This window comes from Kribbella sandramycini (assembly GCF_013131805.1).
Taxonomy (GTDB): domain Bacteria; phylum Actinomycetota; class Actinomycetes; order Propionibacteriales; family Kribbellaceae; genus Kribbella; species Kribbella sandramycini.
This window is the reverse complement of the sequence record NZ_JABJRC010000001.1, coordinates 345112-402782: the sequence shown is the minus strand read 5'-3', so window position 1 is coordinate 402782 and position 57671 is coordinate 345112. Positions and strand designations below refer to the sequence as shown.

50 protein-coding genes (1 of these 50 running past the window's edge) are annotated in these 57671 nt (G+C 69.6%); 21 read left to right on the top strand and 29 right to left on the bottom strand.

Annotation, left to right across the window (positions count from 1 at the left end; genetic code table 11):
* Positions 1–60 precede the first annotated feature (60 nt).
* The 4 genes from HPO96_RS01720 to HPO96_RS01705 all read left to right on the top strand — a co-directional run bounded on the left by HPO96_RS01720 (position 61) and on the right by HPO96_RS01705 (position 3656).
* On the top strand, positions 61–702 hold the full coding sequence (locus HPO96_RS01720; protein ID WP_171670393.1) for an ABC transporter permease subunit: 642 nt from the start codon (positions 61–63) through the stop codon (positions 700–702).
* On the top strand, positions 695–1873 hold the full coding sequence (locus HPO96_RS01715; protein ID WP_171670391.1) for an ATP-binding cassette domain-containing protein: 1179 nt from the start codon (positions 695–697) through the stop codon (positions 1871–1873). Before HPO96_RS01720 ends, HPO96_RS01715 begins: the two co-directional genes overlap by 8 nt.
* 281 nt (positions 1874–2154) lie before the next feature.
* On the top strand, positions 2155–2697 hold the full coding sequence (locus tag HPO96_RS01710; RefSeq protein ID WP_238354673.1) for an ABC transporter permease: 543 nt from the start codon (positions 2155–2157) through the stop codon (positions 2695–2697).
* The gene (locus HPO96_RS01705) at positions 2694–3656 is read left to right on the top strand and encodes a glycine betaine ABC transporter substrate-binding protein (protein WP_171670389.1); all 963 of its coding nucleotides are present in this window, start codon (positions 2694–2696) and stop codon (positions 3654–3656) included. The genes HPO96_RS01710 and HPO96_RS01705 overlap by 4 nt, the downstream gene beginning before the upstream one ends.
* On the opposite strand, the gene HPO96_RS01700 is transcribed toward HPO96_RS01705, so the two are convergent.
* Positions 3643–5070: a DHA2 family efflux MFS transporter permease subunit gene (locus HPO96_RS01700; protein WP_171670388.1), complete on the bottom strand. Its 1428-nt coding sequence runs from the start codon at positions 5068–5070 to the stop codon at positions 3643–3645. The genes HPO96_RS01705 and HPO96_RS01700 overlap by 14 nt on opposite strands.
* A gap of 94 nt (positions 5071–5164) precedes the next feature.
* Here HPO96_RS01700 and HPO96_RS01695 point away from each other — a divergent pair, with 94 nt between their 5' ends.
* Positions 5165–5875 carry a TetR/AcrR family transcriptional regulator gene (locus HPO96_RS01695; protein ID WP_171670386.1) on the top strand — a complete coding sequence of 237 codons (711 nt, stop codon included), beginning with the start codon at positions 5165–5167 and terminating at the stop codon, positions 5873–5875.
* Here the strand turns inward: HPO96_RS01695 and HPO96_RS01690 are convergent.
* The 5 genes from HPO96_RS01690 to pulA form a co-directional block, all read right to left on the bottom strand.
* Positions 5872–7200: a PEP-utilizing enzyme gene (locus HPO96_RS01690; protein WP_171670384.1), complete on the bottom strand. Its 1329-nt coding sequence runs from the start codon at positions 7198–7200 to the stop codon at positions 5872–5874. The two genes, HPO96_RS01695 and HPO96_RS01690, sit on opposite strands and share 4 nt — an antisense overlap.
* Before the next feature lie 30 nt (positions 7201–7230).
* Positions 7231–8406, bottom strand: coding sequence for an ArgE/DapE family deacylase (locus HPO96_RS01685; protein ID WP_171670383.1), 1176 nt, complete (start codon positions 8404–8406; stop codon positions 7231–7233).
* A gap of 61 nt (positions 8407–8467) precedes the next feature.
* A complete protein-coding gene (locus HPO96_RS01680; RefSeq protein WP_171670381.1) occupies positions 8468–9169 on the bottom strand; it encodes a hypothetical protein in 702 nt (233 codons plus the stop codon).
* Between the two features lie 143 nt (positions 9170–9312).
* Positions 9313–10674 carry a serine hydrolase domain-containing protein gene (locus HPO96_RS01675; protein ID WP_337796467.1) on the bottom strand — a complete coding sequence of 454 codons (1362 nt, stop codon included), beginning with the start codon at positions 10672–10674 and terminating at the stop codon, positions 9313–9315.
* A gap of 33 nt (positions 10675–10707) precedes the next feature.
* Positions 10708–16335 carry a pullulanase-type alpha-1,6-glucosidase gene (pulA, locus tag HPO96_RS01670; RefSeq protein WP_171670377.1) on the bottom strand — a complete coding sequence of 1876 codons (5628 nt, stop codon included), beginning with the start codon at positions 16333–16335 and terminating at the stop codon, positions 10708–10710.
* A 166-nt stretch (positions 16336–16501) separates the two neighbouring features.
* Between pulA and HPO96_RS01665 the strand changes: the two genes are divergently transcribed.
* Positions 16502–19243, top strand: a complete 2742-nt coding sequence (locus tag HPO96_RS01665) for a beta-N-acetylglucosaminidase domain-containing protein (RefSeq protein ID WP_171670375.1) — start codon at positions 16502–16504, stop codon at positions 19241–19243.
* Here HPO96_RS01665 and HPO96_RS01660 read toward each other — a convergent pair.
* The 4 genes from HPO96_RS01660 to HPO96_RS01645 are packed head-to-tail and all read right to left on the bottom strand — an operon-like array spanning position 19236 to position 21841.
* Positions 19236–19952 (bottom strand): SIR2 family NAD-dependent protein deacylase, encoded by a 717-nt coding sequence (locus HPO96_RS01660; RefSeq protein ID WP_337796466.1) that lies wholly within the window; start codon positions 19950–19952, stop codon positions 19236–19238. The genes HPO96_RS01665 and HPO96_RS01660 overlap by 8 nt on opposite strands.
* The gene (locus HPO96_RS01655; RefSeq protein ID WP_171670374.1) at positions 19949–20503 is read right to left on the bottom strand and encodes a GNAT family N-acetyltransferase; all 555 of its coding nucleotides are present in this window, start codon (positions 20501–20503) and stop codon (positions 19949–19951) included. Before HPO96_RS01655 ends, HPO96_RS01660 begins: the two co-directional genes overlap by 4 nt.
* 13 nt (positions 20504–20516) lie before the next feature.
* Positions 20517–20729: a sulfurtransferase TusA family protein gene (locus HPO96_RS37815; protein WP_171670372.1), complete on the bottom strand. Its 213-nt coding sequence runs from the start codon at positions 20727–20729 to the stop codon at positions 20517–20519.
* On the bottom strand, positions 20726–21841 hold the full coding sequence (locus HPO96_RS01645; RefSeq protein ID WP_337796465.1) for a cysteine desulfurase family protein: 1116 nt from the start codon (positions 21839–21841) through the stop codon (positions 20726–20728). The genes HPO96_RS37815 and HPO96_RS01645 overlap by 4 nt, the downstream gene beginning before the upstream one ends.
* A 94-nt stretch (positions 21842–21935) precedes the next feature.
* Between HPO96_RS01645 and ctaC the strand changes: the two genes are divergently transcribed.
* From ctaC to HPO96_RS01625, 4 genes are all read left to right on the top strand, one after another.
* Entirely contained in the window at positions 21936–22832 is an 897-nt protein-coding gene (gene ctaC / locus HPO96_RS01640; RefSeq protein ID WP_171670370.1) for an aa3-type cytochrome oxidase subunit II, read from the top strand.
* Between the two features lie 41 nt (positions 22833–22873).
* Positions 22874–24610, top strand: a complete 1737-nt coding sequence (ctaD, locus tag HPO96_RS01635) for an aa3-type cytochrome oxidase subunit I (protein ID WP_202885593.1) — start codon at positions 22874–22876, stop codon at positions 24608–24610.
* Positions 24607–25002, top strand: coding sequence for an aa3-type cytochrome oxidase subunit IV (locus HPO96_RS01630; protein ID WP_171670367.1), 396 nt, complete (start codon positions 24607–24609; stop codon positions 25000–25002). The genes ctaD and HPO96_RS01630 overlap by 4 nt, the downstream gene beginning before the upstream one ends.
* 118 nt (positions 25003–25120) lie before the next feature.
* A complete protein-coding gene (locus tag HPO96_RS01625) occupies positions 25121–26359 on the top strand; it encodes a L,D-transpeptidase (protein ID WP_337796464.1) in 1239 nt (412 codons plus the stop codon).
* Positions 26360–26380: 21 nt separating this feature from the next.
* Here HPO96_RS01625 and HPO96_RS01620 read toward each other — a convergent pair whose 3' ends face one another.
* The 7 genes from HPO96_RS01620 to ctaE all read right to left on the bottom strand — a co-directional run bounded on the left by HPO96_RS01620 (position 26381) and on the right by ctaE (position 32074).
* Positions 26381–26710, bottom strand: coding sequence for a hypothetical protein (locus HPO96_RS01620; RefSeq protein ID WP_171670365.1), 330 nt, complete (start codon positions 26708–26710; stop codon positions 26381–26383).
* A gap of 257 nt (positions 26711–26967) precedes the next feature.
* Positions 26968–27168 (bottom strand): LuxR C-terminal-related transcriptional regulator, encoded by a 201-nt coding sequence (locus HPO96_RS01615; RefSeq protein WP_238358334.1) that lies wholly within the window; start codon positions 27166–27168, stop codon positions 26968–26970.
* Positions 27147–27701: a histidine kinase gene (locus HPO96_RS01610; RefSeq protein WP_171670364.1), complete on the bottom strand. Its 555-nt coding sequence runs from the start codon at positions 27699–27701 to the stop codon at positions 27147–27149. The genes HPO96_RS01615 and HPO96_RS01610 overlap by 22 nt, the downstream gene beginning before the upstream one ends.
* Before the next feature lie 67 nt (positions 27702–27768).
* Positions 27769–29445 carry a cytochrome bc1 complex cytochrome b subunit gene (gene qcrB, locus HPO96_RS01605; RefSeq protein ID WP_171670362.1) on the bottom strand — a complete coding sequence of 559 codons (1677 nt, stop codon included), beginning with the start codon at positions 29443–29445 and terminating at the stop codon, positions 27769–27771.
* 6 nt (positions 29446–29451) lie between these two features.
* Complete coding sequence (gene qcrA, locus HPO96_RS01600) at positions 29452–30501, bottom strand: cytochrome bc1 complex Rieske iron-sulfur subunit (protein ID WP_171670361.1); 1050 nt, start codon at positions 30499–30501, stop codon at positions 29452–29454.
* Complete coding sequence (gene qcrC, locus HPO96_RS01595) at positions 30498–31364, bottom strand: cytochrome bc1 complex diheme cytochrome c subunit (RefSeq protein ID WP_171670359.1); 867 nt, start codon at positions 31362–31364, stop codon at positions 30498–30500. The genes qcrA and qcrC overlap by 4 nt, the downstream gene beginning before the upstream one ends.
* Positions 31361–32074 (bottom strand): aa3-type cytochrome oxidase subunit III, encoded by a 714-nt coding sequence (ctaE, locus tag HPO96_RS01590; protein WP_202885459.1) that lies wholly within the window; start codon positions 32072–32074, stop codon positions 31361–31363. Before ctaE ends, qcrC begins: the two co-directional genes overlap by 4 nt.
* A 31-nt stretch (positions 32075–32105) precedes the next feature.
* On the opposite strand from ctaE, the gene HPO96_RS01585 reads away from it, so the two are divergent.
* From HPO96_RS01585 to trpD, 3 genes are read left to right on the top strand one after another with little or no spacing between them, the layout of a single operon-like run.
* Complete coding sequence (locus HPO96_RS01585; RefSeq protein WP_171670356.1) at positions 32106–33023, top strand: cytochrome c oxidase assembly protein; 918 nt, start codon at positions 32106–32108, stop codon at positions 33021–33023.
* Between the two features lie 46 nt (positions 33024–33069).
* Positions 33070–33477, top strand: a complete 408-nt coding sequence (locus HPO96_RS01580) for an Rv3143 family two-component system response regulator (RefSeq protein WP_171670354.1) — start codon at positions 33070–33072, stop codon at positions 33475–33477.
* Positions 33478–33482: 5 nt separating this feature from the next.
* On the top strand, positions 33483–34529 hold the full coding sequence (trpD, locus tag HPO96_RS01575; RefSeq protein ID WP_337796463.1) for an anthranilate phosphoribosyltransferase: 1047 nt from the start codon (positions 33483–33485) through the stop codon (positions 34527–34529).
* An 85-nt stretch (positions 34530–34614) separates the two neighbouring features.
* On the opposite strand, the gene HPO96_RS01570 is transcribed toward trpD, so the two are convergent.
* From HPO96_RS01570 to HPO96_RS01555, 4 genes are all read right to left on the bottom strand, one after another.
* A complete protein-coding gene (locus HPO96_RS01570) occupies positions 34615–35373 on the bottom strand; it encodes a hypothetical protein (protein WP_337796462.1) in 759 nt (252 codons plus the stop codon).
* Between the two features lie 1732 nt (positions 35374–37105).
* Positions 37106–39334 (bottom strand): DUF2510 domain-containing protein, encoded by a 2229-nt coding sequence (locus tag HPO96_RS01565; protein WP_171670353.1) that lies wholly within the window; start codon positions 39332–39334, stop codon positions 37106–37108.
* A gap of 48 nt (positions 39335–39382) precedes the next feature.
* Positions 39383–39670 (bottom strand): Lrp/AsnC family transcriptional regulator, encoded by a 288-nt coding sequence (locus tag HPO96_RS01560; RefSeq protein ID WP_171670351.1) that lies wholly within the window; start codon positions 39668–39670, stop codon positions 39383–39385.
* A 59-nt stretch (positions 39671–39729) separates the two neighbouring features.
* On the bottom strand, positions 39730–41517 hold the full coding sequence (locus HPO96_RS01555) for a DEDD exonuclease domain-containing protein (RefSeq protein WP_171670349.1): 1788 nt from the start codon (positions 41515–41517) through the stop codon (positions 39730–39732).
* Between the two features lie 313 nt (positions 41518–41830).
* On the opposite strand from HPO96_RS01555, the gene HPO96_RS01550 reads away from it, so the two are divergent.
* The 7 genes from HPO96_RS01550 to HPO96_RS01520 all read left to right on the top strand — a co-directional run bounded on the left by HPO96_RS01550 (position 41831) and on the right by HPO96_RS01520 (position 49963).
* Positions 41831–43138: an NYN domain-containing protein gene (locus HPO96_RS01550; protein WP_171670348.1), complete on the top strand. Its 1308-nt coding sequence runs from the start codon at positions 41831–41833 to the stop codon at positions 43136–43138.
* A 93-nt stretch (positions 43139–43231) separates the two neighbouring features.
* Positions 43232–43501 carry a hypothetical protein gene (locus HPO96_RS01545; RefSeq protein ID WP_202885752.1) on the top strand — a complete coding sequence of 90 codons (270 nt, stop codon included), beginning with the start codon at positions 43232–43234 and terminating at the stop codon, positions 43499–43501.
* Positions 43502–43655: 154 nt separating this feature from the next.
* Entirely contained in the window at positions 43656–44711 is a 1056-nt protein-coding gene (locus tag HPO96_RS01540; protein ID WP_171670346.1) for an NlpC/P60 family protein, read from the top strand.
* Between the two features lie 98 nt (positions 44712–44809).
* Positions 44810–46273 (top strand): gluzincin family metallopeptidase, encoded by a 1464-nt coding sequence (locus HPO96_RS01535; protein WP_171670345.1) that lies wholly within the window; start codon positions 44810–44812, stop codon positions 46271–46273.
* Positions 46266–47489: a M48 family metalloprotease gene (locus HPO96_RS01530; RefSeq protein ID WP_171670343.1), complete on the top strand. Its 1224-nt coding sequence runs from the start codon at positions 46266–46268 to the stop codon at positions 47487–47489. Before HPO96_RS01535 ends, HPO96_RS01530 begins: the two co-directional genes overlap by 8 nt.
* Entirely contained in the window at positions 47486–48598 is a 1113-nt protein-coding gene (locus tag HPO96_RS01525) for a glycosyltransferase family 4 protein (protein WP_171670341.1), read from the top strand. The genes HPO96_RS01530 and HPO96_RS01525 overlap by 4 nt, the downstream gene beginning before the upstream one ends.
* A 195-nt stretch (positions 48599–48793) precedes the next feature.
* Positions 48794–49963 (top strand): alanine--tRNA ligase-related protein, encoded by a 1170-nt coding sequence (locus HPO96_RS01520; RefSeq protein ID WP_171670340.1) that lies wholly within the window; start codon positions 48794–48796, stop codon positions 49961–49963.
* On the opposite strand, the gene HPO96_RS01515 is transcribed toward HPO96_RS01520, so the two are convergent.
* From HPO96_RS01515 to HPO96_RS37810, 5 genes are read right to left on the bottom strand one after another with little or no spacing between them, the layout of a single operon-like run.
* Entirely contained in the window at positions 49956–50921 is a 966-nt protein-coding gene (locus tag HPO96_RS01515) for an EamA family transporter (RefSeq protein WP_238354671.1), read from the bottom strand. The genes HPO96_RS01520 and HPO96_RS01515 overlap by 8 nt on opposite strands.
* 59 nt (positions 50922–50980) lie before the next feature.
* The gene (locus HPO96_RS01510) at positions 50981–51730 is read right to left on the bottom strand and encodes an SDR family NAD(P)-dependent oxidoreductase (RefSeq protein WP_171670336.1); all 750 of its coding nucleotides are present in this window, start codon (positions 51728–51730) and stop codon (positions 50981–50983) included.
* Positions 51727–52596, bottom strand: coding sequence for a 3-hydroxyacyl-CoA dehydrogenase family protein (locus HPO96_RS01505; protein WP_171670335.1), 870 nt, complete (start codon positions 52594–52596; stop codon positions 51727–51729). The genes HPO96_RS01510 and HPO96_RS01505 overlap by 4 nt, the downstream gene beginning before the upstream one ends.
* Before the next feature lie 54 nt (positions 52597–52650).
* The gene (locus tag HPO96_RS01500; protein ID WP_171670333.1) at positions 52651–53301 is read right to left on the bottom strand and encodes a hypothetical protein; all 651 of its coding nucleotides are present in this window, start codon (positions 53299–53301) and stop codon (positions 52651–52653) included.
* 11 nt (positions 53302–53312) lie between these two features.
* The gene (locus tag HPO96_RS37810; protein ID WP_171670331.1) at positions 53313–54290 is read right to left on the bottom strand and encodes a DUF5937 family protein; all 978 of its coding nucleotides are present in this window, start codon (positions 54288–54290) and stop codon (positions 53313–53315) included.
* 67 nt (positions 54291–54357) lie between these two features.
* Here HPO96_RS37810 and HPO96_RS01490 point away from each other — a divergent pair, with 67 nt between their 5' ends.
* On the top strand, positions 54358–55578 hold the full coding sequence (locus tag HPO96_RS01490) for an MFS transporter (RefSeq protein WP_337796461.1): 1221 nt from the start codon (positions 54358–54360) through the stop codon (positions 55576–55578).
* On the opposite strand, the gene HPO96_RS01485 is transcribed toward HPO96_RS01490, so the two are convergent.
* From HPO96_RS01485 to HPO96_RS01475, 3 genes are all read right to left on the bottom strand, one after another.
* Entirely contained in the window at positions 55556–55969 is a 414-nt protein-coding gene (locus HPO96_RS01485; RefSeq protein WP_171670329.1) for an RICIN domain-containing protein, read from the bottom strand. The two genes, HPO96_RS01490 and HPO96_RS01485, sit on opposite strands and share 23 nt — an antisense overlap.
* A 145-nt stretch (positions 55970–56114) precedes the next feature.
* Positions 56115–57101 (bottom strand): substrate-binding domain-containing protein, encoded by a 987-nt coding sequence (locus HPO96_RS01480; protein ID WP_171670327.1) that lies wholly within the window; start codon positions 57099–57101, stop codon positions 56115–56117.
* A gap of 11 nt (positions 57102–57112) precedes the next feature.
* Positions 57113–57671, bottom strand: the 3' portion of a protein-coding gene (locus tag HPO96_RS01475) for an alpha-galactosidase (RefSeq protein WP_171670325.1). Its footprint extends 1178 nt past the window's final position; only the last 559 of its 1737 coding nucleotides appear in the window; its start codon lies off the right edge, out of view — the gene reads right to left on this strand; its stop codon occupies positions 57113–57115.

Below are 57671 nucleotides of genomic sequence, written 5' to 3'. Positions count from 1 at the left end.
CCCCTGCGGCGTCCGGGGGCTTTCGCATGAAGAAAACACTTGTTGGGTACGGAGCCGCTCGTGTGGGACTACATCACCGAGCGTCACTCGCAGCTCCTCTATCAGAGCTATCAGCATCTGAGCCTGGTCATCCAGTGCGTGCTGCTGGCGACCGTGATCGCCGTCGGGCTGGCGGTCGTCGTGCACCGCAACCCGCGGATTGCCGCGCTGGCCGGCGGGGTGAGCGCGATCGGTCTGACCATCCCGTCGTTCGCGCTGCTCGGCCTGCTGATCCCGCTGGCCGGGATCGGGACGGCGACGTCGGTCGTCGCGGTCACCTTCTACGCGGTGCTGCCGATCCTGCGGAACGCCGTCGTCGGCCTGGCCGGCGTCGACGCGACGCTGATCGAATCCGCCCGCGGGATGGGGATGGGCGCCATCCGGACGTTGCTGCGGATCGAGATCCCGCTGGCCTGGCCGGTCATCCTGGCCGGGGTGCGGGTCTCGGCGCAGATGTCGATGGGGATCGCCGCGATCGCGGCGTACGTGCTCGGGCCCGGGCTGGGCAGTTTCATCTTCACCGGTCTGACCCAGATCGGCGGCGCGAACGCGCTGAACTCGGCGCTGGTCGGCACGCTCGGGGTCGTGCTGCTCGCGCTCGTACTGGACGCTCTGCTGCTGCTCGTCGGCCGCCTGACCACCTCGAGGGGTATCCGTGTCTGAAATCAGTGGCGTCGACATCGAGCTGACCGACGTGGTCAAGCGGTATCCGGGCCAGAAGAAGCCGGCCGTCGAGGGGCTCAGCCTGCACATCCCGGCCGGTGAGATCGTGATGTTCGTCGGGCCGTCGGGCTGCGGTAAGACCACGTCGCTGAAGATGATCAACCGGCTGATCGAGCCGACGTCCGGGAGCATCCGGATCGGCGGCGAGGACATCGGGCGGCAGAACGACGACGACCTGCGGCGCCGGATCGGGTACGTGATCCAGGGCGGCAGCCTGTTCCCGCACATGACCGTGACGCAGAACATCGCGCTGGTCCCCGGGCTGCTGGGCTGGGACCGGCGGCGGACGGCGGAGCGCGTCGACGAGCTGCTCGAACTCGTCGGGCTCGACCCGGCGCGGTATCGCGACCGGTACCCGCGGGAGCTGTCCGGCGGGCAGCAGCAGCGGGTCGGGGTCGCGCGCGGGCTGGCCGCGGATCCGCCGGTGATCCTGATGGACGAGCCGTTCGGCGCGGTCGACCCGATCACGCGGCAGCGGCTGCAGGACGAGCTGCTCAGCATCCAGGAGGAGCTGCGGAAGACGATCGTCTGCGTCACCCACGACTTCGACGAGGCGGTCAAACTCGGCGACCGGATCCTGATCCTGACCGAGGGCGCGCAGATCGCGCAGTACGACAAACCCGAGGCGATCCTGGCCAGCCCGGCGAACCGCTTCGTCGCGGACTTCGTCGGCGCGGGCGCGGCGCTCAAGCAGCTGACGCTGAGCCGGGTCAGCGAGATCGAGCTGAGCCGCCCGACCGTCGCCGAGGTCGGCGCGGCCGCCTCGCCGGTGCTGAGCGCGGCCAAGGCGGCGGGGGACACGTCGGTGGTCATTCTCGACGGCAAACGCCGTCCGGTCGACTGGATGTGGACCACCGACCTCGACGGCCTCGACAAGGTCCCCGCCCCACCCGACGACACCGACCTGGTCACCATCGACCGCCGCGCCACCCTCAACGACGCTCTCGACACCATGCTCATGTCCAGCCACGGCAGCGCCGTCGTCACCGGCCGCCGCGACGAGTACCTGGGCGTAGTCGACTTCCAAGCCGTCGTCACCCGCATCCAAGAACACCACGAAGAACAAGCCACGCGGGTCGACACCGAGGATCCCACCGGAGCGCCGGCGTGACCGCGCTTGATCCCGGGCCGGATACGCAGCCGGCGGGTGGGAAGAACCTGGCTGATGCGAAGGGGGCCGCGGCTGCGTTGGCCACCTCGCGGCGGCGGCGTCCTAGTTGGGGTGTGTTGCTTGGGCAGCCTCTGTTCGTAGCGGTGGTGATTGGGGCTTGGGCGGTTTGGCGTAGTAACGCTGAGTTGGATGCTATTGAGCAGCGGCAGCTTGAGTGGGGGTTGCTGGGGCGGCTGACGGTTCAGCATCTGCAGTTGACCGTGGTGGCTACGGTAATCGTGTTGGCGATTGCGGTGCCGTTGGGGATCGCGCTGACGCGGCCGGGGGTGAAGCGGGCGGCGCCGGTGGTGGTGGCGGTGGCCAATGCGGGGCAGGCGGCGCCGGTGATCGGGCTGGTGGTCCTGCTGGCGATCTGGCTCGGGTTCGGGTTCTGGACGGCGATCCTCGCGCTCTGCCTGTACGCGATCCTGCCGGTACTCCGAAACACGATCGTCGGCCTGCAGAGCGTCGACCCGACGCTGGTCGAGGCCGGTCGCGGGATGGGGATGTCGAACCGCGCCGTCCTCGGGCGGATCGAGTTGCCGCTGGCCGTCCCGGTGATCATGGCCGGCATCCGGACGGCGCTCGTCCTCGTCGTTGGGACGGCGACGCTCGCGACGTTCATCGACGCCGGTGGGCTCGGCAGCCTGATCACCACCGGCATCAGGCTGCTCCGGTATCCGGTCCTGATCAGCGGCGCGATCCTGGTCGCGGCGCTGGCGCTGCTGATCGACTGGGCGGGCCGAGTACTCGAAGAGGTCACCCGACCGAGGGGGCTCGAATGAAGCGGCTGCTGGCGGCATCTCTCGTCCTGCTGCTCTCGGCTTGCGGCCTGGGCACCAGCGGCGGTTTCGTGCCGACCGGCGCGCTCAACGCGCAGCTCAGCCAGGTCGACCTCCAGGGCCTCAAGATCGGCATCGGCTCGAAGAGCTTCCAGGAGCAGCTCATCCTCGGCAAGATCGCCGCGATCCTGCTCCAGTCGGCCGGCGCCGAGGTCAAGGACCTGACGAACATGCCGGGGAGCGACACCTCCCGGCAGGCGATGCTGCAGGACCAGATCCAGTTCTCCTGGGAGTACACCGGCACCGCGTGGATCTCCTACCTCGGCCACGAGACCGGCATCCCCGACAAGCAGAAGCAGTACGACGCCGTCCGCACCGAGGACCGCGAGAAGTACGACCTGATCTGGCTCAAACCCGCCCCGATGAACAACAGCTACGGTTTCGCCGTCACCCGCAAGGAGTCCGAGCGGCTGAAGCTCACCAAGCTGTCCCAGGTGGCGAGCCTGCCGGCCAAGGAGCGCACGTTCTGCGTCGAGTCCGAGTTCGCGAACCGGAACGACGGGTTCGAGCCGATGCTGAAGCACTACGGCGTCCCGCTGGGCTCCGGCGTCCGGCGCGACGACGTCCGCACCCTCGACACCGGCGCGGTCTACGTCGCGACCAGCAAGGGCGACTGCCTGCTCGGCGAGATCTTCACCACCGACGGCCGGATCAAGGCCCTCGACCTGGTCGTTCTCGAGGACGACAAGGCGTACTTCCCGGCCTACAACGTCGCGCCGGTGGTCGCGAAGAAGGTCCTCGACCAGTACCCGCAGCTGCCGAAGCTGTTCGAGCCGGTCTCGGACAAGCTGACCGACGAGGTGCTGATCGAGCTGAACGCCCAGGTCGACGTCGACGGCCGCGAGCCTGCCGACGTCGCCATGGACTGGCTGGTCAAGGAAGGTTTCGTCACGCGGGACTAGTTTCGCGGGCCCGCTTCGGCAGCAACCAGGTGACCGCGAAACTCACCAGGAACAACCCGGTCGCGACCAGGACGGTCGTCTTGGTCGCGCCCAGGAACGCGTGCCCGGGCAGCAGCTGGAAAAAAATCGTCCCGAGGACGGCGACTCCGACGGCGCCGCCGTACTGCTGCATCGCGGTCAGGACGCCGGACGCCGAGCCGGCCGCCTCGTCGCTGATCGACGCCAGGATGATGTCGAACAGCGGCGCGAACACCATCCCCGAGCCGATCCCGGTGATCAGCGTGGCCGGCACCAGATTCCAGACCGTGGTGGCATCGCCGTACGTGTGCAGGGTGAACCAGACGCCGAGCATCCCCAGCGTCATCACCACGACGCCCAGCTGCAGCGCGCCCCGGCCGAGCCTGGGCGCGAGCAGCCCGCCGGACAGCGGCGCGCCGATCGCGATCCCGAGCGAGAACGGCACCATCGCGACGCCGGCCTTCAGCGGGCTGTAGTGCAGGCCGAGCTGGGTGAACAGGTTGAAGACCAGCATGAAACCGGACATCGCCAGGAAGAACGTGCTGATCACGCCGAGCCCGGCGACGAACCCGCGGTTGCGGAACAGCGACGGATCGATGACCGGGTTACCCGAGCGGCGCTCGCGCCGGCCGAACAGCGCGAAGACTGCGAGCGACGAGATCAGCATCACGATCGACCAGGCCGGCCAGTCCAGCTCACGACCCTGGACGAGCGGGTAGATCAACAGCCCGGACGCCAGGCTGACCAGAATGACGCCGAGCGCGTCGAGCGATCGCGCGCCCGGCGTCTTGAGCTCAGGCATGAACCGGAGCGCGCCGAACAGCGCGAGCAGGCCGATCGGGATGTTGATGAAGAAGATTGACCGCCAGCCCTGGCCGAACCAGTTCGCGTCGATCAGGATGCCGGCCACGATCGGGCCGGCCACCGCGGACAGCCCCATCACCGGCCCGAACAGCGCGAACGCCTTGCCGATCTCGGCGGGCGGGAAGACCGACTTCAGGATGGCGAACCCCTGCGGGATCATCACCGCGCCCAGCAGGCCCTGCGCGATCCGGCTGCCGATCAGCAGTTCGGGGGAGGTGGCCAGCCCGCAGAGCGCGGAGGCGAGCGTGAAGCCGGCCGCGCCGATCAGGAACAGCCGGCGGCGTCCGGCCAGGTCGCCGAGCCGGCCGAAGGTGACCAGCCCGATCGCGAAGGCGAGCGTGTAACCGGCGAGCATCCACTGCATCGCGGACTCCGAGCCGCCCAGCTCGGCCCGGATCGACGGCGCGGCGATGTTGACGATGGTCGCGTCGACCAGGTCCATGATCTCGGCGACCAGGACCGTGGCCAGCACGATCCAGCGCCACCGGTACGCCGTACCGGCCGGCGCGGGCGGAGTGCGTGTGGTGCTCATCGATGGCTCCTATTTCGAACGGCGTTCGTTAACGAACACCGTTCTACGCTCGAACACCGTTCCTGTCAAGAACGGCGTTCGCTAGAGTGACCCCATGACCCAGTCGCCGTGGCAGCCGATCAGCCCGCCGAAACCCCCGCGCCCGGCCAAGGCGCCGCTGACCCGGGAGCGGATCGTGGACGCCGCGATGCGGCTGCTCGTCGACCACGGCTACGACGCGGTCTCGATGCGCAAGGTCGCCCAGGAGCTCGGCACCGGCCAGGCCTCGCTGTACGCGCACGTGGCGAACAAGAGCGAGCTGGACCAGCTGCTCGTGAACCGGGCCGCCGAGCAGATGGAGTTTCCGGCCGAGCCGGACCCGGAGCGCTGGCAGGAGCAGCTCAAGGACTGCATGCGCGAGATGCTGCGAGTGATGCGGGCCAATCCGGGCGTCGCGCGGGCCGCGATCGGTCAGGTCCCGCTCGGCGAGCAGGCGCTGCTCAGCACCGAGAAGTTCCTCGCGATCCTGAAGGCCGGCAACCTGCCCGATCAAGCGGCCGCCTGGGCCGTCGACCTGATCCCGCTCTACGTCACCGCGGTCTCCTTCGAGGAGACCGTGCAGAGCGCCTCGGCCTGGACGCCGGCGGATCTCGAGGGGTACGTCGGCCGGATGCGCAGCTACTTCGAGGGCCTGCCGGCCGACCGCTTCCCGCTCACCCTCGCCCTGGCCGGCGCCCTGACCTCAGGCTCCGGCGGTGACGAGCGCTTCGAGTTCGGCATCTCGGTCATCACCGCCGGCCTGGCGTCACTGGCCGAAAAGCCCTAGCTCGCCTGCTCGACAGTCAGCTCGTCGGGCTGAATCGGCCACGGCACCCGGCGCCGCAGCTCCAGCTCGTACGTCGCGCGGCGTTCGGCCACGATCGTCCGCAGGTCGCCCTGCGAACGGACGTCGCGCAGATCGAGGAAGAACACATCGGTCGGCGCGTCGAGCCGATCGGCCGCGACCAGCTCCGCGCCGACCATCCGCAGCTCACGTCGGGCCGCCGCGAGGATCCGGACCAGCAAGTACTTCGGCGTCTCCCGCAAGGCGGCCAGCTTCCGCGCCCGGCCGAGCGCGAACCGGGCGATCCGGCCGCGAACCAGGCCGACCCGGGCCGCCAGCTCGGCGATCTTCCGCTCGGCCGCCTCGGCCCGGGCGGCAAGCCCCTCAGGGGCGTCGGTGGCCCGCAGGTGATCGGCCAGGACGGCGACGATCGGAGCCGGATCCTCGGACCAGCGCGGCGTCCCGAGATCGAGTTCCGTCACGCCGCGATGACCGTGCTGACCGAAGAACTCGACCAGCCCGTCCTGCAGGACCGCGGGCAGCGCGCCGACGCGATACCGGGCCGCGACCGTCTCGGGGGAGTCGTCGAGTGCACGCACCGACTCCTCGTCGGTCCGCACTCGCTCGGCCAGCGCCCACAGCTCCAGATCGAGCTCGGCCGTCAGGTCGTGTCCGCGCAAAACGGTCTGCAGATCGCTGTGATGAGCGGTCTTGCCGAGTGCTTTCCGGGCGAGATCGGTCAGCGCGACCCCGGCCGCCGACGCGGCCGGCAGCCGGTGCAGCAATGCGGTCGCCTCGGTGCGCAGCAGACGCTCGACGAAGTCCAGCCGGGCGGCCGTCGAGCGGGTCGCCGCGCCGAGCAAGGTGGTGACGCGAGCTGAGGCTCGGCGTACGCGACGGTGTGCCGAGGATGGCGCGACGGCGACCGACAGCGCACGGAAGCGGGAGCGCCGGCCGTCGATGAGCTCGGACAGCGACGTCCCGATCAGCCGCAGGCCGTCGAGGCCCATCGGAGTCGTCGGCTCCGGCACGCCTCGCGCGAGGCTGAGCCGGAAGTCGACGTGAGCCGTCGGGCCGTTCATCCGCTGGACCGCGACCGTCCGCTGTTCACCAGCGCAATACCGCCGGACGGCGTCCACCACCGCGTCCGCGCCGACGACGTCCAGCGAGATCTCCCCGGACGATGACCGGACCGCGACCGGTACGTCGGCGCCCAGCCGCGCGTACGCCGTCCGCAGCTCCGCGGCGATCTCAGCCGGGAGACCACCCGTCGCCGTCACGCAGAAGCCGTCCGTGTCGAACTGCTCCAACTCCACCCATGCACTCATCAGCACGCCCCTTCCAGCAGAGTGTTCGGATCAGGTCAGCAGCCGGATGGCCGCGAGAACGTAGGTACGGGCAGCGGTCACCAGCTCGGCGATCGGGACCGACTCGTCGGCGCGATGCGCCTGATTCAGCACCGAGCCGGGGCCCAGGACGACGACCGGCAGGCCGAGGTCACGTGCGACGTACCCACCGTCGCATGCCGCGCCCCAACCAGCCAGTGGTAACTCCGGCCCACCGGCCTCGCGGCGGGCGGCCTCGGTGACGCGCACCAGCTCCGCGTCGGCCGGCGTCTCGAACGGCGGCATCTCCATCGGCATGTCCAGATCGACCGTGAGCCCGCGATCCTCCAGCCGCAGCGCGGCCACCCGCGCCCGCAGGTCGTCGAGGACCGCTGCAGGCGACTCACCGGGCAGCAGCCTGCGGTCCGCGATCAGCACGCACTCGGCCGGGACGATCGAGCCCCCGATGCCGCCGTTGATCTGGCCGACGCTCCAGGTGGCCGGGCCGAGCAGCGGGTGCTCGGCGGTCGCGAGTTCGGCGTGCAGCCGCTCGATCTCGGCGATGATCGCGGCCGCGCCGTAGATGGCGTTGGCGCCGTCCTTCGCATTCCCCGCGTGCACGGCGCGACCGTGGACGGCGACGCGCAGGTAGGAGTCGCCGCGGGCCGCGATGATCGTCTGCAGGTCGGTCGGCTCGGCGGTGATGCAGGCGGCGTACCGGCGCTCGTTGGCGGCGAGGAACGCCTGGATGCCTTTGCCGGTCTCTTCCTCGTCGATGACCGCGGCGAGCTCGACCGGGCCGGACAGCCCGGCCCCGCGAAGCGCTGCGAGCGCAGCCACCGCGGCGGCCAGACCGCCCTTCATGTCGGACGAGCCGCGCCCGTAGATCCGGCCGTCGGCGATCTCGGCGCCGTACGGGTCTTTCGTCCAGCCCTCGCCGACCGGTACGACGTCGGTGTGCCCGAGGAGCAGCAGGCCCGGACCGTCCCCGCCGGGAACGGTCAGGCTGATGTTGTCCCGCCCGGGCTCGACCGGCGCGGTCGTCACCTCGAGCCCGAGCTCCGCGCCCACGGCCGCCAGCACGGCGACCGTCGCAGCCTCCTCGCCGGGCGGGTTCTGCCCGGTCGCCCGGACCAGCGCCGTACAGACCTCGACGAGGAACTCCTCGTCGATCCGGTCCAAAACTGCTTGTTCCTGGGCGGTGACCATAAGGCAAGCCTAAGCAACAGCCGCGACTCCGGTCCGGCGAGCCCGGCTGTTGGCTGATTTGTCAGCGGCTGACGACGGGGGAGTAGTCGTCCCAGACGACGCTGTTCCCGGCGCTGTAGGCGCGGTAGTGGATGGTGGTCTTCGGGGCCCATTTGTAGCTGACCTGGCCCTTGGCGTTGGTCGTCAGCTTGGCGAGCTGCTTCCACTGGCTGGTGCCGGCTTGCTTGTACTGCAGGACGACCGGCTTACCGGCCCAGCGGACGAATTTGTTGATCGCCGGGCGGTAGTTGCCGGCGGTCAGGGTGGCGGTGGTGACGCCGCGCGACTTGGTCACCACGAGGTCGACGGCCGACGCGTACTTGTTCATCCGGTTGAACGCGCCGAGGGTGGCGACCGGGTTGCCCTGGGCGTCCTCGCCGGAGCCGTCGTCACCCTCACCCTTGAAGTTGACCACGCCGACCGGCGAGATCTCCGAGTACAGCGTGAACTTCGCCTGTTTCGCGCCGTCCAGGAACTCGACGTGGATGTTCACCGGGTCGCCGGGCTGGGTGCCTTTCCAGTCGGCGTTGTACAGCGTTGCCGGGCAGCCCTGGCCGTAGGTGACGGTGTAGTGGGTCTGGCGGTTGTTCATCACGAGCTTGGCCGGCATCGCCGGGTAGCAGGTCGGCAGCGCGGCCGGGGCCGCCTGGGCCGCCGGAGCGGCGGCGACCAGCCCGCTCGCCAGCAAACCGGTTGCTGCAAGCAACGACAGGGTGGAGCGCATGAGGATTCCCCTTCGGGTGTGAAGTCGGTGGCTGCCCAGCACGCTAGACAGCCGCCGCCCACTCCCGCGGCGGATCCGGCCGATGCTGCGTGATCGGCTGGACGGCCGTGCCCGAACAGGTCAGCACCCGTTGCCCAGGGCGCTCACTCCGACGCGATGCTGAACTCCGTCGGCCCGAACGACACGTTGAGCTTGCCGTCGACCGTCATCCGGCCGTTGTCGACGCGGCACCTGAACTGGCCGCTGAACGGCGTGTCGAGCCAGCGCACGGTGGCCACGAACGCGTCGCCGTCGCCGTACGCGCTGGTGACGACCGGCTCGCCCTCGGCGTGGAGCCAAGCGCCGGGCGCGCAGGTGAAGGCCGTCGTCTCGGGCTCGCTGAGCTCGGTCACCAGGAAGGTCAGGACGGCGGCGCCGTCAGCATCCCAGCGGACCGACCGGAGGAAACCCGGGTTGGGCGTGAAGGTGTAGGTCTGCCCGTCGCCGGCTTGCGGAGCCGGGCCGGACGGCGGCGCCAGCTCCAGCAGCTCGGGGTGTGGAACGGGCGCGACCTCCTTGCCTTCGAGCGCCGGCAGCAGGTTGGCCCAGGCGGTGTCGAGCACGGCCTGCATGTCCTCGGTGGCGCCGGTCGTGATCAGGACGGCGTCGTGGTCGGGGAAGGCGACGACGAACTGGCCGAAGGCGCCGTCGGCCCGGTAGGTGTTGTTGCGGCCGCGCCAGAACTGGTAGCCGTAGCCCTGCTGCCAATCCGGATTGTCGGAGTGGGAGTTGTCGACCTGTTTCGCGGTGGCCGCCTCGAACCACTCGGCCGGCACCAGCTGCTCACCGTTCCACAGCCCGCGCTGCAGCACCAGCTGACCGAACTTGGCCATCGACTCGGTATCGAGGCTGAGCCCCCAACCGCCGAAGCTGATGCCCTCCGAGGAGGCGCCCCACGTCGCGCCGGTGATCCCCAGCGGCTCGAACAGCCGCGGCTTCAGGTAGTCGAGCAGGGTCTCGCCGGTCAGCCGCTGAATGATCGCGGACAGCAGGTACGACGCGCCGCTGTTGTAGACGAACCAGGAGCCGGGCTCGCGCTCGACCTCCAGCCCGAGGAAGACCTTCACCATCCGCCGGTCGTGGGTGAGCCGGCCGACCGTGTCTTCGTCGTGGCCGGTCGTCATCGTCAGCAGATGCTCGACCGTCATCGCGGCCAGGTTCGCGCTGATCGTCTCGGGCAGCTCGGCCGGCCCGAAGAAGGACACGACCTTGTCGTCGACCGCCAGCAGACCGGCCTCGACGGCCAGCCCGACCGCCGTCGCGGTGAAACTCTTCGAGACCGAGAAGAGCAGGTGCGGATCGGCCAGCCGGTACGGTGCCCACTCCCGCTCGAGCACGACGTGACCGTGCCGCAGCAGCATCACGGTCTGGATCTCCTGGCCGGACGCGTCGAGCGCGGCGACGAACGCATCGATCGCCGCACTCGACAGCCCTTGGTCTTCTGGCGCACTCCGCGGAAGGGTCACGACCAGCACGCTATCCCCAACCGCCGACAGATTTCAGTGCTGCAGGACGACGACCGATCGCGCGGGCACCTGGACCGAACCGGCCGACGGGTCCCAGGTCGTCTGCTTCACGACCGGATCCGAGCCGTTGGCCTGGATCGGCGAAAGGCTGAGCGACTTGCCGGCCAGCCCGGGCACGGTCTGGGTGACGGCCGACCCGGTCGTGTTGAAGACGACCAGCACGCCCTTCAGCTTCGGGTCGGCGTCCGGGCCGACCGTGTCGTCGATCCGCATCGTCACGACCCCGGGCGTCGTACCGCTCAACGGGAAGCTCAGCTTCGCCTTGATCAGGTCGGCCGAGCCGAGCCGGAAGAGCGGGGTCGAGAACCGGAGCTTGAGCAGATCAGCCGCAGCGGCCGAGGCGGTCTGTACTTCGGTCGCAGTCGGCTTCAGCGCCGGATTGCCGAGCAGCGGCCGGATGTAGTCCCACTTGGCCTCGTTGTCCGGTTTCGGCGGCAGTCCGTGCCCGAAGCCGTTGTCGGCGCCCGTCCAGTCCAGAGTGTTGAACCAGTCACCGGAGTCGTAGCTGTTCCGGTCCAGGGACTTGCTGCGCAGCATGTCCGCGCCCGCGTGCCAGAACGACGGTGTCTGGGCCAGTGCGGTGGTAGCGAGCGACAGCGTGTTCATTCGGATCCGGTCCGGCATCGGGAGGTCCGTGGGCAGCTTGTAGGTCAGGCTGTCCCAGAGCGTCTCGTTGTCGTGGGCGTCGACGTACGTGACCACCTCATCGGGCTGGTCGGCATAGCCGGCAGGGGAGCCGTTGTAGTCGACAGCGTCCCCGCGGACGGTCGCTCCGGTCTCCGCAGAGCGGAACGTGAACGACCGCAGGTTCGCCGCCAGGCCGAGCTGGACCAGATCGGTGTCATGCGCCAACCGCTTCGCACGGTCAGCCGCGGAGCCGTTGATCGGATCGCCGTTCGGGTCACTCGCCGCACCGGAGCCGAAGCCCTGGACGCGCGGGTTGTCGTCGAACGGCCCGCCGCCGCGGACGGCGTCCCGCAGCCGGTCCGAGAACGTACCGATCCCAGTACCGCCCAGGTTGCCCTGCCGGGCTTGGACGAAGAGGGCATCGTCGGCGACCTCACCGAAGTTCCAGCCCTCGCCGTACAGGTAGACCCGCTTGCCGTCGACGCCGTCCTTGGCGAGGGTCAGCTTGTCCAGCGCGGACCGCACCTTCAGCATGTTCGATTTGGTGTGGTGACCCATCAGATCGAAGCGGAACCCGTCGACGCGGTAGTTGCGCGCCCAGCTGACCGTTCCGTCGATCATGATCTTCTCGGCCATCGCGTGCTCGGTGGCGATGTTGCTGCAGCAGGTCGAGGTCTCGACCTTGCCGGTCGCGTTGAGCCGCTGGTAGTACCCGGGCACCACCTTGTCCATCACGGACGTCGGAGCCTGCCCGGCGGCCGGTGTGTGGTTGAAGACCTGGTCGAGGACAACGCGCAGCCCGGAGCTGTGCAGTCCGCCGACCATCGTGCGGAACTCGGCGACGCGGGCCAGACCGTCCTTCTGCGTCGCGTACGAGCCTTCCGGCGCCAGCCAGTGGAAGGGGTCGTAGCCCCAGTTGAAACCGTCCTTTCCGGCGACTGCGGTCACGCAGGCTTGCTGCTGCTCGGAGTCCGCCGGCAGTGCCTTCAGATCACACGCAGGCGTCTGCTGGCCGGTCTCCGGGATGGAGGCGATGTCGAACGTCGGCAGCAGGTGGACCGTGTTCAGCCCGGCCGCTGCGAGCTTCTTGAGGTGCTTCGTGCCGTTGCCCTGGTCAGCGAAGGCCAGATAGGTCCCTCGGTGCGCAGCGGGCACTGTCGGGTCGCTGATCGAGAAGTCCCGGACATGGAGCTCGTAGATGGTCGAGTCGACCGATCGGGCTAGTTTGGGCGCCGGCGTGTTCGCCCACAGGGCGGGCTTGCCGGCTGGGTCGTTCAGGTCGACGGCGACCGAGTGCGTCGAGTCGGTCGTCAGTGCGGCCGAGTACGGGTCGGTGACGACGTTCTGCTCGACCTTGCCGGTCGTGGGTGCGTAGACCGTCACCTCGTACCGGTACGAAGCGTTCTTCCAGGACCGGCTGCCCTTAAGGCTCCACGAGCCGTCCTCGTTGGCGCGCATCGGCAGCCGCTGCGACCCGACGAGCAGGGTCACGTTCTGAGCCGTTGGCGCCCACAGCGTGAAGGTGGGCGTACCGCCGCTCCAGGTCACTCCATAGCTGCGGTTGGTCGCGCTCTTGTAGACGTCGTCGAGCACCCCGGGGATCTGTACGCCGGTGGCATCCAGCAGTCGACCTGCATCGTCGTACTGGGCCAGTCCGAGCTGGCCGGTCAGGATGCGGCGCACGTCCGCGTGGTCGAGTTTGAGCGTCGTATAGCCCGGCTTCACCACACGTGCGTCGTAGCTCAGGCCGGCCGACGTCCCGCCGATGTCATCGGCGTCGATCTTCAGACTGCCGGTCGTGGACCAGTGCAGCCGCCACCGCGACCGCTCGGGGTTCGGCACCGCCGGTACGGCGAGCGTGTGCCGGTCGAGCCAGTAGGCCTTGGCCTGACTGAGGTCCGGCTGCGCACCGGGCTTGGACGTCGTCACAGTGAGCGTGTGGGTCGCGATGGCGTACGAGAACGTGACGACCAGCCCGTCTGCCGGGACTGTGACCGGCACGTTGTTCGCCGGGTAGCTCTCGTCCCAGGACAGGTTGTGCGCGACCTTGGCCTCATAGGCGCCTGCTCCGATCTCACTCGTCGACCAGGTGTACGTGCCGTCCCCGTCGGCGTCCGTCAGCCAGGGGCGCATGCAGGACGGATCCCAGTCGCCCGGGCAGCCCAGCTCGGACTGGAACGAGCCCGGCACGGTGATGATCGGCCCTTCGGCGCTGGACGTCGCGTAGTGCCGGCCGTGCTCGTAGTAGAACGTGATCGGGCCGTTCGGCGCGGTGTAGGAGATGTTGGCGCCGTTCTGGTTGCCGCCGGCCCCGTAGTTCACGTCCCAGTTCTTGTTCAGTGCCGCCTTGTACGCGTGCTCACCCGCCGGGATCGTGTAGGTGCGTTTCCAGACCTTGTCCTTCGGATCGAGGGCCAGCTGCGCCTGGTCGCAGTCGGGCGACCAGTCCGCCGGGCAGCCCATCTCACTGTTGTGGTCACCGGGCACACTCACGTTGGCCGGCTGGACGACCGGTCCGGTCTCACCACCGCCACCTGGCTTCGGTGCGTCACCGACCACGCCGTACGAGCCGGACACTGAGTAGTGGCCCGCCGAGTCGCGCAGTACAGCGCGGTACTCGAGCAGCGTCCCCTTCGGCACGCCGCTGACGTCCTGGAATACCCGGTACGGCGCGTTGTCGTCGGAGCCGAGCCGCTTCCAGTCCGTCGTACCCACCGGGCGGTAGCCGAACGTCACCGTGACCGGTGTGTTCGCCGGAACAGCCGCACTGATCTCAGCGCGACCGCCCACCTCAGGTGCGTTCATGTAAACAGCAGGTGCCTTGGAGGGCGTCGGCACCTTGCTCAGCGCTTGGTAGACGGTGACCGACAGAGGTGCCTGGCTCAGCAGCACCCGTCCCTCTCGGTCGGTCCGTACCAACTTGGTACCGCCGTAGACCGGCCGCAGCCACGTGTTCGGCCCGTACGTCGGAATGGTCGCGGACTTGGCCGTGGTCGAGTTGTTGGCCACGACGACGTACTCGGTGTTGTCGGCGCCCAGCCGGCTGAAGGCGTACAGACCACCGGAGTTCGACGAGTAGCGGTGCACCTGGCGTCCGTCGGACAGCGCCGGGTACTGCGACCGCAGCTTGGCCAGGCCCGCGATGTGCTTGTACATCGGGGCGTTGACGTCGAAGCGGTCCTTGCTGCCGATCGTCGTCGTACCGGTGCCGTCGATCACCTCGTCGTCGACGTAGTCCGCGGTCTTGGTGGCGAACATGTCCTGCCGGGCGTCCTTGTCACCGCCCGGGCCGGTGAAACCCTGTTCGTCGCCGTAGTACACGACGGGCTGGCCGCGGGTCAGGTACATCAGCGAGTGCGCCAGCTTGTCCCGGGCCAGCAGCTCCGGGCCGTTCGCGCCGCCCTGCTTCAGGAACGTGCCGACGCGGCCCATGTCGTGGTTGCCGAGGAACGTGGGCAGTTGGTAGGCGTTGGAGTCGGCATCGGTGTAGTAGTCGTCGTTCGCGTAGAAGTCGCGCAGCTCGGCGCTGGCGCCGCCCTTGGCGAACGTCACCGCGTTCTGCTGGAAACCGAAGTCGAGCGTCGCCTGCAGCGCACCGCTGGTGGTGTAGGTCGACATGAACTTCGGATCGGCGTCGAAGACCTCGCCGAACATGAAGAACTGCTTCGACCCGGCCGCCTTCGCGGCGGCCAGGATCGCGGGCGAGAACTTCTGCCAGAACTCCAGGTTCACATGCTTCACGGTGTCGATCCGGAAGCCGTCGATCCCGAGCTCGGCCCAGGTCTTGTAGACGTCGATCATGCCGTCCCGCACCCGCGGCTGCTCGGTGAACAGGTCGTCCAGCCCGACGAAATCGCCGTACTCCGCCGATTCTCCGGCGAAGGTGGAGTCGCCGCGGTTGTGGTAGAGCGTGGGATCGTTCAGCCAGGCCGGGACCTTCACCGTCTCGTCGGCCGGCGTCTTGAAGACCGGCACGTTCGGGAACGACGTGTCCCGGTCCAGCGCCGGGAAGGTGTCCCCGCCCGCATAGGCCTTGTCGTCGAACACGTTCCCGGCCGCATCCTGGTACGGCGACGTCGACTTCGGGATGTAGCCGTACTGGCCGGACTGATAGGCGATCACGTCCGCGGTGTGGTTGGTGATGATGTCGAAGAAGACCTTCATCCCCTTGCGGTGCGCCAGATCGATCAGCCGCTTCATGTCCGCGTTCGTACCCAGGTGCGGGTCGATCTGGGTGAAGTCGGTGATCCAGTAGCCGTGGTAGCCCGCGCTGACGTCAGCGCCGGAGCCCTGCACCGGACGGTTCTTGAACGACGGAGTCAGCCACAGCGACGTCGTACCAAGGGATTTGATGTAGTCGAGCTTCTGGATGACTCCGGCCAGGTCACCGCCGTGGTAGAAGCCCTTGTCGGTCGGGTCCAGGCCGGTCTGCAGCCGGTCGCCGGTCAGACCGCCGGCGTCGTTGCTCTTGTCGCCGTTGGCGAACCGGTCCGCCATCAGGAAGTAGAAGCGCTCTTTGGTGAGGTCCTGGCGCAGGCTCGGTGCTGCGAGCGCCTTGTCGGCCGGAGTGACCGCAGAACCGGCCAGCTGCACCGGCTTGACCGACACGACGTGCGTCTTGTCGTCGTAGCTGAAAGCCAGCTTGGCCGGGCCCTCGATGCGCAGAGGGATGTTCGGCCCGTTCAGAACGCCGCCGGCGCCGTAGTTCTCGTCCCAGCTGCCGTTGACCGCGACCTTGTACTCGTACGTGCCGGCCGGCACGTTGAACACCTTGGAGTACGGCGCCGCGCTCCCGAGGCTGCTCGCCGGGCAGGCCGGATCCCAGTCGCCCGGGCACCCCAGCTCGCTCTGCAGCGAGCCGGCCAGCGTGACGACCCGCTCCGCGCTCACCTCCGCCTGTGCCGGGGCCTGCAGCCCCACGGCGGCCACAGCCACCGCGACGAAACCCGCTGTCCACCGCTTGAAACCACGCATTGCGAACGTCCCCTCCCGTGCCGGTCCCCGGGGACGCTAGCCCGCTGTCAAGGGGCAAGGAAGGCTTCGAAGATCACGAAACGACAGTGTGGATCGAAAGGTTTGCGAAGAGGTATAGACCGGTATTTCCTGAGGGGATTCCTACCGTTCAGAGGGGAAACCCGCCATGAAACTCCGATGGTTGTTCCCGGTCGCACTGGTGGCCGGCCTGCTGACGAACGCCGGCCCCGCCGCCGCGGACGGCGAGTTGCCGGCCTTGACGCCCGCACCGCAATCGATCCGGCGGCTCGGGCCTGACCTGCCCAGTGCCGCCGGGCTCACGGTCGTCAAGGAGACCGGCATCGCCGGCAAGCGCGCGTCGGCCGCGCTCACCGCATGGTCGCTGCCGTCCGCGGCCGGGCTCAAGTCCGGCGGCTATGTGCTGGGCGTCGGCTCGTACGAAGGGCAGCGCCTCGCGGTCCTGGTCGGGCGGGACGCAGCCGGCACCTTCTACGGCGAGCAGACGCTGGCCCAGCTCACAGCCGCAGGCTCCGTGCCCAGTGTCGCGATCGTCGACGAACCCGCCTTCGCGCTCCGGGGCGGCATGGAGTCGTTCTACGGCCAGCCGTGGCGGCAGCCCGACCTGCTGAACCACCTCGACTTCCTCGGCCGGCACCGGATGAACGCCTTCATGTACACGGTCAGCGGTGACCCGCACACGGCAGGCGCGAAGTGGCGCGAGCGCTACACCGGCGCCGACGTCGACCGGATCCGGGAGGCGATCCAGCGGGCCAAGGCCAACCATGTGGAGTTCATCTACCGGGTCAACCCGGAGGCCAACGTCAGCCCGGCGCACGGGATCTGCCATGCCGACGCCGCGGAGAAGAACGCGCTGATCGCCCGGTACGAACAGCTCTGGGACCTCGGCGAGCGTGTCTTCGCCGTCGGCTGGGACGACGTCGGCGGGCAGTTCCGCTGTCCCCTCGACCAAACCACGTTCGGCTCCGACGCGAGCCCGCTCGGCGCCGCCCAGGCGCACGTGGTCAACGACATCTACAACCGGTTCATCAAGACCCACCCCGGCGCCCGCCTGCTGACCGTCCCGACCGACTATTGGGGTAACGGCCGGACGGCGTACCGGACGCGGTTCGCCGCGCTGATCCCGACCGACGTCGACATCTTCTGGACGGGCCGGGAGGTCATCTCGCCGACCATCACCACCGCGGACGCCGCAGAGGCGTCGGCGGCCTTCGGCGGCCGCAAGCTGCTGATCTTCGACAACTACCCGGTCAACGACTACGCCCCGAACGCCCAGCACCTCGGTCCGCTCGTCGGCCGCGACGCCGGGCTGCCCCAGCACGCGACCGGCTTCATGATCAACGAGATGCAGGAGGCCGAGCCGTCGCTGATCGCTCTGGGCACGGCGTCCGAGTACGCCTGGAACCCGGCCGCGTACGACCCGCAAGCGGCCTGGACCCGAGTCATCAACGAGCTGGGCGGTCCGGTCGCCGCTGCGTTGCGCCGGTACGCCGAAGTGCACACCGGCTCGGCATTGAGCAGTGATTCGTCCGCTCCGCTCACCCCGCTCGTCCGCTCCTTCGTCGCGGCCTACCGAAGCGGCCAGGACCTGACGGCGTCTGCAAACGCGTTGACGGGTTTCTTGAACCGGTTGGCGGCCGCACCGGGTGAGCTGCGAGCGCAGCTGCCCAGTAGGTCGTTCGTTCAGGACTCCGAGCCGTGGCTGGCCAGAACCGAACGCAGAGCTCAGGCTGGCGTAGCGGCCGTCCAAGCGCTACAGGCGAAGGCTGCGGGCGACCTCGCGGGCTACCGAGCGAAACGCGAGGTGATGCACGCAGCGCTGGCAGGCGGCAACACCTCCTTCCGGCTGGCTGTTCCGGGTAGCCTGGACGATCTGCTCGACCTGGCCGGGGTATCGCGCGGTACTGACGTCGTCCGGCACGACAGTGGCGCCATGTCGGTCTACGAGCGAGCCCGGAACGGCCGCGTGCAGAGTGCCTGGCAGCCGACGGCTGGTAGCAACTGGAGCGGGCCGTCGGACCTGCCGCCGGTAGCGGCGGCAGGTAAGCCGGAGGTGGTTGTCCGCCGGAACGGCGCGCTGAGTGCCTTTGTCCGGGGCACTGACAACCGGATCTGGTCCAGCGAACAGAGCGCAGCCGGAGGCGGTTGGAGCGCGTGGTCGAAGGTTCTCGACGTCGTAGTCGGCGGGGAGCCGGCAGCCATCGTCGGTGACGACGGCGGGATCAGCCTGTTCGTGCGCGGTTCGGACGGCGTGCTGCAGACGTTCTGGCAGAACAACGGCTGGCGATCCGGATCACTCGGCGGGCCGAAGATGCTCGGCAAACCGGCGGTCGACGTCAATCTGGACGGCGCACTGGTCGCGGTGATCCGTGGCACCGACAACAGGCTCTCCAACCGGTGGCAGATCGCCCCGGGCGGGGACTGGGGTGACTGGAAGACCGTGCCCGGGTTCGCCACGTCCGACCCGGATCTGGTGATGAGCTACGACGGCTCGTTCAGCCTGTTCTTCCGTGGTCAGGACAACGGTGTGTGGACGAGCTGGCAGCAGAGCCGCGGCGGGCTGTTCGTCGGCCCCAGCCGGCTCGGCGGCATCACCACCCAAGGCAATCCGCGCGCGATGCTCGACAACACCGGCGGACTGACGCTGACCGCCCGCGGCTCCGACAACAGGGCCTGGACGATGTGGCAGCTGTCGCCGGGCGGCGAGTGGCGCGACGGCTGGCTGAACGACCAGGTGGTGGCGTACTCCGACGTCCGCCTGATCGACTCGGTGGGCGGCGCCGGGTCGGCGTTCACCATCGATGCCAACGGCAAGCTCCGGACGGCGTGGCAGTCTGCACTCGGCTCGGGTTGGGCCGGCTGGGCCGACCTGGGCGGCTCGCTCAGCTGAACAGGGCGGGCAAGGTCGTCTCGATCGGAGTGCGCAGCACAGTCGTCGCTTCCTCGTCGTACGGCGTCTCCTGCGCATTCAGGATCACCAACGGCTTGCCCGCCCGCAGCGCCACGTCACACAGACCGGCCGCCGGGTAGACCTGGAGCGAGGTTCCGATCGCCAGGAACACCTCGGCGGCCTCGGTCGCCGCGACGGCGGCGTCCAGCACGGCCGGATCGAGTGACTGGCCGAACGACACCGTGGCGGACTTCAGAATGCCGCCACACAGCTCACAGGCCGGATCGTCCTCTCCCGCATCCAAGCGGGGGAGGACGTCGGCCATCGGGATCCGCCGCTCGCACGACAGGCAGTCGACGTACCGGACGCTGCCGTGCAGTTCGTGGACCAGCTCTGGCGCCGAGCCGGCCTTCTGGTGCAGGCCGTCGATGTTCTGCGTCACCAGCCCGGTCAGCCGGCCCTGTCGCTCCAGCTCGACCAGCGCCAGGTGGCCGGCGTTGGGCTCCGCCGTCCAGGCCGGTGCGGCGACCCGGAACTTCCAGGCCTCCACGCGCACCTCGCGACTGGCGACGTACTCGTCGATGTCGAACATCGCCTGGGCGTGCGGGTTCTTCGTCCAGAGCCCCTGCGGCCCCCGGAAGTCGGGGATACCGGAGGCGGTCGAGATCCCGGCCCCGGTCAGGACAGCGATACGTGCGGCGTCGATCACGCCTTGGACTGTAGCCAGTCCGTCGCCAGAACCGACATCACGACCTCGTCGACCCACTCGCCGTCCCAGCGCAGCGCGTCCCGGCAGACGCCCTCGACGACGAAGCCGGCCTTCTCGTACGCGCGCTGGGCGCGCGGGTTGAACGCATAGACGCCGAGGCTGATCCGGTGCAGGCCGAGCGCCTCGATGCCGTGGCCGACGATCAGCTGGGTCGCCTCGGTGCCGAGGCCGCGGCCCTGGCCGGCCGGGCCGATCATGATCCGGAAGTTGCAGGAGCTGTTGTCCGGGTCCCAGTCGTTCAGCACTGCCTCGCCGACGGTCTCGCCGGTCGCCTTGTCCACGATCGCGAGGTCCAGGCGGTCGTCCTGGTCCTTTCGGGTCCGCAGCCACTCGCGGGCGCGCTCCTCGGGGATGTCGTGGTGGCTGCCGGTCAGCTTGGCCACCTCGGGATCGTCCATGGCAGCGCGCAGCGCGTCGTAGTCGACCTCGTCGAGCGGGCGCAGGATCACCAGCTCGCCGGTCAGCGTCGGTTTGGCGGAGAAGTCGGTCACACCGCGGAGTGTGTCAGCTGAGCCGTCGGACGACATACGTATTTTCGGCCGCGCTGACCAGCTCCTGCGCCCGCATCCGGCACCAGGCCGCGATATCCGTCGCAGCGGCCGGGTCGTCGGCCAGCACAGTGACGGTATCGCCGACTGCCACCGTCGGTAGCGCCTTGGCCAGTTTGATCACCGGGAGTGGGCACAGCAGCCCGCGGCAGTCCAGTTCGAGGTTCACATTCCCACCTCGGCCCGGATGCGCTGCACGATGCCGGGCAGCACGCTGCAGAACCGGTCGACCTCGGCGTACGTCGTCGTCCGGGCCAGCGAGATGCGGACGTTGCCGTGGGTGATCACGCCCATCGCGGCCAGCACGTGCGACGGGCGCAGCGTGCTCGAAGTACAGGCTGAGCCGCTGGAGACGGCGAATCCCTCGGCGTCCAGCGCGGTGACGAGCGCTTCGCCGTCCACATAGAGGCAGGAGAAGGTGAGGACGTGCGGGAGACAGTCCACCGGGTCGCCGACCACCTCGACGTCCGGAATGTCCGCAGCGACCCGGCGGCGTACTTCAGCGATCCAGGCCCGGTGCTGGGTGTTCAGCGCGCTCGCCTCGGACAGACGGGCCTGTAGCGCCGCAGCGGCGGCCAGCACGTTCGGTACGTCGGGGAACCCGGGGGAGAGCCCGTCCTCGCGCTCATCCATCGCCCAGTCCGGTGCGAACCGCGTGCCCTTCCGGACCGCCAGCAGCCCGACCCCGGCCGGCCCACCCCACTTGTGCGCGCTGGCCGTGAGTACAGACCAGCCTGCCGGTACGACGTCGTGGCCCAGCGCGGCAGCCGCGTCAACCAGCAGGGGAACGTCACCGCATGCCTCAGTTGCAGCCTCGATCGGCTGCCGCGTCCCCACCTCATGGTTAGCCGCCTGCAGCGCCGCCACCGCCACACCAGGCTGCCGGACCGCGGCCCGGAAGGCCTCCAGGTCGACCCGGCCACTCATGTCCACTCCGACCTCCACGGCGGCCGCACCGGCCGTGTGCAGCACGGCAGAGTGCTCGACCGCGCTGTGGACAACAGTGTCACCGACCCGCCGGCGAGCAGCCCGTACGGCGCTGAGCCCGGTGCGGATCGCCGCCGTCCCGGAGGTGGTCACGTAGAGCTCGTCCGGGCGGACGCCGACCCCCTCGGCCAGCACCGCGCGGGCGTTGTCCAGCAGCAGCCGGGCGGTCCGCCCCTCGTGGTGCAGCCGCACCGGATCGGCCCACCCGGAATCCACTGCCGAGAGCAACATTTCCCGCGCGGCGGGATGCAGGACCTCCGCCGACGCGGCATCCAGGTAGGCGCGTTCGTTCACACGGGAAACGCTAAGGCCTACCTATGCGCGGCGCGGCGAAAGGTGTCCAGTAGTGTTTGGTCGTCAGTCTCACTTGGGAAGGGAAAGGCGCCCCGTGGGTTCGAACGGCACGCCCGGAGTGAAGGAGCGCGCGGCAGGTTCTGCCGCCGCCACACGTCCGGCGAAACGACGGCTGCTGGCCGGCTCGGCGGTGGTGCTCGGCACCCTGCTGCTGACCGGTTGCTCGTCGGAGACCACTGAGCAGTGGAAACGCATCGGTCTGCCCGAGGGCGCATCGGACCGGACCGAGGCTGTCCGCAGCCTGTGGGTCGGCGCGTGGATCGCGGCCATGATCGTCGGTGTGGCGGTCTGGGCCCTGATCCTGTACGTCGTCGTCCGGTACCGGAAGCGGAACGAGGACGCGCCCAAGCAGGTGCGGTACAACCTGCCGCTCGAGGTGCTCTACACGCTGGCGCCGTTCGCGATCATCGGCGTGCTCTTCTTCTACACCGTCGAGCACGGCAACAAGATCACCGCGATGTCGGGCAACCCGACGCACACGGTGAACGTGGTCGGCCAGCAGTGGCAGTGGACCTTCAACTACAAGGACACCGTCGACGGCCACGAAGGCGTCTGGGAGACCGGCACGCTGGACAAGCCGGCCGAGCTGGTGCTCCCGGTCGGCGAGAAGATCCAGTTCGATCTGACCTCACCCGACGTCATCCACTCGTTCTGGGTGCCGGCGTTCTACTTCAAACTCGACGTGATCCCGGGCCGGACCAACAAGTTCGAGCTCACGCCGACCAAGACCGGCACGTTCGCCGGCAAGTGCGCCGAGCTCTGCGGGCTCTACCACAGCCGGATGATCTTCACCGTCCGCGTCGTCGAGCGCGCCGAGTACGACGCGCACCTCAAGGAGCTGGCCGCCAAGGGCCAGACCGGGGCCGCGACCGGCGGCGCCGACGCCACGACCATCCCGGGTCACGGCGAGAAGAAGGAAGGCGAGAAGTGACGGACTTCGCCGAGCGCAGCGGCGCTGTCGGCTCGACCGCCCTGCCGCGCCGCCGCAGCAAGGGCCAGATCGCGGTCAAGTGGCTCACCACGACCGACCACAAGCTGATCGGGCACATGTACCTGATCACCTCGTTCGCGTTCTTCCTGATCGGCGGTGTGATGGCGCTCGTCATCCGCGCCGAGCTGGCCAAGCCGGGCCTGCAGATCGTCAACGAAGAGGTCTACAACCAGCTCTTCACCATGCACGGCACGATCATGCTGTTGCTGTTCGCGACCCCGCTGTTCGTCGGGTTCGCGAACGAGATCATGCCGATCCAGATCGGCGCCCCTGACGTCGCCTTCCCGCGGCTCAACATGTTCAGCTTCTGGCTGTTCCTGTTCGGCGGCCTGATCACGATCAGCGGTTTCTTCACGCCGGGCGGTGCGGCCGACTTCGGCTGGTTCGCCTACGCCCCGCTGTCGAACGCCGTCCGCTCGCCAGGTATCGGCGGCGACCTGTGGATCATGGGTCTGTGGATGGCCGGTCTGGGCACCATCCTCGGCGCGGTGAACTTCGTCACCACGATCATCACCATGCGCGCGCCGGGGATGACGATGTTCCGGATGCCGATGTTCACCTGGAACATCCTGGTCACCTCGATCCTGGTGCTGATCGCGTTCCCGATCCTGGCCGGCGCGCTGCTGATGCTGGAGGCCGACCGGTTACTCGGGGCCCATGTCTTCGACGCCGCGAACGGCGGGCCGCTGCTGTGGCAGCACCTGTTCTGGTTCTTCGGCCATCCCGAGGTCTACATCATCGCGCTGCCGTTCTTCGGCATCATCACCGAGATCCTGCCGGTCTTCAGCCGGAAGCCGGTCTTCGGCTACATCGGCCTGGTCAGCGCGACCCTCGGCATCGCCGTCCTGTCGGTCGCGGTCTGGGCACACCACATGTTCGTCACCGGAGCGGTGAACCTGCCGTTCTTCTCGTTCATGACCTTCCTGATCGCGGTCCCGACCGGCGTGAAGTTCTTCAACTGGATCGGCACGATCTGGGGCGGGTCGGTGTCCTTCGACACCCCGATGCTGTGGTCGATCGGCTTCCTGACGACCTTCCTGTTCGGCGGTCTGACCGGCATCATCCTGGCCTCCCCGGCGCTGGACTACCAGCTGTCCGACTCGTACTTCGTGGTCGCGCACTTCCACTACGTCGTCTTCGGCACGGTCGTGTTCGCGATGTTCGCCGGGTTCTACTTCTGGTGGCCGAAGTTCACCGGCCGGATGCTCGACGAGCGGCTCGGCAAGTTGCACTTCTGGCTGCTGTTCATCGGCTTCCACACGACGTTCCTGGTGCAGCACTGGCTCGGCGTCGAGGGGATGCCGCGGCGCTACGCGTCGTACGGCGCCAACGAGGGCTTCACCACGCTGAACGAGGTCTCCAGCGTCGGCGCCTTCGTGCTGGGTATGTCGATGCTGCCGTTCTTCTACAACGTCTACAAGTCCCGCAAGGCGCCGCTGGTCGGCGTCGACGACCCGTGGGGCTGGGGCCGGTCGCTGGAGTGGGCGACCAGCTCGCCGCCACCGCGGCACAACTTCACCAAGCTGCCGCGGATCCGTTCGGAGAGCCCGGCGTTCGACCTGCACCACGCCGATATCGCCCTGGCCGAGTATCCGGCCAACGACGCGTCGGCCGACAACCTGCTGGACGCCGGTGAGGACGAGGGCCGGGTGGCGAACCTCAAGGAGAACCTCGCCAAGGGGACTCCGGACGGCACCGAGGGGAAGGACAAGGCGTGAAGATCGAAGCCTGGGTCTTCGGGATCCTGAGTGTGTTCGTCCTCGTCGTCACGCCGATCTACTGGCTGATGTCGGAGGACCCGACCGGCACCACCGCGCTGGTGATGACGTTCTTCCTGTCGCTGCTGGTCGCGTTCTACCTGACCATCACCGCCCGCCGGATGGACGAGCGTCCGGAGGACCGCAAGGACGCCGAGATCGCGGACGGCGCCGGTGAGCTCGGGTTCTTCCCGCCGCACTCGTGGTGGCCGCTGCACTGCGCGCTGACCCTGTCGGTCGTCGTCCTCGGCGTCGTCTTCGGCTGGTGGCTGTTCATCGCCGGCTGCGCGCTCGGGATCGTCACGCTGTCCGGGTTCATCTTCGAGTACTACCGCGGGGATCACGCCCACTAGTTGAACGCCGTACCGAAAGCGCCGTCCGGGAGCCAACCGGGCGGCGCTTTCGTGCGTCTCAGGAACGACGGGTTACGCTGGGCGGCGGTCTACAAGTGCAGGGGAGTACTGGGGAATGGTGAGCAGGAAGCACGGCCTGGCCGTGACGGGGATCTGCGTGATGCTGCTGGCCGGCACCGCGTGTAGTGACAGCGAGCCGGGTGCAGGCGGGCAGCCGTCGTCGAGCACCACGCAGAGTAGCGGCGGGTCGAGCTCGTCGGCGAACCCCAGCGAGTCCACGAAACCGTCCGAGAACCCGTCCGCGGCCAGTGTCGCGGTGGTCCCGGCCAAGGGCGCGACGTCCGTCCAGCCGGACAAGCCGGTCACGGTCACGAGCACCGGCGGCAAGCTGACGGCCGTGGCCGTGAAGAGCGCCGCGGGTGACGAGTTGGCGGGGGAGTTCAACGCCGACAAGACGGTCTGGACGTCGAAGCCCGAGTTGCGGCCGAACACGGCGTACACGGTCAGCGGCAGCGCCGAGGGCACGGACGGCGCGAGCGTGCCGATCAGCTCGACGTTCAAGACGCTCAAGGCGACCAAGAACCTGAAGGCCTCCGTCGTCCCGCTGAACGGTGAGACCGTCGGCGTCGCGCTGCCGATCCAGATCTACTGGAACAACCCGGTCAAGGACCGCGCCGCCGTCGAGAAGCGGCTGTCGATCAAGACGTCGGTCCCGGTCGAGGGCAGCTGGTACTGGCTGAACAGCAAGCAGGTGAACTACCGGCCGAAGGTCTACTGGCCGGCCGGCACCAAGGTGACGGTGAACATCGACACCGCCGGCGTGAACGCCGGGAACGGCACCTGGGGCGCGGCCAGCCGGGAGATCAAGTTCGCGATCGGCAAGTCGGTCGTCTCCAAGGTCGACATCAAGAAGCACACGATGACGGTCACGATCAACGGCAAGCTGGCCCGGACCATCCCGATCACCGCCGGCAAGTCCGGGTTCACCACCCGCAGTGGCACCAAGGTGATCATGGAGAAGTTCGCCACCAAGCGGATGGACGCCCGTACGGTCGGCATCCAGCCCGGCGACCCGGAGTACTACGACATCCACGACGTGAAGTGGGCTCAGCGGGTCACCAGCTCGGGCGAGTTCGTGCACGGCGCCCCCTGGTCCAGCGGAAGCCAAGGGTCGGCCAACGTCAGCCACGGCTGCGTCGGCATGAGCCTCGCCAACGGCCAGTGGTTCTTCAACCAGACCCTCCGCGGCGACCCCATCGTCGTCACCGGCTCCACCCGCTACATGCAGATGGGCAACGGCTGGGCCGACTGGAACGTCCCCTACGCCACCTACAAGAAGGGCTCAGCCCTCTCCTGACCGCCGGAGAGCCGCCACCCCTCACTGGTCTACACCTGAAGTCCTCAGCCCCGCAGAACGGAGCTGAGGACTTCGGCGTTTCCAGTGCTGGGCGGTGAGCGTTCCGAGCAGCGGCCCCCAGAGCGCCATCGGCGCGTAGGCAACCAGCTGGACGGTGGTTGCCGTGCCAGTGGTCATCTCGGCGTCGAACATCGCTCCGGTCAGCGCAGCCACCGGGACACCGACCGTCCAGATCGCTGTCAGCGCGGCCGCGCCCAGAGCGGCCGGTACGACGGCTGCAGCGCGGGGGACCAGCTCACCCCAGCGTTGGATCAGCCCGAACGCCAGCAACGCCAGCGCCTCACTCAGCACGCACAGGAACAGCAGGTACGCCGTTCCGTGCGCGGTGTCGAGCTCTGAGCGTCTGATCCAGCCCTCGTCGTACCCGACCGGGAAGCCGGCGATGATGCCGATCCGCCAGAGCGCGGACGGCAGTGTGCAGAGGGCGATCAGATGCGGCTCTGCACGCCCACCGCGGTACGCCGGGCACAGTCGCAGTCCAAGAGATTCTCATGACTCGACCGTCTCGCGGCTGGCGGACCGGCCCCAGGTGCCGATCGGCACATCTTTCAGCTTCGCTGCGCCCAGACCGCGGCTGCGATGCCGACCCGGTTCCGGACGCCGAGCTTGCGCTGAATGGCGGCCAGGTGGTTTTTCACCGTGCCGGGGGACAGGACGAGCTGTACGGCGATGTCGGCGTCCGTCCCGTTGTCGACGGCGTACTTGCGGGTGTTCGTCAGACACTCGGTCACCAGGCGCAGGGCAGCCACACTGGCCTCCAGAGACTCCAGCGACCGGACACCGGCCGTCTCAGCTTCTCCAGGTCCACAGCGCCGAGGTACCGGGCGGCCTGGATGCGGGCGACCAGCTCGGTCAGGTCGTGGGCCACGAAGTCATGCAGTTCGGCGGCCACGGCGAGCCGGCGGCGGTAGGTGTCGGCCTGTTGGGCGGCTGTGCGGGCTTGTGCGAGCGCGCGGAGGCCCCAGCCCAGGAGAGCGACCGCAGTACCCGCAGCTGCCCACAGAGCGACGGCCAGGGCCTTTCCGCCGGGGGAGAGGCCAGGCGTCTCGGCGTACCGCAGAACCAGGACGCCGAGCGCGACAACCAGCATCGGTGTGACCAGGAGCGCTCGCGCGGCCCAGCGGGCAACTGCGAACGCCAGAGCGAGCAGCACGAGCGGCTCCACGACGGCTGCGGCGTCCGGCCCGCCCGCTCGGGGCTCCAGCAGGAGGGTGGCTGTCAGCGACGCCAGAGCGGCTGCTGCGCCGACCGGCGCCAGCCAGGTCCGCGCGGTGGTCAGCACAGCACCAGATCCTAGGGGCAAACGAAAACGCCCCGGCTGTGGGAGCCGGGGCGTTTCGGGTGGACTGTCAGTGACGGTCCGGGGTGATCTCGTGGAAGTTGTCCGAGTCGGTCAACTCGTGGAGGTCGTCGTCGTGACCGTGGGAGTGGGCCTCCTCGATCTCGGCGGCGGTGGGCTTCTGGACCGCGTCCGCGTAGTAGAAGCGGCTGAGGCGGGCCCGGAGCTTGTTCAGGGCCCGGCGCGGGGCGCGGACGCCGTTGTCGTCGGTCTCGGGGCCGACCTCGTACGGGACGAGGCGGTCGCGGGCCGTGAGCTCGTAGGCCTCGTAGTTCGAGATCGGTGTGTGCTTCTCCGAGTACGAGCCGTCGGGGGAGCGCACGATGATGCCGGACTCGAGACCGTGCAGGAGCCGCTCGTTGTCGGCGCGCTGCAGCGAGATCGCGATCCGCCGGGTCACCCAGAAGGCGAGGACCGGACCGAGGAACACCGCGAACCGCAGGAACCAGGTGACGCTGTTGAGCGAGACGCCGAAGTGGGTCGCGATCAGGTCGTTACCGCCACCGATCCAGAGCAGGCCGTAGAACGTGATGAACGCGGCGCCGATACCGGTCCGGGTCGGCACGTTGCGCGGCCGGTCGAGCAGGTGGTGCTCCCGCTTGTCGCCGGTGATCCAGCCCTCGATGAACGGGTAGAGCGCGACGAGCGTGACGAACGCCGGTGGGATGATCAGCGCCGGTATCAGCAGGTTCCAGCTGAGTGTGACGCCCCAGAACTCCGACTCGAAGCCCGGCATGATGCGGACCGAGCCCTCCAGCCAGCCCATGTACCAGTCGGGCTGTGAGCCCGCGGTCACCTCGGCCGGGTTGTACGGGCCGTACAGCCAGACCGGGTTGATCTGGAGCAGCGCGCCCATCAGGGCGGTGATGCCGAAGACGACGAAGAAGAAGCCGCCGGCCTTGGCCATGTACACCGGCATCAGCGGGTAGCCGACGACGTTGTTGTTGGTCCGGCCGGGGCCGGGGTACTGCGTGTGCTTGTGGTACACGACCAGGAACAGGTGCACTGTGACGAGGGCCAGGATCAGGCCCGGGATCAGCAGCACGTGGACGGTGAAGAACCGGGACACGAAGTCGTCACCCGGGAACTCGCCGCCGAAGATGAAGAAGCTCATGTACGTGCCGACCACCGGTGAGGCCTGGATCATCCCCTGGGTGATTCTCAGTCCGGTACCCGACAGCAGGTCGTCCGGGAGGCCGTAGCCGATGAAGCCCTCGATGATGCCGAGGAACAGCATCCCGAAACCGATCACCCAGTTCAGCTCACGCGGCTTGCGGAACGCGCCGGTGAAGAAGATGCGCAGCAGGTGCACCATCATCGCGGCGATGAACAGGACGGCGGCCCAGTGGTGGATCTGCCGCATCAGCAGCCCGCCGCGGATGTCGAACGAGATGTCCAGCGTCGAGGCGTAGGCCTCGGACATGTGCAGACCCTTGAGCAGGCTGTACGAGCCCTGGTACTCGACCTCGGCCATCGACGGCTTGAACCACAGCGTCAGGAAGATGCCGGTCAGGATCAGGATGATGAAGCTGTACAGCGCGATCTCGCCGAGCATGAACGACCAGTGGTCCGGGAAGACCTTGCGCAGGTTCTTCCGGCCGAGCTTGCCGATGCCGAGCCGGTCGTCGACCCACTTGACCGGCGGCGGGAACTCCGCCGTCGCGGGCTTTTCTTTGGTGTCAGACACTGGATGTCACCCTCGTTCCCAGAAGCTCGGTCCGACCGGCTCGGTGAAGCCGCTTTGTGCGACCAGGTACCCCTCCGAGTCCACTGCCAACGGTAGCTGCGGCAGCGGGCGAGCGGCAGGGCCGAAGACGACCTTGGCGCTGTCGGCCAGGTCGAAGGTCGACTGGTGGCACGGGCAGAGCACGTGGTGCGTGGTCTGCTCGTACAGGGAGATCGGGCAACCGACATGGGTGCAGATCTTGGAGTAGCACAGGATGCCGTCGACACCCCAGTTCTCCCGGCCGGCCTGCGTGCGGATCTCGCTGGGCTTGATCCGGACGACGATCACCGCGGCCTTCGCCTTGGCGTTCTGGTACTCGACCGCGCTCTCCTCCTGCAGCGGAGCCAGGTTGGCCGGAGCGGCGTTGACGAGCTGGCCGACGATCAGGTCGGACGGCTTGATCGGGCGGTCGGTGACGTCGTTGACGACCCGGATGCCCTTGGCCCAGATGGTGTTGTAGAGCGCCCGGCCCGGCAGCGGGCCGAGGTCGCGCAGCAGGACGATCGCCGGCAGACCGAGCAGTCCCATCGCGCCCAGCAGCGAGCGGCGGATCAGCTTGCGCCGGGTGAACCCGGACTCCGCGACACCCTCCTGGAAGCCGCCGATGATGTCGGCCTTCTGCTCGGGCGACGAGTTGGCGTCGTGCCGGTACTCGACGACCTCGGTGTCGACCATCAGCTTCTTGGCCCACTGGATGGCGCCTGCCCCGATCAGGAACAGCGCCAGCCCCAGCGTGAGGCCGAGCGTCATGTTGTTCGCGTTACCGCTCAGCGGGCCGAACACGAGCGTGGCGTCCCGCGGGATCGCGAAGTACGCGACACAGGCGCCCAGCGAGAGCAGACCGGCCAGCGTGAACATCGTGGCCACCTGGCGCTCGACCCGGTCGGCCGCCTTCGGGTCGATGTCCTGGATCCGGTACTCGTGCGGCTCCAGACCCGGGTCCGCGATCGGCTCGGCCACCTCGACCGCGCCGTGGTCCCCGTCGTCCGCCTTCACCGGCAGATTCTTCTCACTCATTCGGCCTTCGCTCCCTTGGCCTTGACGCCCTTGGCGCCGATCCAGACCGCGACGCAGACCAGCAGGCCGATACCGACCAGCCAGCCCCACAGGCCCTCGGAGACCGGACCGAGCCGGCCGAGCCCGAAGCCGCCCGGGTCCTTCTGCTCCTGCAGAGCGTTCAGGTAGGCGATGATGTCGCGCTTGTCCTCAGGCTGCAGCACCTGGTCGGAGAACACCGGCATCTGCTGCGGACCGGTGAGCATGGCCTCGTAGATGTGCTTCGGGTCCACGTTCATCAGCGAGGGGGCGTAGCGGCCGTTCGGCAGCGCACCGCCCTTGCCGGCGAAGTTGTGGCACGCCGTGCAGTTCGTCCGGAACAGCTCGCCACCGCGGGTGACCTGCTCGTCGGTGGCCTTGCTGATGTCGTACGAGTCGGTCGCGGGGACCGCCGGGCCCGGGGCGAGCGAGGCGACGTACGCGGCCAGGGCCTCGATCTCCTCCGGCGTGTAGGCGACGGTCTTGCGCGGGATCTGCGCACCCGGCTGCATCGCGGGCATCCGGCCGGTGCCGACCTGGAAGTCGACGGCGGCCGCGCCGACGCCGATCAGCGACGGTCCGGCCAGGTCGCCCTCACCGTTGCCGCCGCCTTCGGCGTTCAGGCCGTGGCAGCTGGAGCAACCGACCGCGAAGAGCTTCTTGCCCTCCTCGATCTGCTGGGACTGAGCCGAGTTGTCGGCCACCGCGGCGCCGGGGGCGAAAGCGGCGTACGCCGAGCCCACAGCCAGGAGGCCGAACAGAAGCACGACGAGGCCGGCGGACCGGTGCCGTCGTCGCGCGGAGAGAAAGCGCGCCGGTGACAAGGAGGTTCTCTTCTCACTCATTTGAGCAGGTAGATGGTCGCGAACAGGGCGATCCAGACGACGTCGACGAAGTGCCAGTAGTACGACACGACGATCGCCGAGACGGCCTGTTCGTGGGTGAACTTACGGGCCATGTACGTCCTGGCCAGGACGTACACGAAGGCGATCAGGCCGCCGGTCACGTGCAGGCCGTGGAAGCCGGTGGTCAGGTAGAACACCGAGCCGTACGGCGAGGACGCGATCGTGACGCCCTCGTGGATCAGCGTGGCGTACTCCGTCACCTGGCCGGCGATGAAGACCGCGCCCATCAGGTACGTGAGGATGAACCACTCCCGCATCCCCCACTTGAGCACGTTCAGCGCCGAGCCGACCCGGCCGACCCGGCCGTGCTCGGCCGCGAACACGCCGAACTGACACGTCACGGACGACAGCACCAGGATCAGCGTGTTGGTGAGCGCGAACGGGATGTTCAGCATCTCCGTCGACGCCTGCCAGAGCGTCTCCGTCCCGGGCGCGGCGGCGGCGTTCGTCACCGACCGGATCGTGAAGTACGCCGCGAACAGGGCGGCGAAGAACATCAGTTCGCTCGAGAGCCAGACGATCGTGCCGACACTGACCATGTTGGGACGGTCGTGGTGTCCGTGTTCACGAGACGCTGGGAGCGCGGTTGCAGTGGCCACGCCGTCATTATGTCGGTCCGCCTCCCGAGCGCCACGACCACCCCCATGCATGTCGTGAACTACTGCTTTCTACTGTTGAAGCGTGCTTCCCCTTCACGCCGGGCCCGGTGACCAGATCGCGCCGTTCACGCCGCTACGGCTGCTGACCGGATGGTCGGTCGAGCCGCTGTTACTCGGTGTGATCGTGCTCATCGGCGCGATCTACCTGTACGGCGTCCGCAAACTCCGCAAACGGGGTGACAAGTGGTCCCGCGGCCGCACGTTCGCGTTCGTCGGCGGCGGCCTCGGGAGCGCGATCATCGCCACCCAGTCGGCGATCGGGGCGTACGACACGGTGCTGCTGAGCATTCACATGGCCCAGCACATGATCCTGTCGATGCTCACGCCGCTGATGATGGCGCTCGGCGCGCCGGTCACGCTGGCCCTGCGCACACTGCCGCAGCGGCCGCGGAAATGGTTGCTCTCCGTGTTGCATTCGCGGTTCGCGCGGGTGCTGTGCTTCCCGCTGATCGGCTTCACGCTGTTCGTCCTGAGCCCCTGGGCGCTCTACTTCAGCGGCTTCTACGACGCCACGCTGCGCTCCGCGCTGCTGCACGACCTGCTGCACCTGCACTTCATCCTGGTCGGATCGCTGTTCTTCTGGCCGCTGCTCGGCCTGGACCCGGTGCCGGGGAAGGTGATCTACCCGTTCCGGCTCATCATGACGTTCCTCACGTTGCCGTTCCACGCGTTCCTCGGGATCACGATCATGTCCTCCACCACGCTGATCGCCGAGGACTGGTACACCAGCTTCGAACGCTCCTGGCCGCCGTCGCCGCTGCACGACCAGTACATCGCCGGCGGGCTGCTCTGGGGCTCCGGCGACATCGTCGGGCTGGTGTTCTTCGCCGTCCTGTTCGTGCAGTGGGTGCGGGATTCGCAGCGCGAGGCCCGGCGCGAAGATCGCCGCCTGGACCGGTTGGAGGAGCAGGCGCGGCGCGCCGAGCAGTCGCCCCGGTAACATCTGCGGTGTCCAGTCATTTCCGCACTGAGTTTGGGATGGATCGATGAGTCTGAAGGTGCTGGTCTACAGCGACGACCGTACGACGCGGGAGTCCGTCCGGCTGGCCCTGGGCAAGCGGCCCGCGGCCGACCTGCCCGAGCTCGAGTACGTCGAGTGCGCCACCGAGCCGGCCGTGATCAAGACCATGGACAAGGGCGGCATCGACCTGGCCATCCTGGACGGCGAGGCCGTTCCGGCCGGCGGGATGGGGATCGCCCGGCAGCTGAAGGACGAGATCTTCCAGTGCCCGCCGATCCTGGTCATCACCGGCCGTCCGCAGGACGCCTGGCTGGCGACCTGGTCGCGCGCCGAGGCCGCGGTCTCGCACCCGATCGACCCGATCCGGCTCGCCGAGGTGACCGCCGCCGTACTGCGCGAGCGGATCGCCAAGCTGCCCGCCGCCACCTCCTGACGCAGGTGGCCGCCTACACCTGGCCGCAGATCCTCAACCCGCTGCTGCGGCGCGAGGACCTGGAGGCCGCCGCGACCGCGTGGGCGATGGAGCAGATCCTGTCCGGCGCGGCCTCCCCGGCGCAGCTGGCCGGGTTCGTGGTCGCGCTGCGCGCCAAGGGTGAGACCGTCACCGAGGTCGAGGGCCTGGTCGCGACGATGCGTGACTTCGCCACCCGGATCACCGTCCCCGGCCGGACGCTCGACGTCGTCGGCACCGGCGGTGACCAGGCCCACACTGTGAACATCAGCACGATGTCGGCGATCGTCGCGGCGGGTGCTGGGGCGAAGGTCGTCAAACACGGCAACCGGGCGGCGTCGTCCGCGTGCGGCGCGGCCGATGTGCTGGCCGAGCTGGGCATCCCGCTCGACCTGACCGCGGCGCAGGTCGCCGAGGTGGGGGAGCGGGCCGGCATCACGTTCTGTTTCGCGCCCGCGTTCCACCCGGCGCTGCGGCACGCCGCCGTCCCACGCCGCGAGCTCGGGGTGCCGACGACGTTCAACTTCCTCGGCCCGCTGGCGAACCCGGGCGACCCGTCCGCCCAGGCGGTCGGCGTCGGCGACGCGCGCGTGGCCGGGCTGATGGCCGGCGTCCTGGCGCGGCGCGGGATCGACGCGCTGGTCTTCCACGGCGACGACGGCCTCGACGAGCTGACGACGCGGACGACGTCCCAGGTCTGGGTCGTCGGCGGGGGCGCAGTCGAAGGGCCCTACACAGTGGACCCGCGGGAGCTCGGCATCGAGCCGGTGTCCGCGGAGGCGCTGCGGGGTGGGGATGCGGTGTACAACGCCAAGGTGGTGCGGGCGTTGCTGGACGGCGAGCCGGGCGCTGTGCGCGACGTCGTCGTCCTGAATGCGGGGGCGGCGCTGGCTGCTTACCACCCGGTCGAGGGGCCGATCACCGAGCGGATTCGCGCGGGGATGTCGCAGGCTGCCGAAGCATTGGACTCCGGGGCGGCGCGGGACGTGCTCGACCGGTGGATCGCTGCCGCTTCGCAGGTTCGGCAGGCGTAGGCCGACCAACCTCTTCGGGGGCGCAGGTCGCACGCTCGACGCCCACCACCGGGTTCGTGTTACCGGGTGGTGGGCGTCGGCGTGTTCAGCGGTTGATCTTGATCTGGCTCACCTTGGTGCGCCAGACCTGGGTCCACTCCGGAGTGCTGCCGGCCATGTCGCCGATCGAGACCGCGATCGTGCCGTCGCCGCGGTCGATGACGGCGATCAGCACGGTGGAGAACGTCTCCTTGAGCTTCGGCGCGCTGACCGCGACCCGGGTGGTGATCTCGTGGCCCGGGTGGCCGTCGACGGTGATCGCCTTGTGCGTCGTCCCCGAGAGTTTCGGGGCGTCGCCGTACAGCCCGATCAGCGCCCGCGAGCCGGCCTGCGTCGCGGCCGCCTTCAGCCCGGCCGGCGTCCGCGCCACCTTCACCTCGGGCGCCAGCTGACCGAACGCGACGTAGTTGCCCCAGTCGGCTGCGCCGTTGTAGTTCTCGTGCACGTCGAGCCAGATCGCGGCGCCGCCGTACAGGCTCGTCCGCTCGCCGGTGTTCCCCCAGGCCGAGCCCATGATCGGCATCGTGTCGTTGTTGGCGGCAACAATCTGCGCCCCCAGCACCCGCCCCCGCGGCGGCGGCGTCTCCGAAGGCTTCACCGACGGATCCACCGTCTTCAGCCCCACCGGCGGCCCCGACGGCAACGCCACCGGCGCCACCGCATCCGCCCGAGTCCAGATCCACCCCACACTCAACCCAGTAACCGCCAGCGCCACCAGAACCAGCACCAGCACCCCCACCACCCGAGCGCGCCGCTCCCCACCACCCCGCCCAGCCACCAACCCATACCCCTCAGCCTCAGCCACCACACCCGCCTCCCGCCAACCCAACCCACCCGACACCTGCCCACGCACAGGCACTCCACCACCGCCCGCCGCACCACCCACCACCGACTCACCTACAACCGGCCGCCCACCACCCTGCGCCCGCCCACGCACAGGCAGCCCACCACCAGATGCGTCACCTGGCACCTGCCCGCCGGCCGTCGCCTGACCGCCTGGCGCCTGCCCGTGCTGAGGCTGTCCACCTCCGGACGCCGCGCCACCTGGTACCGGCGCACCCGGCTGCTCACCAGTCAACGCCTGACGACCCGGCGCCTGCCCGACCGGAGGCAAGCCACGACCCGGCACCAGCCCACCAACCGGAGCCTGCCCGGCTACATGCGGTGGTCCAGCAGCAGGCGGTCCACCAGGAGCCGCCTGGCCGGCCACCGGCTGCCTGCCAACCGGCGGCCCACCAGTTGCAGGACCACCGACCGGCGGCCCGTACGGCATCTGCGGCCCAACCTCACCCGCCTGCGCCACCCACGACGGCCGCCCACCCTGCACGACCCCGCCGCTCGCAGGTTGAGTGCCAGGGCGCGGGGTGTGCGACGGTGCCGCCGCAGGCCGACTGACTTGCGGCGCCTGCCCGCCTTGCGGCTGACCGTGCGGGGCAGCACCGTGCGGTGGCTGGGCGCCGGGGGGTGCTGCACCGGGCCGGCTGGCCTGCGGCTGTCCGCTCTGTCGGGGAGCGCTGTGTGGCGGCTGGACGCCTGGGGGTGCTGCCTGTGGTGCTGGACCGGGCGGACTGACCTGCGGCGGTGCCGCACCAGGCCGACTGGCATGTGGTGGCTGCCCGCCTTGCGGCTGACTGTGTGGGGGAGCGCTGTGTGGCGGCTGGGTGCCTGAGGGTGCTGCCTGTGGTGCTGCACTGGGCGGACTGACCCGTGACTGTCCGCTCTGCGGGGCAGCGCTGGGCGGCGGCTGGGTTCCTGGGGGTGCTGCCTGTGGCCGTCCCGCGCCAGGTGAACCGACCGATGGCAGTCCGCTCTGGTGGCCTTGCGGGTGCGGTGGTGCTGCACCGGGTCGGCTGGGCTGCGGTTGTCCGCTCTGCGGGGGAACTCGGTGTGTCGGTCGGGGACCGGGGGATGCGGCCTGGGGCCGTCCCGCGCCGGATGCATCGGCCGGTGGAATGACCGCACCCTGCGGGGTGCCGCCGTGGGGTTGTTGCGTGCTGCGGGGTGCGGCTTGCAGCGGTGCCGCGCCAGGTCGGCTGGTCGGTGGTGGCTGGTTGTGCGGGGGAACACCGTGCGCCTGCTGGGCGTGCGGGGGTGCGGTTTGTGGGGGTACGGCGCCAGGTTGGCCGGGTTGCGGCGGCTGCGTGCCTCGCGGCTGGTTGTGTGGGGGTACGCCGTGCGGGTGCTGGGGGGCGGCGGGAGCGGACTGCGGTTGGAGCGGGCTGTCTGCTGGTGGGCGGGGGGCTCTTGGGGGTGGCGGGGGCGGTGGGGCGGGGGCTGGGGATTGGCCGCCCAGGACGTCGGTGAGGGGTTCTTCGCCGGGGGAGGGGATGGCGGCGGACCAGTAGTCGGCGCCGGAGGGGGTGGCGGGAGGGGGCGGGAGGGCAGGCGCGAGGGGGTCGGCCGGGGGTGTGGGCGCGACGGGGTCGGCGGGGGTGGTGGCTTGGGGGGTGGGGGCGGGGCGGCGGTGGGGGGTTACGGGGGGTGGGGCGGCGTGGCGGCCGGTGCGGCGTGGGGGCGGGGTCTGGGTGGTGTCGTCGTCAGCCAACGGTGAGTCCCTGGTAGGCCTTGGTCTCGGCCGCCTTCAGGTCCGGCCGGGTGGTGGGGATGTCGCTGATGTAGGCGACGGCGGTGCCGTCGCCTAGGTCGAAGACGGCGACGGTGAGGGTGAGGGTGCGGGCCTTGATCTTGGGTGAGGTCGCGGTGACGGTCTGCTGGACGAACCAGCCGGACTTGCCGGACCGCTCGACGGCGGCGTTCGGCCCGGCCTTGAAGGTCACGCCGATATCGCCGTACAGGCTCGCGCCGACCTGCTTCGCGAGCTGCAGCGCGGTCGCCTTCGGGTCGCCGCCGAAACCGGAACTGTTGCCGAGGGCACCGACGAAGATATCGGCGTTCCAGTCGTTGCGGCCGTCGAAGTCCTGCTGCAGGAGGACGTACTGGCCGCTGGAGTTCAGCAGTTGCGGGACGAGGCGCTTGCGGTCCGACCAGCCGCCGGCCTGGCGCGGGAACGAGATCGCGTCGGCGGAGATCCGCTCGCCCTCGTGCAGTTTCGGGTTCTTCGACTGGCCGGGCTTGGTGTCACCGGACGGCTGGTTCGTCGGCTGGGTGGTCGGATCGCCCGGCCCGGCCTGCTTGTCGTCACCCGAGCCCTTGATCAGGAACACCGCGGCCACGATCAGCATCACCACGGCGATCGCCCCGCCGATCATCAGCGGCAGCTTCGCACCCGAGCCGCCGCCACCGCCGCCGGACGGCTTCTTCTTCACACCCCCGCGTTGCCCACCGCCGCTCGCCGAAACCGCCGGCCCGGCACCCCACCCAACACCCTTCGACTCAACCGCAGCCGAGCCTCCGCTCTTGGCCTCCGCGCCCCAAGCCTGCTGCGCTCCGCCCCACGGCCCGCCCTGCTCGGACGCCGGCGCCTGCTCCGGCCCGCCACCCCAAGGCCCGCCCTGCTGTCCCTCCACAGCAGTCTGACCCCACGGACCGGAGTCCCCCTGCTGTCCGGTGTCCCACCCACTACCGCCCTGCTGACTCGCACCCCACTGGGTGGCGGTGTCATCGGGCTGTGCACCCCAGGGCGTCGTCCCGGACGCCTGGGAGGTGCTGCTGTCAGACGACGCAGCACTCGCGCCGGCCTGCTGCGTGCTGTCCGGCTGTGCACCCCAGGGCGCACCACCCTCAGCCGCCTGCGAGGTGTTGTCAGACTGCACCCCCCAGGACGTCGTGCCGGTCGCCTGGGAGGTGTTGTCTGGCGTGGTGCCCCAGGACGTCGTGCTGTCAGGGGACTGCGAGGGGTCGGGCTGCGTGCCGTCGGTGGTGTCCGGCTGCGGGCCCCACCCGTCGGCTGTTGGGGGAGTGGCGCTGGCTGCGACGCCCCAGGTCTGCTGGCTCGGCGTCTGCTGCAGCTCCGGGTCCACACCCCAGGCGGACTGGACCTGCGTCGGCTCGTCGTCGGGCGTGTCGACCGGAGCGGGCTGCGGTTTGCGCGCCGGGTTTGGCGTCTCGGTCCAGCTCACCGCGGACCAGCCCTGCCCGTCGTCGGCAGTCGGCTCCGGCGTCACCGACGCTGTGCTCACCTCAGCCGGCTTCGCCGACTCACCACCCCAAGTCGGGGCCTCCTGTGTCGGCTCCGGTTCGACACCCCAGCCGACAGTCGCAGTCGGCTCCGCAGCCCCGGCGTCGTCACCAGTCTCGACACCCCAGCTGCCCGCCGCGCTCACCGCAGCCGAGTCATCACCAGTCTCATCCGCGGACGCCGGAGCCGGCGCCAGCCGCAGCTTCCAACCACCCGCCGGAGTTTCAGCAACCTCCGGTGACACCTCATCCGGCGTCGGCTCATCCACCCCCGGCTCCGGCAGCGGACGCTGCGTCCAGTGCTCCGGCGGCGCAGTCGCCAGCTCCGGTGCACCCCACGTCGCCCGAGCCCGCTCGAACGGCGTCATCCCGTCGTCCGCAGCGCCGTCGTCCGCACCGCCCGCCGGTACGTCGTCGCCGTTCGCCACCGCAGTCAGCCGCGGCCCGCTCTCCGCCGGCTCCGGCGACGTCCACCAGCCGCTGCCCGCCGAACCGCCGCCACCGGACGCCGTGGCGCCCCACACCGGCGCCTGGACCTCCGTGACCTCGGTCGACTCCACCGGAGCAGCAGGCTCCTCGGCAGCGCCCTCCTGGTCGGTGCGGTTGGTCCACTGCTTCCCGTTCCACCAGCGAATGGTGTCGGGCTGTCCGGTGGGATCCGGATACCAGCCAGCGGGAGGATTGCTCATGCGTTCACCGTAACTTCAGCTCGTGTCAGCGCGGGCCGGGAAATCACCTCAGACGCCGTCCTCCTGGCCCAGGCTGAACGCGGCCTCCAGGTCGTGCGACGAGTAGGCGCGGAAGGCGATGTGCGTCTCGGTGCTGAGGACGCCGGGGACCCGGTTCAGGTGATCGGGGATCACGGTCGCGAGATCGTCGTGCCGGGCGACCCGGATCATCGCGATCAGGTCGAGCCCGCCGGTCACGGAGTACACCTCGCTGACACCCTCGATCGCCGCCACCTGCTCGGCGACCTCCGGGATGCGCGCGACGTCGGCCTTGATGAACACGATCGCGGTGACCATGTCGTCCTCTCCCTCGAATCAGACTTCGACCCGCCGAAGCATAGTTGGCGGCGGCCGGGTCAGCTGGCCCGAGCCGGGCCGAGCGGCCGCATCCGGCGGCGTTCGGACGGGTGCTGCAGGTCGTTCCCCGCGCTGTCGAGCCTGGTCAGGTGCCGGCCGGCGCCGGTGATCGGGCACGTCCAGGTGCCGTCCACCTCGACGAGGCGGATACCGGGCTGGTCCAGCCAGCGCAGGATCAGGTCGAGCTCCTCGGGGGACGCCGACGCGACCGGACCGATCCCCGGCAGCACCGTCTCCGCCGAGGCGCGCAGCATCTCCAGATACCGCCGCGGGTCGGTGCCGCGCGGGCTGACCCCGGCCGCGGCCAGCCGGCCGCGACGGATCACATGCAGCTCCCAGCCGCCCTCCTCCGTCCGCCGGGCCGCGCAGATCTCCGCGCACCCGGTCAGCGACGCCATCCGCTGCATGCGGGCCGAGCTGCGCACGAACGCGCTCAGCCGATCCCGGTGGACGGCGGCGTCCTCGAACCGCTCATCGGCCGACAGGACGTCGATCCGCTTGTCGAGCGCCTCGATCACCGGGGTCGGATCCGCGATCAGCGCGACCCGCAGCTCGTCGACGAACTCGCCGTACGAATCCATCGAGATGCGCCCGTCGCACGGCGCCACGCAGCGGCCCATCTCGGCCAGCACACACGGCGACAGCGACGGCCGCCGCGACATCCGCGCCGTGCACTGCCGGATCGGGAAGGCCTCGTGCAGCGCGGCCATCGCCCGCTCGGCGGTCTTCCGCGAGCTGAACGGGCCGAGGTAGCCGCCGTCGTCGTCCTTCAGCTGTTTGACCAGCGACAGCCGGGGGAACGGCTCGACCGTGACCTTCAGCCAGTGCTGCCGCTCGGGGAACTTCGACCGCCGGTTGTACCGCGGCTTGTGCTCCGCGATCAGCCGCAGCTCGCGGACCTCCGCCTCCAGCGGCGTCCCGCACTCGATCCCGCGGACGCCGGTCGCGATCCCGACCATCTCGCCGATCCGGCTGCGCGTCTCGGAGGCGGTGAAGTACGAGCGGACGCGGTTGCGCAGATCCTTCGACTTGCCGACGTACAGGACTTCGCCGCGGTCGTCGGTGAACAGGTACACACCCGGTGCGTGCGGCAACTGCTCGGACAGATGCCGTTTCGCGCGCACGGCGGGCGCGACCCGGGACGAGAACGTCTGCAGATCCTCCAGCGTCTGGACCCCGAGCGAGCCGACCCGCTCGAAAAGCCCGTGCAGGACGTCGACCGTGGCGCGCGCGTCCGACAGGGCGCGGTGATTCGGCGTGACCTTGGTCCGGAAGAGTTTGGCCAGCGTCCCGAGTTTGCAGTTCGGCGCCTCGTCCGGCGTGATCACCCGGCGGGCCAGCAGCGCGGTGTCGACGACGGTGAAATCGGGCCAGTCGTACCCGTGGACGAGGCTGTCGTGTTTCAGGAAGCCCACGTCGAACGGCGCGTTGTGCGCGACCAGCACGCAGCCGCGGGCGAACTCCAGGAACGCCGGCAGCACCGAGCCGATCCGGGGTGACGCGGCAACCATCTGGTTCGTGATGCCGGTCAGGACGGCGATGAACGGCGGAATCGGATCGGCCGGGTTGACCAGCGTCTGGAACTCGCCGACCACGGCGCCGCCGCGCACCTTGACCGCGCCGATCTCGGTGATCCCCGACTCGCCCGGCGCGCCCCCGGTGGTCTCCAGGTCGACGACGCAGAACGTCAGGTCGCGCAGCGGCGTCCCCAAGTCGTCGAAACTCGGCTGGACACCGCGGATCGGCGTCAGCGGTTCCGAGGCCGGCGGGCGCATCGGGCTGGTCATGGCGACGACGCTAGAAGCCGCCACCGACAATTCCGCGGGTGACACGCAGGCGCGTCGACTTAGGGCACGTCACCCAACCCCACGCCTACTGCGGGGCACTCGGCACAGCATCTCGCCGTACGGGTGCAAAGGGCACGATGCTCCGCATCGAACCCTCCGCCCCCGCACACCGAGCTACCGCACCGAGCACCTCCTCGCTACGGCGTGGAATTGGGCGACATGCCCTAGGCTCTTGGTATGCGTACACAGGCGATCACCGCGAAATCGGCCGTCGCGCCGAGCCGTTGTGGTCTGCATCACGGACTGCGGGCCGGTGACTGAGGCAGGCACCGCCGCGAGCTGCGCCGCTACCACTTTGCCCGAACCGGTCCGGCAACGCGTTCTGACGCTTGCCGCGCAGGCGCTCGGCCAGTTGCCCGCGACCGACATCCCGGCGCCGCTGCGGCGGTTCGCCAGTTTCGCGCCGGCGAAACGCGCAAAGCTCTCGGCGTCCGTGCTCGGGCCGATTCTGGAGACCGACGAGCATTTCCGGCGGTTGACCGCGTTCCAGGTTCGTCGCGAACACCAGGAGCTGGGCGACGCCGTTGCCGAAGGCATCCCTGTTCCGGCGGCCGACCCGGTCGAGATCGCCGCGCTGGCCTACCTACTACGCCCCGACGACTGGGAGCTGCGAGTAGCCGATGCGGCGCAGGTCGCCGTAGACACGCCGCGTGCCGACTCCGAGGCTGTCGCCCGGCTCAGCGACCAGCTGGACCAGGCGCGCACCGAAACCCGCCAGGTCCGCGAGCGGCTCCGCGAACAGGTCAACGAGCTCAAAACCGAGAACGTGACGCTACGCCGGAAGCTCAACGAGGCCCGGCAGCGGATCGGCGGTCTGCAGACCGACCTGGCCGCACGGACGACGGAGGCCGAGACCGCCGACGAACGTGTCGAAGCGGCCCGCAGCGAGGTCGAGCGGGAGGTACGGCGGCTCCGCGCCCGCATCACCGAGCTGGAGGCGATCGAGCACGCTGCGCGGCGTACGGCGGGCCAGGAGCGCGAGATGGCCTCCACCCGCACCCGCCTCCTCCTCGACACCGTCCTGGAGGCCGCCAGCGGTCTCCGGCGCGAGCTGGCGCTCCCACCAGGCGGAGAGCTACGCCCGGCCGACACAGTCGCCGGCACCGAGCCCGACGCGGCTCCGGTCGGCCGTACGGCGCCCGAGGACGACTCGTCCCTGTTCGACGAGCTCCTGTCGCTCCCGCAGGTCCACCTGATCATCGACGGCTACAACGTCACCAAGACCGCCTGGCCGACCTCGCCGCTGCACTCGCAACGCCAACGCCTCGTCACCGCCCTGGGCGCCCTCGTGGCCCAGCGCCGCATCGAGGTGACGGTCGTCTTCGACGGCGCCGAGCTCTCCGGCCCCGTCCAGCTCACCGCGCCCCGCGGCGTCCGCGTCCGGTTCAGCCCGGCCGGCGTCATCGCCGACGAGGTGATCCGCCAGCTCGTCCGCGCCGAGCCGCCCGGCCGCCCGATCGTGGTCGTCTCGACCGACCGCGAAATCGCCGAAAGCGTCGCCAAACTCGGCGCCCGCTCGCTGGCCGCCACCACCCTGATCAGCCGCATCGCCCGCACCTGATCGCCGCACTCCGCCGAAAACTGTCGGCGGCCTTCTCTAGCGTCCTTCCCAGCCGGATGCAAGTCCGGATGCTTCCCCCCTTTGGAGGACGTTGTGCTGATCGACTGCGACGCCTGTGTCATGCGTGGTCCCGGCTGCCAGGACTGCGTGGTGACCGCCGTCCTCGGCCTCACCGCCGACCCCGGCCCCACCCTCCGCATCGACGCGGACGAACAAGCCGCCCTCGCCGCCCTCGCCGACTCCGGCCTGGTCCCGCCGCTGCGCCTCGTCCACGCCGTGGAAAGCCTTCCCCAGGAAGAATCCGACGTTAAGTTTGGATCAAACCCGAGGGGCGAATTGCGCCGGTCACAAAACGGTCACTAGGGTTACGTCTCGTTGCCTCAGGGTGTCGGTTGATCGGACCGACCGGGCAGCGTTTCAGCCGAGTGAGTGACCTTGCGGGTCCTACGGGCGTTAAGCCTGTAGGCGGCGTGGTTGACGGGGACGGCGTCGAGCAGAGGAAGGGACCGACCGGGCTGTGTCCACCGGACGCATCAACCGCACCAAGGGAATCGCCCTCGCCGCCATCACGAGCACCGCTGTCGCAGCGGGCGTGCTGTTCATTCAGTCTGGCGCCGACGCCGATCCGAAGCCGAGTCTCGAAGAGGCGAAGAAGCAGGTCGCCGCGTTGCAGGAGAAGGCGGCCGCCATCGGCGAGGACGCCAACGACCTCCGCGGCGGTATCACGGCCTCGCAGACCCGGCTGAAGGCCCTGCAGGCGGGGATCGACAAGCAGCAGCGCCAGGTCGACGGCGTGAAGCGGCAGATCGGCTCCCTGGCGGTTGCGGGCTACCAGACCTCGGGGATGTCGACGACCGCGCAGCTGCTGCTCTCGCAGAACCCGGACCAGTTCCTCAGCCAGGCGTCCACGGCGCAGGCTTTCGCCGGCCAGCAGAACGCCGCCCTCCGCAAGTACCAGGAGGCGCAGGGCAAGCTGGCCGACCTCCAGGCCGGCGCGCAGACCGAGCTGGCCGCGCTGAAGGCCGTTCAGGGCCAGCAGGACAAGCTCAAGGCCGAGGCCCAGTCGAAGCTGGATGCCGCCGAGAAGGTGCTGAGCAAGCTCAGCGACGCCGAGCGTCAGCGCCTCCGCGACGAGGCCGAGAAGGAAGCCGAGGAGGAGCGCGAGAAGCGCCCCAGCCGCGACGGCGACCGGATGGACGACGACGTGCCGGTCCCGGCCAACGGGCGCGCGGGTGTCGCCGTCCAGACCGCGATGAACCAGCTCGGCGACCCGTACGTCTGGGGCGACGAGGGGCCGAACTCGTTCGACTGCTCCGGCCTGATGCTCTACGCGTGGAAGAAAGCCGGCGTCTCGCTGCCGCACTCGTCGAAGGCGCAGAAGAGCTCGGGCGGGCGTCCGGTCAGCAAGAGCCAGCTGATGCCCGGCGACCTGGTGTTCTTCTACAGCCCGGTCAGCCACGTGGGGATGTACATCGGCAACGGCCGGATGGTCCACGCGCCGCGCTCGGGTAAGCCCGTCCAGGTCGCGTCCATCAGCACGATGCCGTACAACGGCGCCGTGCGGCCGGGCTGACCTTCCGGTTTGCGATACTCACCGGCTCCGGGGTCTCATCCCCGGAGCCGAGTCGTTTCACGACCATCCGGGTGTTCTACTGTCGGAGGAGGCACGTAGTGTCCCGCCTGACTGGGGCAGGTGAGCAGCGAGGGGCCGAAGTGATCGACGACCAGGGCGACACCCTGCCGCTTCCTGCCGTCGAACAGCCGCGTCCGGAGCCGCCGGCCGGTCCGCCGTCGCCGCGTCCGCCGGTAGGCCCGATCGCGAAAAAGGTCGCCATCGGTCTCGCGATCTGTCTCGTGGCCGGAGCCGGGTACGCCGGGCTTCGCCAGGTCGCCGACGCTCCCGCCGACCCGAACGCGCCGACCGGCACCCAGGGCCCGCAGTCCTCGTCGCCTCCCGACAACGAGGCCGCGGACGGCGTCCGCCGTGCGACGGCCGGCGAAGAGGTCCTGCAGAAGATGGCCGAGGCCGTCACCGCAGGCAACCGCAGCGACTTCCTGGACACGATCGACGACCGCTCCACCGCGTTCCGGACGACCGCGCGGATGGTCTACGCGAATCTCGAGAAGCTCCCACTCGGCATCTTCCAGTTCCGCTACGTCAGCGACGACACCGCCGCGCTCGCGCCCGATCGGCTGGCCGAGCTCGGCGCGGCCGAGGCGTGGCTGGCCCAGGTCGAGGTCTCCTGGCAGCTGAAGGGGTACGACCAGAAGCCCGCGCGCGCGATCCTGCCGGTCACGTTCGTCCGTCGTGACGACGGCAAGACGTACGCCGCCTCGTTCTCCGACCGCTTCGTCGCCGGGCAGCGCCGCCCGGTCTGGACGCTCGGTGAGCTGGATGTCTCCGAGGGCGACCGCAGCCTGGTCATCAGCCTGAACTCGGCAGCCCAGGCGAAGGCGTACGTCCCGCTGGCCGACCGCGCGGTCACCTCGGTCAGCAAGGTCTGGGGGACGTCGTGGCCACAGAAGGTCGTCGTCGTGCTGCCGGCCAAGCAGTCCCAGATGGAGTACGTGCTCGGCGCCGCGCCGAACACCTACACCCAGATCGCCGCCGTCACGATGGCCGAGCTGGATGCGCCGCAGATCGGCGCCCCGGTCCGCATCGTGGCGAACCCGAAGCTCTTCGTCGAGCTGGGCAAACAAGGCCGCCGGATCGTCCTCACCCACGAGACGACCCACGTTGCCTCGACGGCGACCGCGTCCCCGGTGCCGCTCTGGCTGGCCGAGGGATTCGCGGACTACGTCGCGTTCGAGGCCGTCCCCGTGCAGGACGAGTCCGCGGCCAAGGAGCTGCTGAAGGCGGTTCGCGCGGGCCGGGTGCCGACGGCGCTCCCGGATACGAAGGCGTTCGCCGCGTCGTCGTCCAGCCTGCCCGAGGCGTACGAGTCGGCGTGGCTGGCCTGCCGGCTGATCGCCGAGCGCGAAGGCGAGGAGAAGCTGGTCAAGTTCTACCGCGCCGTGCACACGTCGCGCAGCGCCGACGGTTTGTCCGACGCCTTCAAGACCCATCTGGGCATGACCGAGCAGCAGTTCGTCGCCGAGTGGCAGAAGTACCTCAAGGAGCTCGCGGGTGTCTGAGCGGGCGCCGCGGATCGCCGCAGTCGTCCTCGCCGTCGCACTGGTCGCGGTGATCGTCACCACGACGCCGTGGCAGCTGATCGCCGTCCCCGCGCCGGACCCGGCGCTCGACTTCACCGCCGCCGAGATCGCCCGGCAGAACGCGTTCCGCGGCGAGTTGTTGCCCTGGTCAACCACCTCCTGGGTGCTGTCGGTCGCCGTCCCGCTCGCGATCGGGTTCAGCCCGCTCGGCGGCCGCCTGTACGACGTCGTCCGGATCCGCCGCTGGTACGTCGGCGTCCCCGTGCTCGTGTTCGGATTGGGGCTGATCACCAGCCTGGTCACGCTGCCGACCGACGCGCTGGCCGAGCGGGTCAGCCGGAAGTACGGATTGTCCGTGCAGGGCTGGGGCTTGTGGGCGCGGGATCGCGCGGTGAACTGGTTGCTGATCTCCCTCGCGCTGGCCGTGATCGCGCTCTTCCTGATCGCGCTGGCCCGGCGTAGGCGGTCCGGCTGGTGGTTGCCGGCCGCAATCGTCACGGCGCTGCTCGTGCTCGGGGTGTCGTTCGCCTACCCGGTGCTGGTCGAGCCGCGGTTCAACCAGTTCAGCTCGATGCCCGCCGGTCCGCTGCGGGACGACTTCTTCAAGCTGGCCGCGGACGACGGCGTCCCGGTCAAGGACGTCCTGGTCGCGGATGCGTCGAAGCGGACAACCGCCTTGAATGCTTACGTTTCCGGCTTCGGGTCGACCCGGCGGCTGGTCGTCTACGACACGCTGCTGAACAGCTCTCCGCCCGCGCAGGTCCGGTTGGTGGTGGCTCATGAGCTGGGCCACGCGGCCGAGGACGACGTCCTGCACGGGACGCTGATCGGCGTCCTCGGCGCCGCGTTCGGCGTCGTCCTCCTGCGCTTGTTGCTCGGGGCAAAGCTCGCCGATCCACGGCGGATCGCGGCGCTGCTCGCGCTGATCACCGCCGCAACCGTCGTCTCGGCCCCGGTGCAGAATCTGATCAGCCGCCGGATCGAGGCGCGCGCCGACCATCACTCGCTCCAGCTCACCAAGGACCCGCGCAGCTTCATCGCCATGCAGCACGATCTCGCGGTGACGAACATCTCCGGCCTGTCGCCGGCCCGCTGGCGGTACTGGATGTTCGCCAGCCACCCGACCACCCCGGAGCGGATCGCGATGGGCCGCGCCTGGGCAGCGGAGCACGGTACGCCGCTCCCGCCACGATGACGGTCCTGGTCGTCACGAACGACTTCCCGCCGCGGCAGGGCGGTATCGAGACGTTCGTCCGATCACTGTGCGACGAGCTGCCATCGGTCGTCGTCTACACCTCGCGCGAGCCAGGGGATTCGGCGTACGACGCAGGTCTGCCGTTCCCCGTCGTCCGGGATCGCACGCGAATGTTGTTGCCGACGGCACGGGTCACCCGACGAGCCGTCGAGTTGATGCAGACGTACGACGCCGATCGGGTGCTGTTCGGCGCGGCGGCGCCACTGGGGTTGATGGGCCCGGCGCTGCGGCAGGCCGGGGCGCGGCGGATCGTCGCGATGACGCACGGGCACGAGACCTGGTGGGCGCGTCTCCCGGGCACCCGGCAGGCGCTCCGCCGGATCGGCGACGCGGCCGACACCGTCACCACGGTCTCGTCGTGGTGCGCCGAGCAGATCGCTCCCGCGTTGTCGCCGGACGCCGTCCGCCGGATGCGCCGCCTCACCCCGGGCGTCGACACCACCCGCTTTCACCCCGGCAGCGGTGGCGCCGAACTGCGCGTATCCCTAGGCCTGGAAGGGGTTCCGCTCGTCGTCTGCGTCTCGCGGCTGATCCCGCGCAAAGGCCAGGACACCCTGATCCGGGCCTGGCCCCGCGTTCTCGCGGCGGTCCCCGACGCGAAACTCCTGCTGGTCGGCGGCGGCCCCGACCGCGCTCGTCTGGAGACCCTGGCCGCCAAGCTCCGCGACCACGTCATCTTCACCGGACCAGTCGCCTGGCCCGACATCCCGGCCTGTTTCGACGCCGCCGACGTCTTCGCCCTGCCCACCCGCACCCGCCGCCTCGGCCTCGAACCCGAAGCTCTCGGCATCGTCACCCTCGAAGCCTCGGCCACCGCCAAACCCGTCCTCGTCGGCGACTCCGGCGGCACCCCCGACACCCTCCAGCACACCCGAACCGGCTATCTGGTCGACCCCCACAACCCAGTAGCCGTAGCCGTCCGGCTGATCGACCTGCTGCGGAACCCGGCCCACGCCCAAGCCCTGGGAAAGGCCGGCCGAGCCTGGGCCGAATCCGACTGGACCTGGGCCGCCACCGGCAGCACGCTCCGGGAACTGCTGGACATCTAGCTGGTGCGGTCGTGTACTCTGCGTTTCATGCATCAGATGTTCAGCCTTGTAGCAGCCGTACGAGCTTCGCGCTCTCCGGCTGCCGCTGCCTGACATCTTCTTCCACCACCGGCGACCGGAAACGGTTCGCCGGTGTTGTTGTTTCCAGCGCCAGGTGGCTCGGTTCCGGTCTTGAACGACAAAGGACCACAGATCATGACCACCACGCTCCAGAAGTCCATCACCCGGACCTTCATCGACTTCTTCCTCGACCGCGGCCACGTTCCGACCACGGGGTCCACGCTCATCCCGCGCCTGGGTGATCCGGTGCTGTTCACGACCTCCGGGATGCATCCGCTGACGCCGTACCTGGAAGGCGAACCGCATCCACTGGGCCGCCGGCTGACCGGCATCCAGCGCTGTCTGCGGACGACGGATCTCGACGAGGTCGGTGACTCGACGCACCTGACCGTGTTCGAGATGCTCGGCTCGTGGTCGCTCGGCGACTACGGCAGCTCGCAGACCCTCAGCTGGGGATATGAGCTGCTGACCGGCGGGTTCGGCATCGACCCGAGCCGCCTGTACGTCACGGTGTTCGGCGGCGACAGCCAGGTGCCGCTCGACCAGGAGTCGCTGCGGACCTGGCAGGAGCTCGGCCTTCCGATCGAGCTGACCACCGACGACAACTGGTGGTCGAACGGCCCGACCGGGCCGTGCGGCCCCGACTCGGAGATGTTCGTCTGGACCGGCGACGGCGACCCGGAGGGGACGCCGACCACCGACGACCGCTGGGTCGAGGTCTGGAACCACGTGATGATGCGCTACCGGCGCCACGACGACGGCTCGCTGGAGCCGTTGCAGCAGCAGAACATCGACACCGGTCTCGGCCTCGAGCGGCTGACGATGCTGCTCGAAGGTAAGGACTCCGTCTACGACACCAGCCTGTTCGAGCCCTGGATGCGGCACATCCCGCAGCTCTGGACGCTCGACGAGACGTCGCAGCGGATCGTCATCGATCACCTCCGGTCGAGCATCGTGATCGTCGGCGACGGCGTCCACCCGTCGAACACCGGCCGCGGGTACGTCCTGCGCCGGCTGCTCCGCCGGGTGCTGACGCTGCTCTGGCAGGGCGACGAGTCCCGCTCGCTGTCCCAGCTGCCGATCGAGCTGTTCGAGCACACGCTGAACCACTTCCACCAGGGCGAGACGGTGACGCTCGTCCGCCGGATCCTGATCGACGAGGAGATCCGGTTCAGCAACCTGCTCGACCGCGGCCGCAAGGTGCTGAGTCACGAGCGGTTCCACAAGCCGCTCGACGACAGCGACTACGAGTACCTGCACGAGACCCACGGGCTGCCCCGCGAGCTGGTGGATTCGCTCAGGTGAGGCTGGGATCCAGGACGTCGGTGGGCGGGGCGGGCACCTCCGGGGGCGCGACCTTCCCCACCGACGACTGGGCCACGAACGCGCCGAGCAGCACGATCGCGCCGCCGATGATCTGGTTGGTCGTCAGCCGCTCGTTCAGCAGGATCAGCGCGAACAGGCTGGCGGCGACCACCTCGATGTACGCGACGGCACCGCCGATCGCCGCCGACAGTCGCTGGACGGCGGCCGCCCCGGCCAGGTAGGCGACGACAGTACTGACCACGATCAGCCAGGTCGCCAGCAGCCAGCCCGGCGCCTGCCGTTCGCCGAACGCGATCGTGCTGGTGAGCACGTGCCACGGCGTCTGCCACGGGACGGCGATCAGGGTCAGGACGACGGCGCCGACCACCGAGCCGGCCGCCGTCATCACCAGCGGATCGGCGATCCCGGTCAGCTTGTCGATCAAGATGAAGTACGTCGCCTGGCACGCCGCTGCCGCGAGCCCGGCGAGCAACCCGACCAGGTCGAGTGTCAGCCCGGACCAGACCTCGGCCACCGTCGCCAGCCCGAGCAGCGCGATGCCGACGCCGATCGCGGCCGACCTCGGCACGGAGACCTTCTGGCCGAACTTGAGCCACAGCACGACCAGCACCGGCCCGGAGAACTCGAGCATCAGCGCGACCCCGACCGGCAACCGGCTGGCCGCGATGAAGAACAGCGTCTGGCAGCCGGCGATCCCGGTCAGCCCGTACAGCACCAGCGGCTTCCACGACGCCCGCGCCGCGCGCAGCCCGGCGGACCCGCGCAGGGCGAGCACCAGCGGGACGAGCAGCAGCGCCGCCCCCAGGATCCTGACCCACGCGGCCTGTTGCGGCGTGAATCCGGCGCTGATCAGCGCCTTCGCGAACGGCCCCGAGCCGCCGAATGTCACGGCCGAGAAGACCGCGAAACCGAGCCCCACCGACTTCGTGCTGTACATGAGCATAAGCTCTCATGCCCATTACATCGGTGTCGAGAGTCATCTCACCGGACGCCGCCTCAGTACATGACCAGCCCGCCCGAGACGTTCAGATCGGCACCGGTCACGGCGGCGCTCGACGCCAGGTAACCGACCGCGTCCGCGACCTCCTCCGGCGCGACGAACCGCTCCAGCGGCACACCGGCCAGCAGTTCGGCGCGGACGGCGCCGGCGTCCCGGCCGCTCAGCTCGGCCTGGGCGTCGATCACCCAATCGAGCCGCGGCCCGGCGACGAAGCCGGGGGAGACGACGTTCACCCGGACACCGTGCGGGCCGCACTCGACGGCCAGGGTGCGGGCGAGCCCGACGAGCGCGAGCTTCGACGCGGCGTACGGCGTCCGCCCGGCGAGCGGTCGTTTGCCGGTCATCGAGCCGATCAGGACGACGCCGCCCGAACCGCGCTCGACCATGCCGGGCAGGAAGGCGCGCAGGGTCAGGAAAGTCCCGGTGACGTTGACATCCAGGGTCTGCTGCCAGTCCGCGAGGTCGAGTGTCCAGAGCGGCCCCGACGGCCCGCCGATGCCGCTGTTGCAGACGACGACGTCCGGCGTCCCGATCAGCGCGCGTGTCCGCTCCCCGAACGACGCCACGGACTCTTCGACGCCGATGTCCACCGGGACGACGTGCGCCCGGTCGCCGATCAGTGCGGCCGTCTCGTTCAAGGCGGCGACATCCCGCCCGCCGAGCACGACCTCGGCGCCGTCGGCCGCGAGCCGGACGGCGATCGCCCGGCCGATGCCCCGCCCGGCCCCGGTCACCACGGCGGTCATGTCACGGCCCCGAGGATGCGCCGATACACGGCGTCCCGCCGGACGGCGAGCTGATCGGCGTCGGCGTACTCGAAGAAGCCGGCCCCGGCCTTGGCTCCCAGCCGGCCGGCCTCGACCATCGCCGTGATCCGCTCCGGTACGGCGAAGCGGTCGCCGTACTGCTCGTGGAGGACGGTCAGGATCGAGCGGTAGACGTCCAGCCCGGCCATGTCGGCGACTGCGAACGGTCCGTACGCCGGGAGCCGGACACCCATCGTGCGGCGGACGACGGCGTCCAGGTCCGCGGGGGTGATCACGCCCTCCTCGACACACGCCAGCGCCTCCTGGAAGAGCGCCAGCTGGAGGCGGTTGGCGACGAAGCCGACGCAGGCCGCGACCTCGATCGGCTCCTTGCCGGCCGCGCTGAGCACCCGCAGCACCTCGTCGACGGCGTGCTGACCGGTCTGCTCGGCGCGGGCGACCTCGACCCCCGGGATCGTCTCGGCCGGGTGGAAGAAATGCGCGGCGAGGAAGCGCTCCGGGTGGACGACGGCGGTGGCCAGGCGGTCCAGCGGCAGCGACGAGGTGTTGGTCGCGATGATCGCGTCCGGCCCGGTCGCCGCGCTGATCGCGGCCAGGACGCCGAGTTTGAGGCCGAGATCCTCCGGGACGGCCTCAATCACCAGGGCGGCCGACGCGACGGCGTCCGCGAGCTCCGGCGTACCGCTGACGGGGGAAGGGGGAGCGGGCTGCCGGCTCGCGATCCGGGCCAGGCTGCCGGGCAGGCGATCGGCGGTGTCGACCACCGTCACCTCGTGCCCGGCGGCGGCCAGTACGGCCGCGATGCCCTGCCCCATCGTTCCGGCTCCGACGACGGCGACTCTCATAGCCGTCAGGATACCCTCTAAATACGAGAATTATCTCTCGTATTTCGAATCATCTCAGAGAACGTTCACCGCGCGGGCCGCCACCACGGCGATCGTGAGCAGCGCGATCGCGGACTGGATCGCCATCAGCACCTTGACCCGAGCGGTCAGCGGCATCGTGTCGGTCGGGCTGAAGGCGGTCGCGGCGGTGAACGCGACGAACAGGTAGTCGGTGAAACCGGGCAGCCAGCGGTCCCAGCCGGGGAGGTCGACGGTCATCTGTGGGAAGAGCAGATCGGCCCGCTCGGCCTCGCGTTCGTGCTCGGGCGCCCGGGCGAACGGCCCGCCGCGGTCGACCTCCCAGTACCAGACGCCGAACGCGACCACGTTCGTCACCCAGATCAGCGCGGCTGCCTTCACCAGCACCAGACCGTTGTTCGCATCGCCTGAGTTCAGATAGACGATCAGCTCGGCCAGATAGATGGCGTTCGCCAGCACCAGCACGGCCAGCAGGGCCAGCTCGACCCAGCGCAGCCAGGGCTCGTCGCGGCGGAGGTGGAACGGGTTCATCCAGATCAGCGGTAGCAGAAGCAGCGCACCGAGCGCCGGCATCACCCAGCGCGGGAAGGCTGCGATCTGCGTCGGCACCAGCAACTGCAGGATCAGCACGGCGACGACCGCGAGCGAGGCCGGCCAGCGCCGGATGTGCCGCATGCTCTTGTTCACGAGCTGTCCCTTCAGCCAACCGAAGCGTCGATCACAGCCTGCCCGACATCAGTACGCCGGTAGTGGACCTGATGACCCGTACGTCGCCGCGTCGCCAGCCCGGCGTCCGCCAGCGCGGCCAGATGCTCGGCGACTGTCGCCAGCGCGAGCCCGTACTCCGCCGCCAGCGCACTGGTCGTGGCGGGCGGGTCGAGAGCGACCAGGATGGTTGCACGCGTCCGGCCGAGCAGCTTGGCCAGTGGGCCCGGGGGAGTGGGGGAGTCGGACCAGAGCCGGGCCGCGCCGCGAGCTGGGTAGACGAGCGCCGGCTGGTACGCCGGGTCCAGGATCATCACCAGATACGGCCAGGCGAACACACCGGGTACCAGCAGCAGCCCCTGGCCGGTCAGCTCGTGGTCGTGATCGCGGTACCGGCTCGCGATCAGCCGGTCGTCCGCCCAGCTCAGCGTCGGGTGCAGGTCGTCGAACAGCGCCGCCAGGCCGCCGGTCGTCAGCTGACTCCCGCGGTGCGCGATGTCGTCCTCGAGCACTCGGCTGATCAGCGCCCAGTCCGGCTCTATCAGCGCGTGCCAGGCCCGTTCGATCTCTGCTACCAATCGATCCCGCGCCCGCGCCGGATTCGCCAGCATGCGGTCGATCTCAGCCGCACCAGGGTTCCCCAGCTCGTCCCGCGACCGCATGAGCTCGCGCCGTATCCGCTCCACCGGCGTACTCCGCACCCGCGCCAGCTCGGTCCCGATCCGGGCTCGCGAAGCCTTCGGCGGCGGCGTCAAGAAGTCCGGCGTGTACCCGACCCGTGGTTGCACCGCCCGCAGCCCTCGCAACTCCAGCCGCTCGACGACACCCGCCTGCGCGGCCATCCACCCCGCGTACAGCCCCCGATCGCCACCGCCGTGCAGCACGCGCACCGCCGACACCGTCTCCCACAACGGCGACAGCCCGAACCGGCATCGGAGCGTGTCCGCCTGGGTGAACCGCACTTCCGTCACGGGAGCCAACTTTCGGTCACAACCAAAACAGTACGCCGCCGGGTTCGGCTCCCGCACTGTTCCTGCTGTGAGTTCATACGGTGCGGTTCTGCGGACCGCCGGGATGCCGGCGGTGTTCTCGGCGCATGCCGTCTCGATGCTCGGCACGGTCGCGGCTCAGGTCGCATTGTCGATAGTGATCTTCGAACGCACCGGCTCTCCGTTGCTCTCGGCACTCGTCCTGGCCTGCTCGTTCCTGCCGTACGCCGTTGGCGGGCTGCTGTTGTCGTCGATCGCCGACCGGTTCCCGGCGCGCCGCGTGCTCGTGGTGTGCGACGTGCTCAGTGCGGTCTGCATCGGCCTGATGCTCATCCCGGGGCTACCGGTCGGCGCCCTGCTGGGCCTGTTGCTGGCGACCGGAATGATCGCGCCGATCTTCGGCGGCGCCCGCTCGGCCAGTCTCGCGCACCTGTTACCGGCCGAGCTGTTCCCGGCCGGACGATCGTTGCTCCGGGCAATCAGTCAGGTGTCCGTGCTGATCGGGTTCGCGCTCGGGGCGGTCGCGGTGGCGGCGGTCGGCGCATCTTGGCTCCTTGCGGCCGACGTCGGCACGTTCCTCGTCTCCGCGGTGCTGATCGGGGTCGGGACGCCGTACTCACCAGCAGGCTCGCGTAGTCGCAGTACGGTGCGCGACTCGGCGTCCGGCCTGCGGTATCTCTTCGCGCACCCGCGGTTGCGGCCGCTCATCCTGCTGACCTGGGCGGCGCCGGCCTTCTCAGCTGTTCCCGATGGGCTTGCCGTCGCATACACGGCGCAGACCGGCGCCGCGGTCACTGCGGCGGGTGCGCTGTTCACCGGCTACGCGGCCGGCACCGTACTCGGCGAGCTCGTCGTCGCACGGTTCACCCCTTCCGTGCGGCGACGGCTCGTCGTCCCACTGCTGCTGGCCAGTCAGCTCCCCGCAATCGCCTTCCTGGCCAAGCCTTCCGTGCCGACCGCCGCGCTCCTGCTGGTCGTCTCAGGCGCCGGCCACGCCTTCAACCAGGCCATCGATCCGATCATCCTCGCCACCGCCGATCCGTCCTACCGCGGCCGCCTCTTCACCGTCCAAACCAGCGGCCTGATGGCGATCCAAGGCCTGAGCATCGCCGCAGCCGGCGCTATCGGCGCCCACATCGCCCCAAACCTCATCATCGCCGCCGCCGGCGCCTGCGGCACCGCCCTCACCCTGCCCCTCGCCCACCGCGCCCTCCGAGGGCCGGCGGTTGCGCCGCCGGCCCCGGCCCTCAGTGGTTCCAGCGCTGGTTAGGGCTCCCGTTGGCAGGCAGGGTGTAGACGTCACCTCCGCCGTTGCTGTCCAGGTACCGGCCGCTGGCCCCGTGCTTGATGGTGGTGTCGGGCTGGCGGACGAACCACTGGAAGGTGTTGTTCACGTCGCAGACGTTGGTGTACACGCCACCGCTGCCGTTCGCGTCGAGACAGCGGCCGGTGGAGTTGTTCCGGAGCATCCCGAACTCAGGCCGCGCCGAGCGCTGCCATTCCCACTCCTGACTGCGGAGCCCCGCGCAGCCGTTCGTCCGGACCACCCGGGCGTCGTCGAATGCCTGGAGGCAGCGCCCGGTAGCCGCGTTCTTGACATTGACCACCGCCGTCGGGCCCGCGTAGGCCGGCGGGACGACCGCCAGCAGCGATCCTGCCATCACGACTGCACTGAGACCTGCGCGAATTCGCATTTTCCCTCGCTGTTCTCGGCATGAAAGTTGTCGCAGGCAACTTTATGTACCTGGGCGGGGTGGGCATAGGGGTTCGAGCAGGATGGAAATCCTGCGCCGGCAGGGAGTTTCTTCAGGCGCTGGCGCGGAGGATCAGGGGGGCGGTGACGAGGCGGCCGGGTTCGTCGGGGCCGCCGGCGATCTCGCGGAGGGCGCGGTCGAACAGGCAGGAGGCGATATCCGGTAGGGGGATCCGGGCGGTGGTCAGGGGGGTGTCGAGCATGCCGGCGAAGGGGAAGTCGTTGAACCCGGTGACTGCGACGTCTTGGCCGACGTGGAGGCCGCGGCGTTGCAGGGCTCGCATGGCGACCACGGCGAAGGCGTCGTTGTCGGCGACGAGAACGTCCGGGGGAGCGCTCTCCGAGACGTACTCGTCGACCGCCGCGAGGGTGGCGAACGAGCGCACCTCGGTCCGGGCGAACTCGCGGACGAAACCATCCTCGCGCTGGTGGATCCAGGGCAGTGAGCCGTCGGTGCGGAGGTAGAGAGCGCTTTCTCGGCCGCTCTCCCGCAGGTGCCGGGCGATGCCGGCCATCGAGGTCTCGTTGTCGACATCCACCCAGCACTGCCGGTGCTGCGGGCCGGTCCGGCCGAAGGCGACGAACGGGAACCGGCGCTTGCTGAGGAACTCGATCCGCTCGTCGTTCGGCATCGTCTCCAGGACGACGATCGCGTCGACCTGGCGAGCGGCGATCAGCTTCTCGTAGAGCGCGATCTCGGTGGCGCCCGCGGTCGGCGTCGTGACGTGCACGCCGTACCCGGAGTTCGCGGCTGCCTGCACCAGGCCGCTGAGCAGCCCGTGCAGGAAACCGCCGAGCCCCGGGTTCTCGTCGTCGAGGTCGAGCGGCAGGCCGATCACCTGGCTGCGCCCGGACGACAACGCCCGGGCGGCGTGATTCGGGATGTAGCCCAGCTCGTCGATCGCGGCCTTGACCGTCCGGACCGTCGAGTCGCTGACCCGATGCGGTGCGTTCAGCACATTCGACACCGTCATCGCCGACACCCCGGCCAGCTTCGCGACATCCGCGACCGTCGTCCGCCGTCGCCGCTGATCCACCACGCCCAGGCCCCCTAGTTCCGTTCGATCCTGGCCACCCCGGCCACCGGTACGTCGACCACCCACAGCTCGGGCGGCGTCGTCGTACTCCGGGACACCTCGACCCCGGAACAGTCCGACACCACGAGGTCGACCGGCCCGGGCCCGGCACCTTCGACCAGAAGTCGCGGCTCGCCGCCGCCGTTCACCAGCACCACCGATCGATCGGACTCCGTCAAGCGCACCAGCGGGTCGCTGAACGTGGCCACCACGGTCGTTTCCCCAACCGCCCGAACCTGCGAATACCGCGCGTCCGACCGCGCAGGCAGCAGGACGCCGTGCTGCAGCACGGTCTGCAGTTCGCGAGCCAGCCCAAGCCAGTATCGAACCACGCGATCATGCTCGGCCGGCAACGCCGCCAGCTCCATTGACACCTGCGGCGTGCTGAACAGCGCACCGATGAACTGCTGTGCGACCGTCTCCGGCGCCGCCGACGGATGCCACATCAACATGTCGGAGTGCACGGCCCGATCGCCGGCCAGCAGCCGGGTGTCGATCGTCCGCACCCGGTTCTCCACCGGGTCCAGCGCGCAG

What these genes read in the sequence shown, in the direction of transcription:
- HPO96_RS01700 (WP_171670388.1), bottom strand. Translation starts at nt 5,070, where the DNA reads ATGAGCACCACACGCACTCCGCCCGCGCCGGCCGGTACGGCGTACCGG.
- qcrC (WP_171670359.1), bottom strand. Translation starts at nt 31,364, where the DNA reads ATGAGTGAGAAGAGAACCTCCTTGTCACCGGCGCGCTTTCTCTCCGCG.
- HPO96_RS01690 (WP_171670384.1), bottom strand. Translation starts at nt 7,200, where the DNA reads ATGAGTGCATGGGTGGAGTTGGAGCAGTTCGACACGGACGGCTTCTGC.
- HPO96_RS01685 (WP_171670383.1), bottom strand. Translation starts at nt 8,406, where the DNA reads ATGGTCACCGCCCAGGAACAAGCAGTTTTGGACCGGATCGACGAGGAG.
- HPO96_RS01695 (WP_171670386.1), top strand. Translation starts at nt 5,165, where the DNA reads ATGACCCAGTCGCCGTGGCAGCCGATCAGCCCGCCGAAACCCCCGCGC.
- HPO96_RS01505 (WP_171670335.1), bottom strand. Translation starts at nt 52,596, where the DNA reads ATGAGAGTCGCCGTCGTCGGAGCCGGAACGATGGGGCAGGGCATCGCG.
- qcrA (WP_171670361.1), bottom strand. Translation starts at nt 30,501, where the DNA reads ATGAGTGAGAAGAATCTGCCGGTGAAGGCGGACGACGGGGACCACGGC.
- HPO96_RS01520 (WP_171670340.1), top strand. Translation starts at nt 48,794, where the DNA reads ATGACCACCACGCTCCAGAAGTCCATCACCCGGACCTTCATCGACTTC.
- HPO96_RS01705 (WP_171670389.1), top strand. Translation starts at nt 2,694, where the DNA reads ATGAAGCGGCTGCTGGCGGCATCTCTCGTCCTGCTGCTCTCGGCTTGC.
- HPO96_RS01560 (WP_171670351.1), bottom strand. Translation starts at nt 39,670, where the DNA reads ATGGTCACCGCGATCGTGTTCATCAAGGCCGACGTCGCGCGCATCCCG.
- pulA (WP_171670377.1), bottom strand. Translation starts at nt 16,335, where the DNA reads ATGCGTGGTTTCAAGCGGTGGACAGCGGGTTTCGTCGCGGTGGCTGTG.
- HPO96_RS01515 (WP_238354671.1), bottom strand. Translation starts at nt 50,921, where the DNA reads ATGTACAGCACGAAGTCGGTGGGGCTCGGTTTCGCGGTCTTCTCGGCC.
- HPO96_RS01680 (WP_171670381.1), bottom strand. Translation starts at nt 9,169, where the DNA reads ATGCGCTCCACCCTGTCGTTGCTTGCAGCAACCGGTTTGCTGGCGAGC.
- HPO96_RS01555 (WP_171670349.1), bottom strand. Translation starts at nt 41,517, where the DNA reads ATGACCAGCCCGATGCGCCCGCCGGCCTCGGAACCGCTGACGCCGATC.
- HPO96_RS01565 (WP_171670353.1), bottom strand. Translation starts at nt 39,334, where the DNA reads ATGAGCAATCCTCCCGCTGGCTGGTATCCGGATCCCACCGGACAGCCC.
- HPO96_RS01665 (WP_171670375.1), top strand. Translation starts at nt 16,502, where the DNA reads ATGAAACTCCGATGGTTGTTCCCGGTCGCACTGGTGGCCGGCCTGCTG.
- ctaE (WP_202885459.1), bottom strand. Translation starts at nt 32,074, where the DNA reads ATGCATGGGGGTGGTCGTGGCGCTCGGGAGGCGGACCGACATAATGAC.
- HPO96_RS01510 (WP_171670336.1), bottom strand. Translation starts at nt 51,730, where the DNA reads ATGACCGCCGTGGTGACCGGGGCCGGGCGGGGCATCGGCCGGGCGATC.
- HPO96_RS01485 (WP_171670329.1), bottom strand. Translation starts at nt 55,969, where the DNA reads ATGGCAGGATCGCTGCTGGCGGTCGTCCCGCCGGCCTACGCGGGCCCG.
- HPO96_RS01580 (WP_171670354.1), top strand. Translation starts at nt 33,070, where the DNA reads ATGAGTCTGAAGGTGCTGGTCTACAGCGACGACCGTACGACGCGGGAG.
- HPO96_RS01525 (WP_171670341.1), top strand. Translation starts at nt 47,486, where the DNA reads ATGACGGTCCTGGTCGTCACGAACGACTTCCCGCCGCGGCAGGGCGGT.